The following is a 55,760-nucleotide window of genomic DNA, read 5'->3' on the forward strand; positions in this document are numbered from 1 at the left end:
TTGTCCAGCCCCAGACGGGCGCCGGACGCTTGGTGGCGAGAAGCGCGTAGCGATCTGACGCGTCTGCCCGCCTGGCCGACCCCGATGAGCTTCTGGTCGCTGCCCGGTGCGGGCTGGGCCCAGCCCCGGCCCGGAATCTTTTACATGCGGGGCCGTGTGGGTGTCTGCCCTTGCCCGCGCCCCCACCGCTGACCGGGGGCGGTGAGGTGGCTCGGCTGGCCCTGCGGGGAACCGTGCCCCCGCATCCCTGATGTGGCCGCCCCTGAATCTGAACACTGGTGACCGTTCTTTTGGGGGCTTCCCGTCTGTCCTCGAATGTTCCGGGTCGGGCCGGTCGGTCAAGGGTGGAGCGCAGCGACATCGCGAAGCGACGCGACGAAGGAGCGCCCTTGAGGGACCGGCCCGACCCGGAAGACGATGGGACGGACGGGAAACCCCCAGCCCCACCCTGATCCGGAGTAAGCGGCTCCCGACAACCCGAAGCCACCGCCCCGCCGCCTGATGCCGGGCGAGCGGCTGCCGCCGTCGGCAAGCCGCCAGCACCTCCCCTTATCCCGAGTCGGTGGCTCCGTCCTCCGAAGCCCCCGTCCCCCGTCCCCCGTCCCCCGTCCCCCGCCCCCGTCCCCCGTCCCCCGCCCCCGTCCCCCGCCCCCGTCCCCGATCCCGCCCCGCCGAGGTCCCCGCCCCCGAAGCCCCCACCCCACCCCTACCAGCCCCTCCGCCGGAACCGCGCACCCCCCGCCGTCAGCCGCGCAGCAGCCTGGCCTTGGCCGTCGTGAACTCCTGTGGGGTCAGCAGGCCTTCCCGGGCCAGGTCGGCCAGTTGGGTCAGCTCCGCCGCCAGGCCGGCCGGGGGTGTGGGCCCGCCCGTCGGGGTGTCCTCCGGGTAGCTCCCCGGGGGACCCGCCTCCGGCGGCTCCACCCGCTCCGGCTCCACCCGCTCCGCCACCCGCTCCCGCTTCAGCAGCGCGTCCGTCTCCGACTCCGTCTCCCGCTCCCGCTCCAGCAGCGCGTCCATCTCCCGCTCCCGCTCCAGCAGCGCGTCCGTCTCCCGCTCCCGATCCCGCTCCGCGTCCGCCTCGGCCGGCTCCACCGCCCCCGCCGGCGTCCACCGCACCCCGTGCCGCGGCTCGTCCGCCCGTACCGTGCCCTCCGACGCGCCCGTCGCGCGCGCCAGCAGGCCCCGTAGCAGCGGGTGGCCCGCTGGGCGGTCCGCGGACCGCACCGTCGCTCCCACCGGCCGGATGAACATCAGGCCACGCCCATCCGGGGGTCGGCCGGGATCCGGTCCACCGGGATGCGGACCGAGCCCACGATCCGGCCGCCCGCCGCCCGTACGGCGATCGCCGCGTCCTCGGCCCACACGTGTTCGACCACCAGCAGCAGCGCGCAGCTCCCGCGCTCCAGCAGTCCCGCCGACTCCTGTACGTCCTCCGGCCCGATCAGCCGTGCCACGTCGCGGCCCGTCAGCAGGCCCCGTAGCTCCACGAACTCGTCGAACTCGGCCGCCAGGACCTCCCCCGCCGCCGTCCTCGTCACCACGAGCCCGTCGATCAGCCGGACCACCCCGGTCTTCCGCAGGCCCATCACGGCCTCGACCGCCGGCACCCGCAGCTGCTCCTCCGGGAAGGCGAGGACGATGAATTCCACAGGTCCCATAAGGCTCGGCTCCTGATCCCGACCGTTTGTGACGACTCTTCGGCACACTATGACATAAGCGGACATAGCATCCGTCCGCTTGCTACGTTTCGCCCATGACCGCTCTGACGGCAGAGGTGGCGGAGCCCTCCCCGCCCCCGCCCCCCGACGCCCGCGCGCCCAAGCGCCGCGGCGTCGAGCTGACGCTCCTCGCCGGCGCCGTCCTGATCTCCGTCCTCGGCCACCTCTACGTCGGCCTCGCCACCACCAGCCACATTCCGCGCCCCGCCGCCCCCTACGCCGGCGGCCTCGCCGTAGCCGCCCTCGTCGCGCACGTCGCCGTACGCCTGCGCGCGCCGTACGCCGATCCCGTCGTGCTCCCGATCGCCGTACTGCTCAACGGACTCGGCCTCGTCCTCATCCAGCGCCTCGACGCGACCACCCCGGCCCACCTCACCGCCGACGACCAACTCCGCTGGTCCGCCCTCGGGGTGGGGCTCTTCGTGCTCGTCGTCGGGGCGCTGCGCGACCACCGTGCGCTCCAGCGCTACGCGTACCTCTCCGTCACCGCCGCCCTCGCGCTGATGCTCGTCCCCGTCTTCTTCCCGGCGGTCAACGGCGCCCACATCTGGATCCGCTTCGCCGGACTTTCCTTCCAGCCGGGGGAGTTCGCCAAGATCCTGCTCGCCGTCTTCTTCGCCGCCTACCTCGCCGCGAACCGTACCGCCCTCGCCCTCACCGGCCGCCGGCTCTTCTGGAAGCTGCGCCTGCTCCCCGGCCGCGTCCTCGGCCCGATCCTCACGATCTGGCTGCTCAGCGTCGGCGTGCTGGTCCTGGAGCGCGACCTCGGGACCTCGCTGCTGTTCTTCGGACTGTTCGTGATCATGCTCTTCACCGCCACCGGCCGGATCGGCTGGATCGCGATCGGACTGCTGCTCGCGGCCCTCGGCGCGTACGCGGTCGGGACCTTCGAGCCGCACGTGAACAGCCGCGTGGACGACTGGCTGAATCCATTTGCCTCCATCGACCGCGGCGAAGGCCCCGGCCAGCTCGCGCAGTCCCTCTTCGCCTTCGGCGCCGGCGGCCTGCTCGGTGCCGGGCTCGGCCGCGGCCACTCCTTCCTCATCGGCTTCGCAGCCAAGTCGGACTTCATCCTCGCCACCGCCGGGGAGGAGCTCGGCCTCGTCGGCCTCGCCGCGCTCCTGCTCCTCTACGGGATCCTCGTCGCCCGCGGTTTCCGCGCCGGGCTCGCGCTGCGCGACTCCTTCGGCCGACTGCTCGCCACCGGGCTGGCCTCGATCGTCGCGCTCCAGGTGTTCGTCATCGCGGGCGGCGTCACCGGGCTCATCCCGCTCACCGGGATGGCCATGCCCTTCCTGGCCCAGGGCGGCTCCTCCGTCGTCACCAACTGGATCATCGTCGCCCTGCTGGTCCGGCTCAGTGACAGCGCCCGGAGACCGCGCCCCGCGCAGGAGACCGCCCGCCCGGAGGCCGCCGCGTGATCCGCTACATCCGCTGGTGCGCGTACTTCTGCGCCGTGCTGCTCGTCGCGCTGCTGGTCAACATCGGGCGCGTGCAGGTCTGGGAGGCCGCCGCCTACGGCGCGAACCCGGCCAACAAGCGCTCCGTCATCGAGCGCTACGCCGAACCGCGCGGGAACGTCCTGGTCGACGGCCGCCCCGTCACCGGCTCCCGCGACAGCCGCCAACTGCTGCGCTACGAGCGGACGTACAAGAACGGCCCGCTGTACGCGCCCGTCACCGGTTTCTCCTCCCAGACGTACGGGACCAGCTTCGTCGAGCGCGCCGAGGACGCGGTCCTCTCGGGCACCGACCCGGGGCTCTCCGCCTTCCCGCTCTGGTACGACCTCTCCCGCGGCCGCCCGGCCGGCGGGAACGCGGCCACCACCATCCGGGCGGGCGTGCAGCAGGCCGCGTACGCCGGGCTCGCGGGCAAGCGGGGTGCGGTGGCGGCCCTGGAGCCGGCCACCGGGAAGATCCTCGCACTGGTCAGCAGCCCATCGTACGATCCCTCCGTGCTCTCCGGTACGGGCGCGCGGGTCAAGGAGGCCTGGGCGCGGCTGAACGCGGACCCGGCCAGGCCGATGCTCAACCGGGCGCTGCGCGAGACCTACCCGCCCGGCTCCACCTTCAAGATCGTGACGGCGGCGGCCGCCCTCGACGCGGGCGTGGTCACCGATGTGGACGCGCCGACCGAGACCCCGGACCCGTACCCGCTGCCCGGTACGAGCACGCTGCTGCCGAACGCGAGCACGGGCTGCCAGGACGCCTCGATGGCGGAGGCGGTGCAGTGGTCCTGCAACACGGTCATGGCGAAGATCGGTGTGCGGGTCGGGCTGCGCGGGATGGTGGCGGCGGCGGAACGCTTCGGTTTCAACGGCGACGGACTGCGCGTGCCGTCCTGGGTGTCCCGGTCGAACTTCGACACCGACATGAGCCAGGACCAGCTGGCCCTGTCCTCGATCGGGCAGTTCAACACGCGGGCGACGCCGCTGCAGATGGCGATGGTGGCGGCGGCGGTCGCGGCCGGAGGGGAGGTCAAGTCCCCGTACCTGGTGGACCGGACCACGCAGCACGACGGGTCCCCGGTGCGGCGCGGCGACCAGCGCAGCCTGGGCAGGGCCATGACTCCGGCCACGGCGCTGCGGCTGCAGGAGCTGATGGTGAAGGTGGTGGAGAACGGGACGGGGAAGAACGCGGCGATCCCGGGCGCGGTGGTCGGCGGCAAGACCGGCACCGCGCAGCACGGCGTGGGCAACGCGGGGACCCCGTACGCGTGGTTCATCTCCTGGGCCAAGCCCGAGGGGGCTCCGCTGCCGGCGGTCGCGGTGGCCGTGGTGGTCGAGGACGCGGCGGCGAACCGCGGTGACATCAGCGGGAACCTGGCAGCCGCGCCGATCGCGCGGGCGGTGATGGAGGCGGCGCTCTCGCCGCGCTAGCGGGGCCGGGGGTTGGGGTGTCGGTGCCGGGTTCCTGGCGGAGGGCCGGGGTGGGGCCTGCGCCGGGCCGGGGCAGATCGCCGGTGGCGGGCTCCCGGGGGAGGGCCGGGGCCGGTCGCCGGTGCCGGATCGGCCTCGCGCTCCGCCTGCCGCCCTAGGTGTGTCGTCCAGTGCGCGTGTCACCAACGTCCCGGGGCAGCCCTCAGGCGCCGGCCCCCTCGGCGATGGCGGCCTCGACCTCCGCCACCCGTTCCGACTCCTCGGCCGCGAAGCGCTCGCGGTCGAGGGCCTCGGCGATCTCCTCGTCCTCGCGCATCAGCAGGTCCAGATTCGAGTCACCCATCTCGAAGACGCCCATCTCCAGGTACGCCTTCTGCAGCCGCTCGCCCCACAGCCCGATGTCCTTCACGCACGGCACGATCCGGCTGAACAGCAGCTTGCGGAACAGGGCCAGGAACTCCGACTGCTCGCTGAACTGCTCCGCCTCCTTCTTCGGGATGCCGAAGTTCTCCAGCACCTCCACCCCGCGCAGCCGGTCCCGCATCAGGTAGCAGCCCTCGATCACGAACTCCTCGCGCTCGCGCCGCTCGGCGTCCGTCAACTGCCGGTAGTAGTCCCGCAGCGCCATCCGCCCGAACGCCACGTGCCGGGCCTCGTCCTGCATCACGTACGCCAGGATCTGCTTCGGCAGCGGCTTGTCGGTCGTGTCGCGGATCATCCCGAAGGCGGCCAAAGCCAGTCCCTCGATGAGCACCTGCATGCCCAGGTACGGCATGTCCCAGCGGGAGTCGCGCAGGGTGTCGCCCAGCAGTCCCTGGAGGCTGTTGTTGATCGGGTACAGCATCCCGACCTTCTCGTGCAGGAAGCGCCCGAAGATCTCGGCGTGCCGGGCCTCGTCCATGGTCTGGGTGGCGGAGTAGAACTTCGCGTCCAGGTCCGGCACCGACTCCACGATGCGCGCCGCGCACACCATCGCGCCCTGTTCGCCGTGCAGGAACTGGCTGAACTGCCAGGAGGCGTAGTGCCGGCGCAGCTCGCCCTTGTCCTTCTCGGTGAGCTTGGCCCAGTGCCGCGTCCCGTACAGCGTCAGCGCCTCGTCCGGGGCGCCCAGCGGATCGTACGGGTCCACCTCGATGTCCCAGGAGATGCGCTTGGCGCCGTCCCACTGCTTGTCCTTGCCCTTCTGGTAGAGGGCGAGGAGCCGCTCGCGGCCGCCGTCGTACTCCCAGCTGAAGCGGGCCGAGCCGGTGGCGGGGATCTGCCAGACGCCCTCGCCCGGGTCCTTGGTGTAGAGCTCGTGCGTCGACACTGACGCCTCCTCGTCTCAGGTACTTCCGTACAGGAGCGGACAGTTGGCAGCGTCACACGTTGGTAGACGCGCGGTCAACAAGTCGTGCGCGAGGGATTGACGACCTTGCTGACAGGCAGTCTCATAAGCAGTGACCGCCGGTAACCCAACGAGCGAGGTATCCGAAGCCATGACGACCGCGACCGATCGAACCGCGCTGAGGGACGCACTCGGCCTGCTCAAGGACCGCGAGCAGATCGCCGAACGGCTGCTCGAATCCTCCGCCAAGCACTCCTTCGACCCCGACAAGGAACTCGACTGGGACGCCCCGATGGTCGAGGGCAAGTACTACTGGCCCCCGGAGCTGCTGTCCCTCTACGACACCCCGCTCTGGAAGAAGATGGGGGAGGAGCAGCGCATCGACCTCTCCCGCCACGAGGCGGCGGCGCTCGGCTCACTCGGCATCTGGTTCGAGATCATCCTCATGCAGCTCCTGGTCCGGCACATCTACGACAAGTCCCTGACCAGCAATCACGTGCGCTACGCGCTGACCGAGATCGCCGACGAGTGCCGCCACTCGATGATGTTCGCCCGCATGATCCAGAAGGCCGGCGTCCCCGCGTACCCGGTCTCGCGCGTCAACCACAACCTCGCCCGCGTCCTCAAGACGATCTCCACCACCCCGGGCTCCTTCGCCTGCACCCTCCTCGGCGAGGAGATCCTCGACTGGATGCAGCGGCTGACCTTCCCGGACGAGCGCGTCCAGCCCCTCGTCCGCGGCGTGACCCGCATCCACGTCATCGAGGAGGCCCGGCACGTCCGGTACGCCCGCGAGGAACTGCGCCGCCAGATGTTGACGGCCCCGCGCTGGGAACAGGAACTCACCCGCATCAGCTGCGGCGAGGCCGCCCGCGTCTTCTCCCTCGCCTTCGTCAACCCGGCCGTCTACGAGAACATCGGCCTGGACCGCCGCGAAGCCGTCGCCCAGGTCAAGGCGAGCGGCCACCGCCGCGAGGTCATGCAGACCGGCGCCAAGCGGCTCACCGATTTCCTGGACGACATCGGCGTCCTGCGCGGAGCCGGCCGCAGGCTGTGGAAGAGCTCGGGCCTCCTGGCGTAGGAAGGTCGTCTACGCTGCGGGCATGACCGTACGCGCCTACCGCAGACTGAGCGTCGAGGAGCGGCGAGCCCAACTCCTCGACGCCGCCCTGTCGTTGTTCGCGCACCGGGCGCCGGAGGAGGTCTCGCTCGACGACGTCGCCGAAGCCGCCGGGGTCTCCCGGCCCCTGGTCTACCGCTACTTCCCGGGCGGCAAGCAGCAGCTGTACGAGGCCGCCCTGCGCTCGGCGGCGGACGTCCTCGAACTGTGCTTCGCGGAACCGCAGGAAGGCCCGCTGACCCAGCGCCTCACCCGGGCCCTCGACCGGTACCTGGCCTTCGTCGACGAACACGACGCCGGCTTCGCGGCCCTCCTCCAGGGCGGCAGCGTCGTGGAGACCTCCCGCACCACCGCGACGGTGGACGGCATCCGCCGCGCGGCGGCCGACCAGATCCTCGTCCACCTGTCCGTCCCCGCACCCGGACCGCGCCTGCGCATGATGGTCCGCACCTGGATCACGGCGGTCGAGGCCGCCTCCCTCATCTGGATCGACGAGGGCAAGCAGCCGGAGGTCGACTCCCTCCGGGACTGGCTGGTGGACCAGTTCATCGCGCTGCTGACCGCCACCGCCGCCACGGACCCGGAGACGGCCTCCGCCGCCCGCGCGGCCCTGGCCCTGGAATCGGCGGACGGCCCGGTCGGCGTCCTGGCCCGCCGCGTGATCCCGGTGGTCTCCGAGGCCGCGCACCTGCTGTGACACTGGTGGGGTGAGAAGCGAACCGACCCCCTTCGAGGGCGGCCCGATGGACGGCCGGGTCCTCCCGATCCTGCTCGGCCCGACCGGACACCCGCCGAAGTGGTACGAGATCCCCGTACCGGCCCCCGAGGGCGGCCCCCCGACGGTGCTCCTCTACGAACGCGTCCCGGCGGGCTACTCCAAGCGCCTGGGCCTCCAGAAGGGCTGGAAGTACACCTTCACCCCCTCGGGCCGAAAGCCCAAGGTCCGCTGGCCCTGGACCAAAGCCCCCCGCCCGTAACCACTGAGCGGGCGGGCTGAGCGGCGGGTGGCTGAGCGCGGCCGGGGCGGCACCGGCCCCAGGCCGTGTCCTCCGCCAGGAGCCCGACAGTGACCAAGGCCCCGCCGTAACCACTGTGCGGGCGGGCTGAGCGCGCGGGCGAGGCTGAGCGCGGCCGGGGTCGGCCGGGACCGGCCACCCCCGCCCCGCCGACCTAGGAGCCCGGCAGGGACAGCACCGCCAGCGCCCCGCCGCCCTCCGCCCGCCGGAACTCCAGCCGCGCCCCGATCGCCCCCGCCTGCCCGACGGCGATCGTCAGCCCCAGCCCGTGCCCCTTCGACTTGCCCCCGCTGCGGAACCGCTGCGGACCGTGCGCCAGCAGGTAGTCGGGGAACCCGTCCCCGTGGTCCCGTACCGTCACCACCGGCCCGTCCACGGTCAGCACCACCGGCTCGCGCCCGTGCTTGTGCGCATTGGCCACCAGATTCCCGAGCACCCGCTCCAGCCTCCGCCGGTCCGTCTCCACGTGCGCGTCCCGGACGACCACGACCTCCGTCCGCGTCCCCGAAGCCCGCACCACCCGTCCCGCCAGCCGCCCCAGCTGGTGCAGGTCGGTCTCCACCGCCTCGCTGCCCGAGTCCAGCCGGGAGATTTCCAGCAGGTCCTCCGTCAGCTGGCGCATCGTCCGTACCCGCTCCCGCACCAGCTCCGTCGGCCGCCCCTCCGGCAACAGCTCCGACGCCGCCTGCAACCCGGTCAGCGGCGTACGCAGCTCATGCGCCACGTCCGCCGTGAACCGCCGCTCGCTCTCCAGCTTCGCCTGCAGGCTCCCCGCCATCGTGTCCAGCGCCCCGGCCACGGTCGCCACCTCGTCCTGGTGCCGCGAGGGGTCCTTCGTCCGCGGATCGCCCACCCGCGCGTCCAGGTCGCCCTGCGTGATCCGGCGGGCAACCGTGGCCGTCTGGTGCAGCCGCCGCGTCACGCGCGTCACCGCGAAGGCGCCGACCAGTAGCGTTCCGCCGATCGCCAGGACCGACGAGCCGATGATCGCGTTGTCGAGGCCGCTGATCGTGCGCGCGCTCTGCTCGTAGTCGACGGCGGTGGCCAGCGCCCGCCCGTCCGCCGGCGCCGCCGCCCACATCGTCGGGCGGCCCCGGTGGTCGGCCACGATCGTCCCGCGGTGCCCGCCGACGGCCAGCGCCCGCAACTGCGGCGGCAGTCCCTCGGGATCCAGCCCCGACTCCGGAGGCAGGGCCTCGCCGGCCTCGTACGCCCGCGAGGCGTCGTGCAGCTTGGCGAGTGCCTTCTCGCGCGCCGTGGCCACGGTCTGCCGGGTCACCTCGACATGTACGAGCGCACCCAGCACGGCCGCCAGCGAGCAGCACATCACGACGATGAAGCACGCCGATTTCCAGGTCAGCGTCGCCGTCCAGGCGGGCAGCCGTGGTCTCACCGGGTACCCGGCCCGCCCGTGGCCGCCGGCCCGGCGCCCGTCCCCGGCCTGACGCCGGCCCCCGACCCGTCGCCGGGGCCGGCCCCCGACCCGTCGCCGGGGCCCGTGCCCGGCCCGTCGCCCGGGCCACGGGTGCCCGTCCCACCCGGTGTGTTCGTCACGGGACCGGGGCCCGGACCGGCCGGACTCGCCGGGCCCTGCGGATTCCCCGGAACCCGTACGATCTGCTCGCGGGTCGGCAGCATGGTGAGCTGCTTCTCGTCCCAGGACCAGGCGGTGATCAGCTCGTAGCCGTTGTTCCCGCTGGGCGCGCGCAGGATCACGTCCCGCCCGGCCAGGTCGACGGTGATGACGGTCTGCGTGGTCGCCATGATCCGGTTGAGCCTGCCGTCCTCGTCCGCCGTGTACACCCGTACCGACATCATCTTGTCCGGGAACTCGATGCCGACGATCAGCTCGTCCTTGCCGTTGCCCGTCAGGTCCCGGTAGTAGGGCGCCAGCACCGGGCACTCCTCTGGATCCGCGTCCTCCGTGCCGCAGTCCTTGATCGCGGCTGCGGTCCCGGGCGGCATCCCGTCCGCGCCGACGTCGGCCTTCGGATGGGCCCGCAGCTCCGCCTGGACGAGGGCCACCGGGTCGACGCCGTGCACGTCCTGGTCCCGGACGGCCGGGATCCCCTTGACGTACTCGGGCGGGGCACCGCCCGGATCGGCCGGAGGTACGACGGCGCCCTGACGGTCCGGCCACAGGTGTACCGGCCCGCTCACGGTCGGCGTCGAACCCGCGCCGGCCAGTCCACCGCTGCCGCCGCACCCGGCCAGCAGGGTCACCAGGGCGAGCGCCGCGAGCGCCTGAGCGGTGGAGGCGGCGGCCGAGCGGAAGGAAAGCGTGTTCACGGGCCCCAGCGTCCTCCTGTCCGCGCGGTACGACGTTCGATCCCGGCAACCTTATGCGGAGGTATGCCCATTTCGCTTGCAGCCTTCTGGGCCTGCGGGCCTGCGGGCCTGCGGGCTTGGGTCTGCGGCCGGCGGCCCGTGGTGTGCAGCCTGCGGTGTGCGGTGTGCGCTTTTGCGGCCCGCCGCCCGTCGGCGGCGGCCGTGCCTCAGCTCTCGGTCCGTCCGCGCCGCAGCATCGCGAAGCCGAGCCCGGCGGCGCCGATGGCCGCGATACCGCCGCCCGCGGCGAGCATCAGTACGCCCTCGCCCGGCCCGTCGGCCAGCGTGTTCAGACGCAGCACCCTGGCCGGGCCGTCGGCCGCGGCCCCGCTTCCGCGGTCCGCCGCCTTCGGCGCCGACGCGGCGACGATCTGCCCGCTGCGGGTGCCGGTCTTGTGGCCTTCACCCCCGACCGCGTGGGCGACAGCTCCCGCAGCCGCGTCGCCCACCCAGGACGTGAGCCGCCCGTCCGACTCCAGCGAGGCGTGCAGCTCCCCGGTCCCGCCGACGTCCGTCACCCCGTTGCGGCTGGTCAGGGTGGTGGCCTTGTGGCCCTCGGCGGTCAGGATGTCCGCCCGGTACGCGCCCTCGGCGAGGCGGTAGACCTTCGCCGTGGAGGTGCCGTCCGCGAGGGAGAGGCTCTTGACGAGAACCTCCTGCGGACCGGCGGAACGCGCGGACGAGGCGGCGGGCACGCCCTCGGCGAGAGCAGCGGCGGTGGGCAGCGCCAGCAGACTTCCGGCGCAGGCGGTCACGGCGGCGGCGCGAACGAGAGTGCGGCGGCTGACGGTGCTCACGGGAAACCCTTCGGTGCGGTTCAGAGCCTGGCGTGTCCAGGTGCGACAAACCTAGGCGCCGGCCGTTGCGACAGCGCCCCGTTCGTGTAACAGCGGTGTCGCAGGGTCACGTCGGAGTCGTTACACAACCGGGGGATTGCCGTGCGGCGCCCCGGCTGCTCCCATGGAGCGCGGGGGTGAGGGCGATGAGGGGACTCAAGGTACTGCCGAGCGGCCGGCCCGGCCGCGGGCGGCTGTACGTCAACCTGCCCGACGGGCAGGCGGTGGCCTGGTACGACCGGCAGGCGAACCGGATCAGCGTGCTGGAGGACGACCACTGCGAGGCGATCCTGGCGGTGTTACGGCCCTACCTGAGCGGAACGGTCTCGATCGGCCCGCCCCCCGTACCCACGGCGGCCGACCTGGCCGGCCTCGCGCTCCCGCCGGACGCGGACCTGGCTCCGAACCGCCCCGGCGAGACCCTGATGGGGGAGCTGGACCACGGCCCGGCGGGCACCCGGGCGCGGCACCGGCTGCGCCAGGACCTGGTGGCCCAGCAGCGGATGGGGGATGCCTGCGACGCCCTGGAGGCGGACGGCTGGCGGATCCTGCACTGCGTCCCGCTCCCGGGGATGGGCCTCATCGACCATCTGCTCATGGGCCCGGCCGGGATCTTCTGCGTCCGTACCGTCCCGGGCCGCCGCCAGCGCGCGGTGGTCGGCGACCTCCTGCTCACGGTCGGCCGGGCGGAACCCCACCCGGACCCGCGCTGGGCCCGCCGCGCGGCAGCTCGCGCCACCCTCGTCCTGACGGCGCAGGTCACTCCGGCCCTGGCGGTGGCCGACGCCTCCCGCGTCGAGGTGGCCCCCACGGTCCGCGACATCCGCGTCCTCCAGCCCACGACGGCAGCCGCGGACCTCACCAGAACCCCGGCCGCCCTCAAACCTCCGGACGTCGAAGCCCTGTTCACGCTGGCCCGCGACGTCCGGACGTGGCTGGGCAACTCCAGCCCCGCCTGGGAGTCCCCCCGGACGGAGCCCGGAGGGGTGTGAGGCGCGGGGGCCGGGGCGGAGCGCCGGCTCGGGACGGGTCGGGGCGTGGGAAAAGGCCGCAGGCCCCCGCCCCCACCGGGGTCAGGCGGAGGCCCGCTTCCGCGGTGCGGCCTTCTTCGCGGCCGCGGCCGTCTTCTTCGCGGTCGTCTTCTTCGCGGCCGCCGAAGTGGACTTGGTCGCCGCCGTCTTGGCGGACTTGGCGGTCTTGGCCGTCTTCGCCGACTTCGTCGTCTTCGTGGACTTGGCGGCGGCCGTGGTCTTCTTCGTCGCGCCGGACGCCGTCTTCTTCGCCGAAGCCGCCGTCGACTTCTTTCCGCCCACCGCCTTGGGCGCCGCCGCTGCCGCCGTCGACTTCTTTCCGCCCACCGCCTTGGGCGCCGCCGCTGCCGCCTTGCGCCGGATCGGCCTGACCTCGGCCTCGGTACCGGCCTCGGCACCCGTCTCGCCCCGCGAGGCCTTGGCCTCCTTCACGCTCTTCTCCAGCGCCGCCATCAGGTCGATGACCTTGCCCCCGGCCGGCTCCACGACCGCCTCGGCCGGCTCGAAGGCCCCACCCGCCTTCGCCGTGATCATCGCCTCCACGGCCTCGCGGTAGTCGTCGTGCAGAGAGGACAGCTCCACCTCGCCGAGCGTCGCCATCAGCGCGTCCGCCAGGTCGAGTTCGGCCTCCCGTACGGACACGTCCGCCTCCGGCGCCACCCCCTCCGGCTCCCGGATCTCGTCCGGCCACAGCAGTCCGTGCATCGCGATCACGTCGTCGACGACCCGCAGCATGCCCAGCCGCTCCCGCCCCCGCAGCGCGTACTTCGCGATCGCGACCTTCCGGCTCCGCTTCAGCGCCTCCCGCAGCAGCGTGTAAGGCTTCGCCGCCGTCGCCCCGTTCGCCGCGATGTAGTACGCCGCGTCCATCTGCAGCGGATCGATCTCCTCCGCCGGTACGAACGACATGATCTCGATCGTCCTCGCCGTCGCGATCGGCAGCTGCCCCAGGTCCTCGTCGGTGATCGGGATGATCGACCCGTCGCCCTCCTCGTACCCCTTGCCGATCTCGGCGCCCGGCACCTCCTCGCCGTCCAGCTCGCACACCTTGCGGTAGCGGATCCGCCCGCCGTCGGCGAGGTGGATCTGACGGAAGGAGATCGAGTGGCTCTCGGTGGCGTTCACGAGCTTGATCGGAATGCTGACCAAGCCGAAGGAGATCGCCCCGTTCCAAATGGATCGCACGGTTCCTCCTGATTCGTGGCAATCTCATCGTATGACGCCGATCACAATGGTGGAGGGCCGTCGCATCACGCTCAGCAACCTCGACAAGGTCCTGTACCCGGAGACCGGCTTCACCAAGGGCGAGGTGCTCCACTACTACGCCACCGTCGCGGGCACCCTCCTCCCCCACATCCACGACCGGCCGGTGTCCTTCCTGCGCTATCCCGACGGCCCGGACGGCCAGCTCTTCTTCACCAAGAATCCGCCGCCCGGCACACCCGCCTGGGTGAAGACCACCCCCGTGCCCCGCTCCGAGGACGTCTCCGCCGAGCAGGTCGTCATCGCCGACATGGCCACCCTCATGTGGTCCGCCAACCTCGTCGTCGAGTTCCACACCCCCCAGTGGCCCGTCGGTGCCCCCGCCGTCGCCGACCGGATGGTCCTCGACCTCGACCCCGGCGCGCCCGCCTCCGTCGTCGAGTGCTGTGCCACCGCGCTCTGGCTGCGCGACCGGCTCGCCGCCGACGGCCTGCACGCCTTCGCCAAGACCTCCGGTTCCAAGGGCATGCACCTGGCCGTGCCCCTGGAGCCGACCCCGTCCGCGCAGGTGTCGGCGTACGCGAAGCTCCTCGCCCAGGAGGCCGAGCGCGAGCTGCCCCACCTGGTCGTCCACCGCATGGCCAAGGCCCTGCGCCCCGGCAAGGTCTTCGTCGACCACAGCCAGAACGCCGCCGCCAAGACCACCGCCGCCCCCTACACGCTGCGCGCGCGGGCCCGCCCGACCGTGTCCGCGCCGGTGTCGTGGGAGGAGGTCGAGGCTTGCCGGACCCCCGAGGACCTGGTCTTCCTCGCCGATGACATCGGGCCGCGGCTGGAGCGTGACGGGGACTTCTTCGGGCCGCTGATCGACCCCGGCCTGGCCGTGCGGCTGCCCAGGGTGCGGGGAGCCGGGCCGTGATCCGGGTCGCGCTGGCCGCCGCCGTACGGACCCTCCCGCGCGGGGCGGGCCTGGCCTACGAGCCGAAGTTCGACGGCCACCGCCTGGTCGTCGTGCGCTCGGAGTCGGATGTGGTGCTGCAGGCGCGCTCCGGCCGGATCGTGACCAGCGCCTTCCCCGATCTGGCCGTGGCCGCGCAACAGTTGCCCGCCGGGACGGTCCTGGACGGTGAGGTGGTCGTCTGGCACGCGGGCCGGACGGACTTCGCGCTGGTGCAGCGGAGGGCGGCGGCCACCGCCGCGCGGGCCGCCGTACTGGCGCAGAGCCTGCCGGCCTCGTACGCCGCCTTCGACGTGCTGGAACTGGCCGGGCTCGACCTGCGCGGGCGTCCGTACGAGCGCCGCCGGGCGCTCCTGGTCGACCTGCTGCTGCCGCTCGGGCCGCCGCTGCAGCCGGTGCCGATGACGACCGACCCGGAACTGGCCGCCACTTGGTACGAGACCCTGCCCGCCAGTGGTGTCGAGGGGCTGGTCATCAAGCGGCTGGACCAGACGTACCCGGCAGGACGACGCGGCTGGCAGAAGCTCCGGCACACGGACGTCCGGGACGCGGCGGTGGTCGGCTACACCGGCACTTCGCGGCGCCCGCTCGCCCTGGTGCTCGTCCTGCCGGTCGGGGACGAGACCCCGCTGGTGTCGAGCCCACTGACGGCCGCCCTGCGGGTGGAGCTGGCGGCGGCCGTGGCCGAGCGTGCCGAGGTGGCTCCGGCCGGGGCGACGGTCACGGCGATCGGGCTCGGCGAGGTCCCCTACCGGCCGCTCGACCCGCCCCTGACGGCGGAGGTCCGGGCGACCTCGGCACGCCACCCGCCGCCGGAGGTGCTGCGGCTGCGGACGGACCCCTGAAGGCCCGGGCGGCCGCAGGAGCCGCGGGCGGGCATGCGCCGGGGTGCGGACAGGCCTCTGGCCCGCGCGGGAGGCGCGGGCCAGAGGGGAAAGGCGGCGGGCCGTCGACGGCGGGCGTCGGCTGCGGGGCTCTGCGTCGGCGCTGAGCACTGAGTTACTTGAGCACTGAGCGTCGAGCGCCAGGGGCGGAGGGCGTCAGCTGTGGGCGCCGCGTCCCGCGTCCGGGGGAGCACCGGGCTGTGGGTGCGGGCCCGGCCCTTCCACCTGCTTGTGACCGGACTCGCGTCTCGCCCGCACGTCCTCCGGGTGGTCCGAGGTCATGGAACCGAAGTTCCCGTACCCCTGCATCTCGTGCGGTCTCAGACCGCCCTCGGGGATCTCCACCGGGTCCCGCTCCTCGCGGACCTCGTGGACGGCTCCGCCGTTCGGCAGGTGGGGCTGGCTCTCGGGGCTGGGCGGCGGGGGCTCCTTCGCCCGGACCCGCTGACCCAGCTTGAACCCGCCCAGCAGGAAGCCGGCGATCGCTATCCCGACGACCAGGAACCACGCGATGTCGGTCAGCGTTTTGTCCACGCTCAGGATCATGTCCATGAAGCCCATTTTCCCGCACTTCGACGCGATATGCGCTGTTTTCACGGGGATACCTTGCGCCGTCCGGGGTACGCGATCCTGCGGAAGCCCCGTGGAGAAGGAGGACCGGTCATGCCCCGTGGATCTTCCCCCAAGCGCGAACGCCAGTACGAGCACATCAAGGAGAGCGTCGAGCAGCGCGGCGAGTCCGAGGAGAAGGCCAAGGAGATCGCCGCCCGGACGGTCAACAAGGAACGCGCCCGCGCCGGCGAATCCAAGACCGCGAGCAAGGAGTCCCTGGAGGACATGTCCTCGTCCCGGCGCGGCGGCCTGCACTCCCACTCCGGCGCGCAGGGCCCCACGTACGACCAGCTCTACGCGGAGGCCCGGCGCCGCAACATCCACGGCCGCTCGGACATGAACAAGGCCCAGCTCAAGCGGGCTCTGGGCGACTGAGGCCGGTCGGGACGGTCGGGCCGGTCGGACTCCGAGGCCCGGTCGGACCCGTATGCCCGGTCGGACCCGTATGCCCGGTCGGACCCGTATGCCCGGTCGGACCCGTATGCCCGGTCGGGGCTCGGCCGGGCCCGCAGCCTGACCGGCCCCGGCCCCGGCCCGGTCGGTGCCGGGGTCGGTGCCGGGATCGGGTCAGTCGCAGACGAGGGTGCCGGGGTCAGTCGCAGACGAACTGGTTCCCCGCCCCGCGGAACAGCCGGGACCGCAACGGCCCCGGCGCCGCCCCCAGCGCCCGCTCCCGCTGCCGCCGGACCACGTAGCGTCCGGGCGCGATGCCCGTGGCGCCGTGCTCCGGGTGGATCAGGTACGCCACCGCCGTCGCCTCCAGCGCCCCGAGCGCCAGCCCCGTCGGGTCGGTGATCTCGTCCGTCCAGCGGCACTGCTGCGGATCGGCGACCAACGTGTGCGGGTTGCCGCCCGCCGTACTGCGCAGCAGCTCGATCCCCTCGGGCGGTACGTCCAGCCACCTCGGGTCGGGGGACCAGCTGCGCCCCAGGCCCACATGCCCCAGCATCCCCATCGGCACCAGCAGCAGGTCTCCCTGCGCCTGCATCCCGTCGACCACCGGAACCGCCATCTCGCGCGCGAGGTGCTCCAGCACGTCGAGCCCGGTCCGTTCCGTCAGTTCCCCCAGCGTCACCACATGCATCACCTCTGCCTCGTCGTCATGAACCTCGTGAACCGTCATGTCCTGCGCACGAGTTGTGCGTACTGCCGCCCGCTCACGCCGTACGTCCACCCGGCCGCGTCGAGCGGATCGTCGAGATGGGCGGGCACCCCGAGCCCGTAGCGCCGCCTCCGGCCGTCCGGCTCCACGGAGCCGTTGACCGTGAGCAGCAGCCTCCCGCGCCGACCCCACACCCCGGCCGGTACGTCGTACAGGCTCAGCCGAAACCCGGGATTACCCGGATCATCGGCCGTCCCGACGAGTTCCAGCCCGGCCTGCTCGACGTACGAGTCCCAGCCGATGCGCTCGATGGCGCTGCGCCGTACCTCGATGTTGGGCTCGGCGTGGATCCGCTCGACGGTCGGCCCGGTGACGACCCACTTCGGCACCACGGTCCCGTGCAGCACGTACACCTCGCTGCCGTCCGCGAACCGTACGGCGGGCTCGTCCTCGCCGTGCAACCGGATCTCGCCGTGCACCGCCGCGGGTGCCGGCTCCGTACGTACGGCGGTGGGCCGCTCGGCCATCACGCACAGCCCGGGCGCCGCCCACCACCACCCGGTGGCGCGGGCGAGCCTCGCCCACAGCCGCAGCTCGGCCGCGTCGTGGGACCGGTACCGGGCGGCCCCGACCCGCGCGCAGACGTCGTAATAGCCCACCCAGTGCGCATCGTGCTGCCCGTACCAGGTCATCAGTCCGGCCACGGAACCCACGGAGTTGCGCACGGTGGACCTGAGGGCGTCCGGTACCGAGGCCTTCAGGGCGTCCCCCACGGCGGTGCGCAGCACTCGCCGCACCGACCACCCGGCGGCCAGCGCCTCCTCGGCCGGGGTCCCGGGCGGCAGCGGCCCGCGCTGCGACCAGGGTGGCGTCCACGGTTCGGCGACGGCCTCGCCGAGCCGGTGCCGCAGGTCTGACTCCATGCGGGCGAGCCGGTCCGGCAACGGCCAGGCGCGGGCGGTCTGCGGTCGGTCGTCCTGCCGCAACAACCCGGCGCGGAAGCCGGGTTCGTCCCGTACGGCATCGAGGGCGGCGGCGGGGGAGGCCACCCACACGAAGCGCGGCGGGGCCTCCCCGAGCAGTCGGTAGATCTCCCCGACCGCGTCCTCGGCGTCCGCCCGCTCGGCCGGCCGCGCCCTCAGCGCGTGGGCCAGCCACTCGTCACGCAGCGCGCACGCCTCGCGCACGCGCTCGTACGCGTCCTCGTTCTCGTTCTTGTTCTCGCGTTCGTACGCGAACTCCCGGGCGCTCACAGGCGCCCGGCGGAGCCCGCCTTTCCGTCTACTACGTCTACGAAGGTCATGCGGGGGAGCGTGCCAGCCGCGTTGCCCCGCATCAACTCCTTTTCCACCGGGGCGAGCCGGCGCTCATCCCCTCGAGCGGGCCCGCCCATCCTCCTGAGCGAGCCCGCTCATCCCCCTGAAGCGGGCCCGCTCATCCCTTGAGCGGGCCATCGGAGTCGCGCGGTGCCGGGGTCTCCCGGCCGCTCAGTACCCCGAGGATCTCGGCGCAGATGGCCAGGGCCGTCTCGGGTGGCGTCTTCGCGCCGAGGTCCAGCCCGATCGGGCCGTGCACCAGAGCCAGTCGGGCCTCGTCCACCCCGGCGGCGATCAGCCCTTCCCTGCGTCGTGCAGTGGTCCGCCGCGACCCCAGCGCCCCGACGTAGGGGATCCGCAGGTCGAGCGCCATGCGCAGCGCCGGGACGTCGAAGTCCGGCTCGTGGCTGAGCATGACCAGGCAGGCGGCGTCCCGATGGTCCGCGAGCACCTTGCCGGCGTCCGCCGCGGAGTCCACCAGCCGCGTGCCCCAGCCCAGCAGCGCGGCCTGCCGCTCGATGATCCCGGCGAGCTCGCCGCCCCCGCCGATGACCACGTACGGGGCCGACGGGTACGCCTCGACGAGCACCAGCCCGGTCTTCCCGTACAGCGCGTCCCGCCCGGGCCGCCGGGTGGCCAGCAGCTCCCCGGCCCGCCGCCCGGCGTCGTCACGCGGCGTGTCCGTGGCCCGCACGACCTCACTGACGGCCTGATCGGCGGCCTGGTTCAGCCGGGTCACCAGAGCCACCCCGGCCCCCTCGCCGAGCAGCTCCCACCACTCGGCCGGGATCGCCGACAGCGGCTGCAGCAGCACCTCCGCCTGCCCGCCACAGGTCAGCTTCGCCTCCACGGCCTCGGCCGCGCCCACGGACACCTCGCACACCCGCGCGGTGTTCCCGGCCGCCACGGCCCCGGCCTCGGCGACGAGCTCGGCGTCGAAGACCCCCTGGTACAGGGCCCCGACACACTCCCCGCGCGCGTCGACGAGCAGCGCCCCGGCCGGATCCCGCGGCCCGAACCCCTGCTCGGTCACGGGCCGGGCCAGGTACCCCGCCCGCCCCTCGGCCACCCACCGCCGCGCCGTCTCCACCAGCTCACGCATCCGCGCCGCCCATCCCTATGCGAGCTCACTTCCCGCAAAGCACCAGGTCAACGGCACTATGCGGCCTCACCGATCACCCTACGCACGCCCCCCATCCCTACCCACCCCCCAAACCCACAGACCCCGCCCCACCCCCTCGTACGGACCACCGGAACCGCGCGAGGGGATGGTGCCGAGGGGGCGGGAGGCCAGGAGTTCTTGGGACCGGTTCGGTTCCAGTGGAGGCGAGCGACCGGTTCGGAGAGCCAGGCGCCGGGCCCGTACGACGTGGGGGGATCGACCTCCATGCCCAGCTCTGCCACAGCGACGGCGTAGTCCGACTCGCCCAGAGGCAGTGACAGCAGGTCGTGCAGCTCCCCGCGGAGCTGGGCGACCAGGCCGGGGTCGGTGCCGTGAAGGTGCCGTGAACGGTGAAGCCGTGGGGGCTCCGGGAGTTCCGCTTGAGTACGACGCAGGCCGCGGCGCACGTCCACCGCGTCCCGGCCGGCCGGCATCATGGCCTGGAGCAGGACCCGGCCGACCGGCTCGGGGCGCGAGGGCCAGCTCGTTGCGGGTGACGACGTGCTGGGTGGCCCACTGGGCCGTCTCGCGATCCGGGTAGGTGGCAGCCCGGTTCGCTACGGTGCCGTGTTCTCCACGGGGGTCATGCGTGCTCCCGCTGCATGTGGTCGTTGATGGTCTCGATGAGCTCGCGCATGCGATCGCGGGTGCCCCAGTAGTTGTGGCCTTCGAGACACTTCTCGCCCGGGAAGAGGACGAGGGCGCGCTGCGCCTCTGTGGTGAGCCCGACGGCACGGTCGAAACAGTACGGATGCTCGTTGGTCACGAACCTCTGGACGATACCCGCGAAGGGGAGGTCTCCCTCGTCCATCAGAACGGCGTCGAGCCCGAACAGGTTCGGGAACAGCTGCAGAAACTCCCAGCCTGACATGGGAAGTTCCTCGTACTCGGGCGGAGGTTCGCGGTCGAGGATGCGCACCGTCTCGGCAAGGAGGTGCGGGTATTCCGCGGGCTCCATCGAGCCTGCCGCCTTCACCACCTTCTCCCGGAACTCCGGCGGGCAGGTGTAGAGCGAGCCGGATGCCGATGCCGCGAGGGACTCGCCGGCGAAATCCAGAACGGCAGCCGAAGCGTACACGGAGCAATTCCAGTGTGCGGTCAGTTGGTTCCGACCACGCGGATGTAACGGCGGATCTCGTCGTCCAGCGAGAGTTTTCCGCCCGACTCCTGGACCGAGATGGCGAGATCGATGAGCCGAAGCGCTGGGCCGCCCGAGAAGAGGGCGGCAAGGGATGGCTGCACGAGACTGCGACCTTCCTAGGGAGTGCTGGATGTGGGCGGAGGACCCTTGTGCGGCGTGGCGGTGAGGACGATGAACGGGGGCTCCAGACCTTCCTTGTAGATCAGTCGTACCTGGACCCAGTTCTTCTCGTGAGTTCGCCTGTGGTGGCCTACAGGTCCTGCATCTCGCGGTCCCAGCGGTCGAGTTCGTCGATGAACGCCTCACGGGCCTGGCCGTCCCAGCTCAACCGCCTTCTCGGCGCGTTTGTAGAGCGCCTCGAGTTTCTCGTCGAGAACGCCTGGAGCGTGTCCAACTCCTGCTGGGTGAACCCGTCACGGCTCATCCGTACGGCCTCCTCGAGGACGACGAGGATCTCCCGGATACGCACGGTGTCCTCGGCGGCGGCCCGGTGCAGGGCCCGGTACGCCGAGCCCGTCTCACCTCTCCACCCCGCCTCGATCCGGTCGACGACCGCATTCATCCGCCGCACCCGGCGGTCGAGGTACCCGCTGCATCGCATCCATGTCGTCGGCGAGCTTCGTCAGTCCGTCGTCGGACACGTGCAGGTCAGCGTCGACCCCCATGGCCCCCGCCCCTCATCGCTCGAACAACCCTACGACGGGGTCTGTGAAGCAAGGGGAAGCGCCGCGCCAGCCCGTGCCCGGATACGCGAAGACCCCGTCTCAGCGAACTCGCTGATGGCGGGGTCTTTGGGCACTTCCTGCGAAGTGCCCCCGGCAGGATTCGAACCTGCGCACACGGCTCCGGAGGCCGTTGCTCTATCCCCTGAGCTACGGGGGCGTGTCGTTCGCTGTGCGGCGACGGGTTGAACACTACCAGCTTCCGTGGGGTGATCAGGAACTGGTTTGCGGGGGAGAGGGAGGTGGGGCGCCCGCAGGGGGTGGAAGTGGCAAAAAGCCGGACGCGGGGGGCCGGGCCGACCTACTCTCGAGTTGTGTCAGGCGTCTCGGGCCGGGTGCTTGTTGTCGACGACAACAAGGTCATCCGGCAGCTGATCAAGGTCAATCTCGAGCTGGAGGGCTTCGAGGTCGTGACCGCGAACGATGGTGCCGAGTGTCTGGATGTCGTGCACCACGTGTGTCCTGATGTGATCACCCTTGATGTGGTCATGCCCCGGCTGGACGGCTTCGGGACGGCCGCGCAGCTTCGGGCCGATCCGCGGACCAGGGACCTGCCCGTCGCGATCGTGAGCGCCTGTACGCAGCACGAGGTGGAGTCCGGGATCGCGGCCGGGGTGGATGCCTTCCTCGCGAAGCCGTTCGAGCCCGCCGAGCTGGTGCGGATCGTGCGCCGGCTGGTCGAGGGCAAGGACCGGCGCGACGGGAGGAAAGGGGCTCCCGCCGGGAGGGGGAGGGGCTGATTCCGCAGCCCCGGTTCGCGCCTGCGTTTCCCGCCCGTATTCCACATGGCGAAACCCTTCGCGGGATGGCAGGCCGTCTCCCCTAGGCTGGTCCCGTGAATCCCGCCGACCTCCCCCGTACCGTCGTACGCGCCGTGCGCTGCGCCGTCGAGGACGGGGAGCTGGCCGCTGGGGCGGCCGTGCCCGAGCGGGTCGTCGTCGAGCGGACCCGGCCGGGAGGGGTGGGGGAGTACGCCACCCCGGTCGCTTTCCAGGTGGCGAAGAGCGCCGGATGCGCGCCCGGTGAAGTGGCCAGGGTGCTGGCCCGCCGGCTCGGCGCGGAGCCGGGGATCGAGAGCGTCGAGATCACCGGTGCGGGGTTCCTGAACTTCGCCTTGCTGCCCCTGTCCGCTCCCCTCGTCGTCCGCGATGCGGTGGTCCGGGACGTGATCATCCGGGACGCGCGGGGCGGGGCCGCTTTCCTGCCCACCGCCGTCGTCGAGGCACACGCCGGCCTCGGGCCGCGTGAGCGCGTCGTACGCGAGAGCGTCCTGCGGCTCCTCCGCAGTCAGGGCGGTGACGTGTCCGTGCCCGGGCCCGAGGTCGTCGCCCCCGTCGCCAAGCGGGACGGGGACGTCGTCGCGCGGTTCGGGGAGGACGCCGCCCGCTGGGCCATGCTCGCCGTGCCGGCCCGGGAGACGCCCGAGTTCTCCGACCTGCTGCTCCTGCAGGGCGAAGGCAGCGAGTTCTTCCGGGTGCGGTACGCCCACGCCCGCAGCCGCGCCCTGCTGCGCAATGCCGAACAGCTCGGGTTCGGGCCCGCCGTCGGGGACGTGTCCGACGCCCCCGAGTTGCTGCGCCTGCTCGCCGATCACCCCCTAGTCCTCGAAGCCGCCGCGCACCACCGTGCCCCCGAGCGGCTCACCCGGCACCTCGTCGAGCTGGCGGACGCGCTGCTCGACTTCCAGTACCGCGTACTGCCCCAGGGGGATGAGAAACCCTTGGCCGCCCACCGGGCCCGGCTGGCTCTTGCCGAAGCCGCCGGGACGGTGCTGGCCGGCGGCCTGGCCCTCCTCGGCATGGACGCACCGACACGCCTGTGACCCGCGAAGAGAGAAACCGATGAGCCGTTCCGCGCACCCCGCCGGGCCCCGTCACGCCGATGTGCTGCCCGAGGGGCACTACTCCCCGCCGCCCGCCGATCTCAACGCCCTCGACGAGAAGGTCTGGGCCCGCACCGTCACGCGCAACGGTGAGGGCGTCGCCAGCGTCGGCGGGATCGAAGTGACCAAGCTCGCCGAGGAGTTCGGGACGCCCGCCTACTTCCTGGACGAGGAGGACTTCCGGGCGCGGTGCCGGGCCTGGGCGCACGCCTTCGGCAAGGACGCCGATGTCTTCTACGCCGGGAAGGCGTTCCTCTCCAAGGCCGTCGTGAAGTGGCTGAAGGAGGAAGGGCTGAATCTCGACGTGTGCTCCGGTGGGGAGCTGGCCACCGCGCTCGCCGCCGAGATGCCCGCCTCGCGGATCGCCTTCCACGGCAACAACAAGTCCGAGAGCGAGATCACGCGCGCCATCGAGGCCGGGGTGGGGCGGATCGTCCTCGACTCCTTCCAGGAGATCGCCCGCGTCGCGCACATCGCCCGTGAGCTGGGGGTACGCCAGCCCGTTCAGATTCGTGTCACCGTCGGCGTCGAGGCCCACACCCACGAGTTCATCGCCACCGCCCACGAGGACCAGAAGTTCGGGATCGCCGTAGCCGACGGCTCCGCCGCCGAGGCCGTACGGCGCGCCCTCGGGCACGACAGCCTCGAACTCCTCGGCGTCCACTCCCACATCGGCTCGCAGATCTTCGACATGGCCGGCTTCGAGGTCTCCGCCAAGCGCGTCGTGCAGCTGCTGGCCGCCGTACGCGACGAGCACGGCGTCGAGCTTCCCGAGATCGACCTCGGCGGCGGCCTCGGCATCGCCTACACCTCCGGCGACGACCCGAGCGAGCCGCACGAGATCGCCAAGGCGCTCCACGAGATCGTGGCCCGCGAGTGCGAGGCCGCCGGCCTCAAGGCGCCGCGCATCTCCGTCGAGCCCGGCCGTGCCATCGTCGGCCCCACCGCCTTCACCCTCTACGAGGTCGGCACCATCAAGCCGCTCGAAGGGCTCCGTACGTACGTGAGCGTCGACGGCGGGATGTCCGACAACATCAGGACGGCCCTCTACGACGCCGAGTACTCCATCGCCCTCGTCTCCCGCACCTCCGACGCCGAGCCGATGCTCGTCCGCGTCGTCGGCAAGCACTGCGAGAGCGGTGACATCGTCGTCAAGGACGCGTTCCTCCCCGCCGACCTGGCCCCCGGTGACCTCCTCGCCGTCCCCGCCACCGGCGCGTACTGCCGGTCCATGGCCAGCAACTACAACCACGCGCTCCGCCCGCCCGTCGTCGCCGTGCGTGACGGACAGGCCCGCGTGATCGTCCGGCGCGAGACGGAGGAAGATCTCCTGCGTCTCGACCTCGGATGATGAAATAGACGTCTCACTCAATGGACCGAGGGTGGAAACTGCTGTCCATTGAGTGAGACTGGTTTCGGCCCCCGCGCGCAAGCCGCGCACGGGGTACTGATGGAAGATCGAAAGGCGTAGGTCGAATGATGCGTACGCGTCCGCTGAAGGTGGCGCTGCTGGGCTGTGGAGTGGTCGGCTCGGAAGTGGCTCGCATCATGACGACGCACGCCGACGACCTCACGCAGAGGATCGGCGCCCCCGTCGAGCTCGCCGGTGTGGCCGTACGGCGGCCCTCGAAGGTGCGTGAGGGCATCGACCCCGCGCTCGTCACCACCGACGCGACCGCCCTCCTCAAACGCGGCGACATCGACGTCGCCATCGAGGTCATCGGCGGCATCGAGCCCGCCCGTGCGCTCATCACCACCGCCTTCGAGAACGGCATCTCCGTCGTCTCCGCGAACAAGGCGCTGCTCGCCCAGGACGGCGCCGCACTGCACGCCGCGGCCGAGCAGCACGGGCTGGACCTCTACTACGAGGCCGCCGTCGCCGGCGCCATTCCGCTCGTCCGCCCGATGCGCGAGTCCCTCGCGGGCGACAAGATCAACCGCGTCATGGGCATCGTCAACGGCACGACGAACTTCATCCTCGACAAGATGGACTCCACCGGCGCCGGCTACCAGGAGGCGCTCGACGAGGCCACGGCACTCGGGTACGCCGAGGCCGACCCGACCGCCGACGTCGAGGGCTACGACGCCGCTGCCAAGGCCGCGATCCTGGCCGGCATCGCCTTCCACACCCGGGTCCGCCTCGACGACGTCTACCGCGAGGGCATGACCGAGGTCAGCGCCGCCGACTTCGCCTCCGCCAAGCGCATGGGCTGCACCATCAAGCTCCTGGCGATCCTGGAGCGCGCCGCCGACGGGGAGTCGGTGACGGCGCGCGTGCATCCGGCGATGATCCCGCTCACGCACCCGCTCGCGTCCGTCCGCGAGGCGTACAACGCGGTCTTCGTCGAGGCGGAGGCCGCCGGTCGGCTCATGTTCTACGGGCCCGGCGCGGGCGGTTCGCCGACCGCGTCCGCGGTCCTCGGCGACCTCGTCGCCGTCTGCCGCAACAAGCTCGCCGAGGCAACGGGGCCGGGCGAGTCGGCGTACACCCAGCTGCCGGTCAGCCCCATGGGGGACGTCGTCACCCGCTACCACATCAGCCTCGATGTGGCGGACAAGCCGGGCGTCCTCGCCCAGGTGGCGACCACCTTCGCGGAGCACGGTGTCTCCATCGACACCGTCCGTCAGCAGGGAAAGGACGGCGAGGCCTCCCTCGTCGTCGTCACTCACCGCGCACCCGACGCCGCCCTCTCCGGGACCGTCGAGGCGCTGCGGAAGCTGGACACCGTGCGCGGTGTCGCCAGCATCATGCGTGTTGAAGGGGAGTAAGGACCCATGAGCAGCAATCGCACCCACCAGTGGCGCGGCATCATCGAGGAGTACCGGGACCGCCTGCCGGTGACGGACACCACTCCCGTGGTCACGCTCCGTGAGGGTGGTACTCCTCTCGTCCCCGCGCAGGTGCTCTCCGAGCGCACCGGCTGCGAGGTCCACCTCAAGGTCGAGGGCGCGAACCCCACCGGGTCCTTCAAGGACCGCGGCATGACCATGGCGATCACCAAGGCCAAGGAGGAGGGTGCGCAGGCGGTCATCTGCGCCTCCACCGGCAACACCTCGGCCTCCGCCGCCGCGTACGCGGTGCGGGCCGGGATGGTCTCCGCGGTGCTCGTGCCGCGCGGCAAGATCGCACTCGGCAAGATGGGCCAGGCGCTCGTGCACGGCGCCAAGATCCTTCAGGTGGACGGCAACTTCGACGACTGCCTGGACCTGGCCCGCGCGCTCTCTGACAACTACCCGGTGGCGCTGGTCAATTCGGTCAACCCGGTGCGCATCGAGGGCCAGAAGACGGCCGCGTTCGAGATCGTCGACGCGCTCGGTGACGCGCCCGACATCCACGTGCTGCCCGTCGGCAACGCCGGCAACATCACCGCGTACTGGAAGGGCTTCAAGGAGTACAAGGCCGACGGCCTGGCCTCCCGTACGCCCCGCGTGTGGGGTTTCCAGGCCTCCGGCTCCGCGCCCATCGTGCGCGGTGAGATCGTCAAGGAACCGCACACCATCGCCACGGCGATCCGCATCGGCAACCCGGCTTCCTGGGACTACGCCCTGCAGGCGCGCGATGAGTCGGGCGGCTTCATCGACGAGGTGACCGATCGTCAGATCCTGGCCGCCTACCGGCTGTTGGCCGCTCAGGAGGGCGTCTTCGTCGAGCCCGCCTCGGCCGCCTCCGTGGCCGGTCTGCTCAAGGCCGCCGAGCTGGGCCTGGTCGACCCCGGCCAGACGATCGTATGCACCGTCACCGGCAACGGCCTCAAGGACCCCGACTGGGCGGTCGCCGGCGCTCCGCAGCCCGTCACCGTTCCGGTGAACGCCGAAGCCGCGGCCATCCGCCTCGGCCTGGTCTGACCGGGGGACCGGCGCACAGGTCCGGAACACCGGTCCTACGCGAACCCGACCCGAACGGTCCCGGCCTGGAAGTCCCGACCCGAAGGTCCGGCGCAAAGGTCCGGCGCACCGGTCGGACGCACCACCCGTGAGCCGGGTTCCGGAGGGCTCCTGAGCCCCTCGGAACCCGGCAACTCACCTCGTACGGCAACAAAGTGCGGCCGAAGCCCCTCGGAATCAGCCGAAGTGCGCGACACGCATCGTGCGCCTCCCGTGCGCCCTATGTCGCGCGAGAACCTTCCTTCGATAGGCTGTACTTACATCCGCCACCGCGCATATGACTGCGGTGCTGCCCACAGGGCCTTCGGGTGTCGTACGTTCTCCAGTACATTCGCAGCGAGCCAGCGAAGAGCGAAGATCTCGCACAGTCACAAGGAGTGTCATCGGACGATGGCCGGTCCAGCGTTCCGCGCCGCCGCCGTACGGGTGCGCGTCCCCGCCAGCAGTGCCAATCTCGGCCCGGGCTTCGATGCCCTGGGCCTGGCCCTGGGGCTCTACGACGACGTAGTCGTCCGGGTGGCCGACTCCGGCCTGAACATCGACATCGCGGGCGAGGGGGCCGACACCCTCCCGCGGGACGAGAGCCACCTGCTCGTACGCTCCATGCGCACCGCCTTCGACCTGCTGGGCGGCCAGCCGCGCGGCCTCGAGGTCGTCTGCGCCAACCGCATCCCGCACGGCCGGGGCCTCGGTTCCTCCTCCGCCGCCATCTGCGCCGGCATCGTCGCCGCCCGCGCCGTGACCATAGGCGGCGAGGCCAGGCTCGACGACGCGGCGCTGCTGGAGCTCGCCACCGAGATCGAGGGCCACCCCGACAACGTCGCCGCCTGTCTGCTCGGCGGCTTCACCCTGGCCTGGATGGACGGCGGCAGCGCCAAGGCGATCCGGATGGAGCCCGCCGGTTCCATCGTTCCGGTGGTCTTCGTCCCCTCCAAGCCCGTCCTCACGGAGACCGCGCGCGGCCTGCTGCCGCGTACCGTCCCGCACGTGGACGCGGCCGTCAACGCAGGTCGCGCGGGACTGCTCGTGGAGGCCCTGACCAGGCGCCCCGAGTTCCTGCTGCCGGCCACCGAAGACCGGCTCCACCAGGAGTACCGGTCCCCCGCGATGCCCGAGAGCGTCGCACTCGTGAACAGGCTGCGGGCGGACGGCATCCCCGCGGTCATCTCCGGCGCGGGCCCCACGGTCCTCGCGCTGGTCGACAACGACGCGGCCGACAAGGTCGCGCAGCTCGCGGGCGAGGGGTGGGCGGCGAACCGGCTCGCACTCGACGCCGCGGGCGCGAGCGTACTTCCGCTGGGAACCCAGGGCGGCTGAGTCAGGGCCGGTCAGGGGCGGGCGGCCAGGGCAGGCCGCCCGCGCGGAAGGCGCGATTGCCGGTGATTGAGAGGGGGAATATCTGTTGGATCCGGTAGTGTTAGTCTCAAGTGCGCATCCAGAGCCGCCATGGCTCGGTGCTCAGTGTCCCCATTCGGGACCACCTTTCTTCCGGGAGCCTCCCCGACTGCTTTGATCACTTCCAGCAGTTTCGAGCACGCTCCGGAATCGGCGTGACATTCCCACGCTTCCAGCTCGGGGGCTTCTCGCCGGAACCATCCATGCACGTTTCTCTCCGCCGTATCTCTACCGGCGGACCACCGCCCCGGCAGCGGTCCATGACCCATCAGGTCACGGCCTGTTGTCGGACAGCACAACCGGTCGCCGAGCCAGACAGGCCGACGTCCGCTCCAGGGAAGGACCCTTCGTGAGCGACACCACCGATCTGATGGGCGCTGCCGACACCTCTGTCGACACCAGTGCCCCCGCCGCGGGCGCCGCACCCAAGCGTCGCCGCACCGGCACCGGCCTTGACGGCATGGTCCTGGCCGAGCTTCAGCAGGTCGCGTCGGGCCTCGGCATCAGGGGCACCGCGCGGATGCGCAAGAGCCAGCTGATCGAGGTCATCAAGGAGACGCAGGCGGGCGGCGCGGGTGCGTCCAAGGCCGCCTCCTCTGCCGCCGACACCGCCGAGGCCAAGCCGAAGCGCCGTGCCACCAGCAAGGCCCGTACGGGCGAGGCCGCCGCCGAGGCGCCGGCCGAGAAGCCTGCCGCGCAGGCGCAGATCGACATCCCGGGGCAGCCGGCCAGCGACGACGCCCCGGTCGGCGAGCGCCGCCGCCGTCGGGCCACCGCCCCCTCCGGCAGCCCGGAGACCTCGGCCCCCGTCGCCGTGCAGGTCGAGCAGAAGACCGAGACGGTCAAGGCCGAGGCCGCCCCCGCGACCGCCACCGCGCCGCAGACCGACGTGAAGGCCGAAGCCGCCACCGCCGTCTCCGCCCCCGCGCAGGACGGCGAGGGCCGCGGCCGTCGCGACCGCCGCGACCGCGGTGACCGTGCCGAGCGCGGCGACCGCCAGCGCGACCGCCGGGACCGTGGCGCCAAGGCCGACGAGCAGGGCCAGGGCGGCCAGGGCCAGCAGGGCCAGCAGGGCCAGCCGGGCCAGGGTGCGCAGGGCGGCGGTCGTCAGGACCGCGCCGAGCGCGGCGACCGCCAGCAGCAGGGCGGCGGCCGTCAGGACCGCCAGCAGCAGGGCCAGCAGGGCCGTCAGGACCGCCAGGACGGCGGTCCGCAGGACGACTTCGACGACGAGGGCGGCCGCCGGGGCCGTCGCGGCCGCTACCGCGACCGCCGTGGCCGTCGCGGCCGCGACGAGTTCGCCCCGAGCGAGCCGCAGGTCGCCGACGACGACGTGCTGATCCCCGTCGCGGGCATCCTCGACATCCTCGACAACTACGCGTTCATCCGGACCTCGGGCTACCTGCCCGGCCCCAACGACGTGTACGTCTCCCTCGCCCAGGTCCGCAAGGCGGGGCTGCGCAAGGGTGACCACACCACCGGTGCCGTGCGCCAGCCCAAGGACGGCGAGCGCCGCGAGAAGTTCAACGCCCTCGTGCGGCTCGACTCGGTGAACGGCATGGCACCCGAATCCGGCCGCGGCCGACCGGAGTTCCAGAAGCTGACCCCGCTCTACCCGCAGGACCGGCTCCGCTTGGAGACCGACCCGGGCGTGCTGACGACCCGCATCATCGACCTCGTGTCGCCGATCGGCAAGGGTCAGCGAGGCCTGATCGTGGCCCCGCCGAAGACCGGTAAGACCATGATCATGCAGGTGATCGCCAACGCGATCACCACCAACAACCCCGAGTGCCACCTGATGGTCGTCCTGGTCGACGAGCGTCCGGAAGAGGTCACCGACATGCAGCGGTCGGTCAAGGGCGAGGTCATCTCCTCGACCTTCGACCGTCCGGCCGAGGACCACACCACCGTCGCCGAGCTGGCCATCGAGCGCGCCAAGCGTCTCGTCGAGCTGGGTCACGACGTGGTCGTCCTGCTGGACTCCATCACCCGCCTGGGCCGCGCGTACAACCTCGCGGCACCCGCCTCCGGCCGCATCCTGTCCGGTGGTGTCGACTCGACCGCGCTGTACCCGCCGAAGCGCTTCTTCGGTGCCGCGCGCAACATCGAGGACGGCGGCTCGCTGACCATCCTGGCCACCGCGCTGGTCGACACCGGCTCGCGCATGGACGAGGTGATCTTCGAGGAGTTCAAGGGCACCGGCAACATGGAGCTCAAGCTCGACCGCAAGCTCGCCGACAAGCGCATCTTCCCGGCCGTCGACGTCGACCCGTCGGGCACCCGCAAGGAGGAGATCCTCCTCAACGCGGAGGAGCTCGCCATCGTCTGGAAGCTGCGCCGGGTGCTGCACGCGCTCGACTCGCAGCAGGCGATCGAGCTGCTGCTCGACAAGATGAAGCAGACGAAGTCGAACGCCGAGTTCCTGATGCAGATCGCGAAGACGACTCCGTCGGGCAAGAACGACGACTGACCCGCGTCACCGCACGTCACAGCCGCCCCCGCCGCACCCGCGGCGGGGGCGGCTGTGCGTGTACGGGGGGCTCCAGGGGCCGCGTACACGCTCTACGGCGCGGTACGGGGCCCCAGGTGCGAGCTTCGCCACACTCGTGCCTCCCGTGGACCTCGGTGCCCACTTCCGGATCCTGCGGCAAAACCGCAGGTGAATGCGTGATCACGGAGCGCTTGTCCCAGGTGGGTGACGCTCCGGCGGCGGCCAGGGGGCTCCGCCGACCGTGGAACCCTGGACGGCGTTCCTCCGTCTGTGTCAGTGGACCCGCGGGGTGGATGCGGTGCCGGAACGGACCAGGGGACCGGACTCAGGACTGAGGAGAGCATGACCGAGGACAGCAAGGGCCGCGGCCGCCGTGCCGCGGGCCGGCGCCGGCGCAAACCGGCGAAGGGCCGCAAGGCCCTCACCATCGTCGCCTGGAGCGCCGCGGGAGTGGTCCTGCTGGGCGGCGCGGGCCTCGGCTACTTCTACTTCAAGCTCAACGGCAATCTGAAGACCGTCGACATCGACCAGGCGCTCGGCACCGACCGCCCGCAGAACATCGACAACGGATCGATGGACATCCTCGTCCTCGGCTCCGACTCCCGCGGCGGCGCGAACTCCGGCTACGGCCCGGACGACGGCGGCTCCGCGCGCTCCGACACCGCGATGATCGTCCACCTGTACGAAGGCCACGAGAAGGCCAGCGTCATATCGATCCCCCGCGACCTCATGACCGCCCGCCCCGAATGCCCCACCGGCAAGGGGAAGACCGACCCCGGCGGCGCGCGCAGGCAGTTCAACGAGGCCTTCACCATCGGCGGGGCCGCCTGCGCGGTCAAGACCGTCGAGAAGATGTCGGGGATCCGCATGGACCACTACGTCGAAGTCGACTTCACGGGCTTCAAGAAGATCGTCGACAACCTCGGCGGCGTCGAGGTGACCACCTCGAAGCCGATCAAGGACGAGCTCGCCCACGTGGACCTCCCGGCCGGCCCCAACAAGCTGAACGGCGAGCAGGCCCTGGGCCTGGTCCGTACCCGCCACGGCGTCGGGGACGGCGGCGACCTCGGCCGAATACAGCTCCAGCAGGCCTTCATGAAGGCACTGATCAAGCAGGTCAAGGGCATCGGCCTCTTCGACAACCCCAAGCAGCTGCTCGGCCTCGCGGACACCGGCACCAAGGCGCTCACCACCGACCGGGCGCTCGGTGACGTGAAGTCCCTCATGGGCTTCGCCCAGAGCCTCCAGGGCATCGACGCCCAGGACATGCAGATGATCACCATGCCGGTGACCACGGACGCGATCGACGAGAACCGCGTGGCCCCGCTCAAGAAGGAGTCCAAGCTGGTCTGGGACGCCCTGCTGGCGGACCAGCCCATCCCCGCCGAGGCCACCGTGAACTCCACCGGGGACAAGGGCACGGCGGGCGCCGTCGTCCGGTAGGGAAGCCGTGCGGAATAGATGGCGACCCCCCTCCGTTGAGGGAGGCGTCCTCAGAATTTTGACAGGCAGCCCGGTCCTGGCAGACTGGTCTGTCGGCCCCGGTTCACGCAGCGCGCAATTCGGCCCCTGCGACCCGGCGCCCTCCCGAATCTAGGAGACACCTTGAAGAGCGAGATCCACCCCCAGTACGTCGAGACCCAGGTCAGCTGCACCTGTGGCGCGTCGTTCACCACCCGTAGCACCCTCACCGAGGGCACCATCCGTGCCGAGGTCTGCTCCGAGTGCCACCCGTTCTACACGGGCAAGCAGAAGATCCTCGACACCGGTGGCCGTGTGGCCCGCTTCGAGGCTCGCTTCGGCAAGGGTGCGGCCAAGAAGTAGCGCGACCCAGGCGCCGGTTTCCGGCCGCCCCCTGTCCATTCGGGAGCGGCCGGACCGGCGCCTTTGTCGTCGTCTAGCCCCTCACCCAGCCCCGTGCGGTCCCCCCGCACTTTCACCCCAGGAGTACCCCGATGTTCGAGGCGGTCGAGGAACTGATCGGCGAGCACGCCGATCTTGAGAAGAAGCTCGCCGACCCTTCGGTCCACTCCGATCAGGCCAACGCCCGCAAGCTGAACAAGCGCTACGCGGAGCTGACCCCGATCGTTGCGACCTTCCGTGCCTGGAAGCAGTCTGCCGAGGACATCGAGACGGCCAAGGAGTTCGCGGCCGACGACCCCGACTTCGCCGCCGAGGTCAAGGAGCTGACCCAGCAGCGCGAGGAGCTCACCGAGAAGCTCCGCCTGCTGCTGGTCCCGCGCGACCCCAGCGACGACAAGGACGTGCTCCTGGAGGTCAAGGCGGGCGCGGGCGGCGACGAGTCGGCCCTGTTCGCCGGCGACCTGCTGCGCATGTACCTGCGCTACGCCGAGCGCGTGGGCTGGAAGACCGAGATCATCGACGCCACCGAGTCCGAGCTCGGCGGCTACAAGGACGTCCAGGTCTCCGTCCGCACCAAGGGCGGCAACGGCGCCACCGAGCCCGGCCAGGGCGTGTGGGCCCGCCTGAAGTACGAGGGCGGCGTGCACCGCGTCCAGCGCGTTCCGGCCACCGAGTCCCAGGGCCGCATCCACACCTCCGCCGCGGGCGTGCTCGTCACCCCGGAGGCCGAGGAGGTCGAGGTCGAGATCAACATGAACGACCTCCGCATCGACGTGTACCGCTCGTCGGGCCCCGGCGGCCAGTCCGTCAACACCACCGACTCGGCCGTGCGCATCACGCACCTGCCGACCGGTGTGGTCGCCTCCTGCCAGAACGAGAAGAGCCAGCTCCAGAACAAGGAGCAGGCCATGCGCATCCTGCGCTCGCGCCTGCTGGCCGCCGCGCAGGAGGCAGCCGAGCAGGAGGCCTCCGACGTGCGCCGCAGCCAGGTGCGCTCCGTGGACCGCTCCGAGAAGATCCGGACGTACAACTACCCGGAAAACCGGATCTCGGACCACCGCACCGGCTTCAAGGCGTACAACTTGGACCAGGTGCTCGACGGCGACCTCGACGCGGTCATCCAGGCCTGTGTCGACACGGACTCCGCCGCGAAGCTCGCGGCCGCGCACTGACCCCAGCCTGACCTGCCCGACCCCCCGCTTCACCCCGTACGACAGCAGCCCGGAGGACCAGCGTGAACTTGCTGCTTGCCGAGGTGGCCCAGGCCACCCAGCGGCTGGCCGCCGCAGGCGTGCCCTCACCGCGCTTCGACGCGGAGGAGCTCGCGGCCTTCGTGCACGGCGTCAAGCGGGGGGAACTGCACCACGTCAAGGACGCGGACTTCGACGCCCGCTACTGGGAGGCCGTCGCCCGCCGCGAGGCGCGCGAGCCGCTCCAGCACATCACCGGCCGCGCCTTCTTCCGGTACCTGGAGCTCCAGGTCGGGCCCGGGGTCTTCGTCCCGCGGCCCGAGACGGAGTCGGTCGTGGACTGGGCCATACATGCCGTCCGGGCGATGGACGTGGTCGAGCCGATGATCGTCGACCTGTGCACCGGTTCCGGCGCGATCGCGCTGGCCATGGCGCAGGAGGTGCCGCGCTCGCGCGTGCACGCGGTCGAGCTGTCCGAGGACGCCTTGCGGTGGACCCGCAAGAACGCCGAGGGCTCCCGGGTCACCGTCCACCAGGGCGACGCGCTGAGCGCCCTGCCGGAACTCGACGGCCAGGTCGACCTGGTCATCTCCAACCCGCCGTACATCCCGCTCACCGAGTGGGAGTACGTGGCACCCGAGGCCCGCGACCACGATCCGGAGATGGCCCTGTTCTCCGGCGAGGACGGCCTCGACACCATCCGCGGCATCGAGCGCACCGCGCACCGGCTGCTGCGGCCCGGCGGCATCGTCGTCATCGAGCACGCCGACACCCAAGGCGGCCAGGTCCCGTGGATCTTCGCCGAGGAGCGGGGCTGGGCCGACGCCGCCGACCACCCCGACCTCAACAACCGCCCGCGCTTCGCGACCGCCCGCAAGGCACTGCCGTGACCGGCGCGACCCTTCCCGTCACCCCCCTGCTGCTTGAGGAGGCCCGCTGATGGCCCGGCGATACGACTGCAACGACGCGACGGACCGCAAGACGGGCCTGCGCGAAGCCGCATCCGCCGTGCGCCGGGGCGAGCTCGTCGTGCTGCCCACCGACACCCTGTACGGGATCGGCGCGGACGCCTTCAGCCCGGAGGCCGTCCACGACCTGCTCGCCGCCAAGGGCCGGGGCCGCGGCATGCCCACCCCCGTCCTCATCGGCTCCCCGAACACCCTGCACGGCCTGGTCACCGACTTCTCCGAGCAGGCGTGGGAGCTCGTCGACGCCTTCTGGCCGGGCGCGCTGACGCTGGTCGCCAAGCACCAGCCCTCGCTGGCGTGGGACCTCGGCGACACCCACGGCACCGTGGCCGTACGCATGCCCCTGCACCCCGTCGCGATCGAGCTGCTGACCGAGGTCGGACCGATGGCGGTGTCCTCGGCCAACCTGTCCGGGCACCCGGCGCCGGAAGACTGCGACGCCGCGCGCGAGATGCTCGGGGACTCCGTGTCCGTGTACCTGGACGGCGGCCCGACCCCCGGCATCCAGCCGTCGTCGATCGTCGACGTCACCGGGAAGGTTCCCCTCCTGCTGCGTGCAGGGGCGCTCACCGCCGACCAGCTGCGGGAGGTCGTACCCGACCTCGAGGTCGCCCCGTGAGCCCTGAGGGGCGTGGCATAGCAACGGGGCACCTCCCAGCAGAGGCTGGGGGAGACACCTTCCGCATCCTCCACGTCAGCACCGGCAACGTGTGCCGCTCGCCCATCACCGAGCGGCTGACGCGGCACGCCCTCTCGCACCGGCTGGGCGGTCTCGTCCACGGGGACCTCATCGTGGAGAGCGCCGGCACCTGGGGCCACGAGGGCGCCCCCATGGAGGCGAACGCGGCCGCCGTGCTGGCGGACTTCGGGGCCGACGCCTCCGGGTTCACCGGGCGGGAGCTGCTGGACGAGCACGTCATACGCGCGGACCTGGTGCTGACCGCTACGCGCGACCACCGGGCCCAGGTCATCTCGATGGGGCATTCGGCGGGGCTGCGCACCTTCACGCTGAAGGAGTTCACCCGGCTGGTCCGGGCGATAGATCCGGCCACGCTGCCGCCGCTGGACGACGGCATGGCGGAGCGCGCGCGGGCGCTCGTGCGGGCCGCGGCGGCTCTGCGGGGCTGGCTGCTGGCGCCGTCGCCGGACGCGGACGAGGTGTACGACCCGTACGGGGCGCCGATCACCTTCTTCCGCTCGATCGGCGACGAGATCAACCAGGCGCTGGATCCGGTGGTCACGGCGCTGACGGGCGTCACCGCGGTGCGCTGAGCCTGCGGAGGCCCGCGATCTCCGTGACGCGCAGCGGCCCGTCGGAGGGCGCCGGAGCCGGGCCCGGCCTACAGTGGCTGGTACCCGGTACCCCTGGAGTCGCGCCATGAGCGTCATCACCCAGCCCACGGACATCCTGCGACGGCAGGACCCGCAGATGGCCGACGTGCTCGCGGGGGAGCGGCAGCGGCAGGCGAGCACGCTGCAGCTGATCGCCGCCGAGAACTTCACCTCGCCCGCCGTGCTCGCCGCACTCGGGTCGACGCTCTCCAACAAGTACGCCGAGGGATACCCCGGCTCCCGCTACCACGGCGGGTGCGAGTACGTCGACGTGGCCGAGCAGGTCGCCGTGGAACGCGCCAAGGCGCTGTTCGGGGCCGAGCACGCCAACGTACAGCCGCACTCCGGCTCGTCCGCCGTCCTGGCCGCCTACGCCGCGCTGCTGCGGCCCGGGGACACGGTGCTGGCGATGGGGCTCCCGTACGGGGGGCACCTCACCCACGGCTCGCCCGCCAACTTCTCCGGCAGGTGGTTCGACTTCGTCGGGTACGGGGTCGACGCCGAGACGGGACTCATCGACTACCAGCAGGTGCAGGACCTCGCCCGCGCGCACCGGCCCAAGGCGGTCGTCTGCGGGTCCATCTCCTACCCCCGCCACCCCGAGTACTCGGCCTTCCGGGAGATCGCCGACGAGGTCGGGGCCTATCTGATCGCCGACGCCGCCCATCCGATCGGGCTGGTGGCCGGCGGGGCCGCGCCCAGCCCGGTCCCGTACGCCGACATCGTCTGCGCGACCACGCACAAGGTGCTGCGCGGGCCGCGCGGCGGGATGCTGCTGTGCGGCGCCGAGTTCGCCGAGCGGATCGACCGGGCGGTGTTCCCCTTCACCCAGGGCGGCGCCCAGATGCACACCATCGCCGCCAAGGCCGTCGCCTTCGGGGAGGCCGCAGCTCCCGCCTTCGCCACGTACGCCCACCGGGTCGTCGGCAACGCCCGGACGCTGGCCGAAGCGCTGGAGGACCACGGCTTCACCGTCACCACCGGCGGGACGGACACGCACCTGATCACCGCCGACCCGGCCCCGCTGGGAGTCGACGGCCCGACCGCGCGCGGCCGGCTGGCCGCCGCCGGGATCGTGCTCGACACCTGCGCCCTGCCGTACGGGGACCAGCGCGGCATCCGGCTGGGCACGGCCGCCGTGACCACCCAGGGGATGGGGGAGCCGGAGATGCTCCGCATCGCGGCACTGTTTGCCGCCGCGCTGCACGGGGAAGCCGCGAAAACCCGTACAGAGGTCAACGAGCTCACGCTGGGATTTCCCCCGTACGGTGAGTAATCAGGACAAGAGGGGCGTACTGCAACCGGGATGCCGCCCCCTCGCGTCCTCGGTGGTAGCGACATCACAGCTAATGTGTGGGGCTGAGATGGCCGGCGATACATCTGGGGCAGCCCGTGCGTGAATATCTGCTGACGCTTTGCGTCACGGTCGCGGTGACCTACCTGCTGACCGGGCCCGTGCGGAAGTTCGCGATCGCGGCCGGGGCCATGCCGGAGATCCGCGCCCGCGACGTGCACCGCGAGCCCACGCCGCGGCTGGGCGGCATCGCCATGTTCGGCGGTCTGTGCGCGGGGCTGCTGGTCGCGGACAACCTGCGGAACCTCAACGGCGTCTTCGAGCTGTCGAACGAACCGCGCGCGCTGCTCTCCGGTGCCGCCCTCATCTGGCTGGTCGGCGTGCTCGACGACAAGTTCGAGCTCGACGCCCTGATCAAGCTCGGCGCACAGATGATCTCCGCCGGTGTGATGGTCATGCAGGGTCTGACCATCCTGTGGATCCCCGTCCCGTGGATCGGGACGGTCCCGCTCACCCAGTGGCAGGGCAACCTGCTCACCGTGGCCCTCGTCGTGATCACCATCAACGCGGTGAACTTCGTGGACGGACTGGACGGCCTCGCCGCCGGCATGGTCTGCATCGCTGCCGCCGCGCTCTTCCTCTACGCGTACCGCCTCTGGTTCGGCTACGGCATCGAACAGGCCGCGCCGGCGACCCTCTTCGCCGCGATCCTGATGGGGATGTGCCTGGGCTTCCTGCCGCACAACATGCACCCCGCCCGGATCTTCATGGGCGACTCCGGCTCGATGCTCATCGGCCTGGTGCTGGCCGCCTCGGCGATCTCCATCAGCGGGCAGGTGGACCCGGACGCGCTGGCCCTGTTCGCGGGTGGTGAGCGCAACGCGACGCACGCGATGCTCCCCGTCTTCATCCCGCTGCTGCTGCCGCTGACCATCATCGCGATCCCGATGGCGGACCTGATCCTGGCCATCGTCCGGCGCACCTGGAAGGGCCAGTCGCCCTTCGCGGCCGACCGCGGGCACCTCCACCACAGGCTCCTGGAACTCGGGCATTCACACAGCCGAGCGGTGCTGATCATGTATTTCTGGTCGGGACTGATCGCCTTCGGCACCGTGGCGTATTCGGTGAATTCCGCCTCGATGTGGATCGTGCTGGCGATCGCAGCGCTGAGCGCGGTGGGCCTGATCCTGCTCCTCCTGCCGCGGTTCACCCCGCGCGCTCCGCGCTGGGCGGAGAGGCTCGTGCCGCCGCGCTACCGGCATGCCGCACGGGCCGCCGAGGCCGCGGCGGAAGCCGCCGCCGCGGATGCCTCGGGCGCCGAGCCGGAGCCCGTCAGGCCGATCGCCGCCGGTGTGTCAGGCGTCAATGGAGCGACTGCCATCGGCCCCCGTTCGCGTTTCCCCGACCGGCGTAAGGCTGAATCAACGCGCTGACAGCGTTGGCGCATGTCGGACATGAACGCCCTTTACTAGACAAGAGGTTCCCCTGTCGCGCACACACGCGCAGGGTCCCTCTCATGTGTGACAGTCAGCACACTTCGCAGGTAAAGCTCTCATCAAATAGTTTGTGATACCGTTCACTAAACCCGGCGACAGAGCCGAAGGACCGTAGTGCGACGGTCCATTGGCCCGAGGATCACACTCGGACCGGGCTTACGCTCGTCCCGTACGAGTCCCGTGCCCCCACCACCACGCGGAGCAAACCGCCATGCGGTCAGATGACGTCCGATCCCTCCTGCAAGCCGCCGTACCCACCGCTGCCGCCGGCGCTCTCGCCGCCGTGATCAGCGCTCTGGTCGTCGGAGGCAAGGGTGCGGTCGGTGCCGTCGTCGCCACGCTGGTCGTGATTCTCTTCATGGGCATCGGATTCGTCGTTCTGCAGCGCACGGCGAAATCACTCCCGCATCTCTTCCAGGCCATGGGGCTCATGCTCTACGCGGCCCAGATTCTGCTGCTCTTCGTCTTTCTCGCCGCGTTCAAGAACACCACCCTGTTCCACCCCAAGGCCTTCGCGATCACGCTCGTCGCCACCACCCTCGTGTGGATCGGCGCACAGACCCGTGCTCATATGAAGGCCAAGATCCTCTACGTCGAACCGGACTCGATGAAGGGCGACAAGCCCGAAAATCCGGGACCGAAGTCGTGAGGGGTAGGGTCGGGATAAGTACGAGTTCGGCGTCCTGCTATCGTCCGGTGCCAACTGCGGCACTGCGGGCGCGGGCATCTGAGCTGACGCCTGTTCCATCGCGAGGCTCGATGCCTGATAGCCGCCCCACCATCCGTTACACCAGTCCAGTGCCGAACCGCGGCTGCGCGCCGCGCCGACACAACGAGGTTGCCGTACCTATGCGCCACGCTGAAGGAGCCCTGCGGTGAGTGCTGCTGACATGACGCTCGCCTTCGATATCAACTGTCATTTCGAAGACGGCACTGGCTGCGGCTTCCCGGGCCCGACCCTGTACTCGTTCCTGTTCAAGCCGATCTTCGGCGACGCGGACAGCAACCTGTACTTCAACAAGACGATGCTGCTGGCCCTGCTGGGCTCGATCATCATCGTCGGCTTCTTCTGGGCCGCGTTCCGGAAGCCGAAGGTCGTCCCGGGCAAGCTGCAGATGGTCGCCGAGGCGGGCTACGACTTCGTACGCCGCGGCATCGTCTACGAGACGCTCGGTAAGAAGGAAGGCGAGAAGTACGTCCCCTTCATGGTCGCGACGTTCTTCTTCGTCTGGATCATGAACCTGTGGTCGATCGTGCCGCTCGCCCAGTTCCCGGTGACCGCGGTCATCGCGTACCCGGCCGGCCTCGCCGCCATCATCTACGTCATGTGGATGTCGGTGACCTTCAAGCGCCACGGCTTCGTCGGCGGCTTCAAGAACCTCACGGGCTACGACAAGTCCCTCGGCCCGATCCTGCCGATGGTCATGGTGATCGAGTTCTTCTCGAACGTCATCGTCCGCCCGTTCACCCACGCGGTCCGACTGTTCGCGAACATGTTCGCCGGTCACACCCTGCTGCTGCTGTTCACCATCGCCAGCTGGTACCTGCTGAACGGGATCGGCATCGCCTACGCCGGTGTCTCGTTCGTCATGGTCATCGTGATGACCGCGTTCGAGCTCTTCATCCAGGCTGTTCAGGCGTACGTCTTCGTGCTCCTGGCCTGCAGCTTCCTGCAGGGCGCGCTCGCCGAGCACCACTGAGCGAGTCCGCTCCGCAAACCCCCGAATCGTCCGGTGGCCAACCCCCACCGGTCCATGAAAGAGAAGGAAGAACTGGCATGTCCCAGACCCTTGCTGCCGTCGAAGGTTCCCTCAGCTCCGTCGGTTACGGTCTCGCGGCGATCGGCCCGGGCGTCGGCGTCGGCATCATCTTCGGTAACGGCACGCAGGCTCTCGCCCGTCAGCCCGAGGCTGCCGGTCTGATCCGCGCCAACCAGATCCTCGGCTTCGCCTTCTGTGAGGCGCTCGCCCTCATCGGTCTGGTCATGCCGTTCGTCTACTAAGACGAACTCCACGACTAGTCCGAATCGACGAAAGGCACTGATGTGAACCTCCTGGTTCTCGCGGCCGAGGAGCCGGGTAACCCCCTCGTCCCGCCGATCCCCGAGCTCGTCATCGGTCTGATCGCCTTCGTCATCGTCTTCGGTTTCCTCGCGAAGAAGCTCCTCCCGAACATCAACAAGGTTCTGGACGAGCGCCACGCGGCGATCGAAGGCGGTATCGAAAAGGCAGAAGCCGCTCAGACCGAGGCCCAGAGCGTCCTGGAGCAGTACAAGGCCCAGCTCGCCGAAGCCCGGCACGAGGCCGCGCGCCTGCGCCAGGAAGCGCTGGAGCAGGGCACTGCGCTCAAGGAAGAACTGCGCGCAGAGGGCCAGCGGCAGCGTGAGGAGATCATCGCTGCCGGCCACGCCCAGATCGCGGCGGACCGCAAGGCCGCTTCCCAGGCGCTGCGTCAGGACGTGGGCAAGCTCGCCACCGACCTGGCCGGAAAGCTCGTCGGCGAGTCCCTCGAGGACCACGCCCGGCAGAGCCGCACCATCGACCGCTTCCTCAGCGAGCTCGAGGAGAAGGCCGAGGCCGCCCGATGAACGGAGCGAGCCGCGAGGCGCTGGCCTCCGCGCGTGAGCGTCTCGACGCGCTGACGGACAATACGTCCGTCGACGCGGCGAAGCTCGCCGGTGAGCTGGCTGCCGTCACCGCGCTGCTCGACCGTGAGGTCTCGCTGCGTCGGGTCCTCACCGACCCGGCGCAGTCCGGCGAGGCCAAGGCCGAGCTGGCCGGGCGGCTGCTCGGCGGCCAGGTCGGCGGGGAGACCCTCGATCTGGTGTCCGGCATGGTCCGGTCCCGCTGGTCGCAGTCCCGCGACCTGGTGGACTCGCTGGAGGAGCTGGCGGCCACCGCCGACCTCACGGCGGCCCAGCAGGGCGGCGCGCTCGACAACGTCGAGGACGAGGTGTTCCGGTTCGGCCGGATCGTCTCCTCGAGCACCGAGCTGCGTTCCGCGCTGACCGACCGCGCGGCCACCGCCTCCGCCAAGAGCGAGCTGCTGCGCAGCCTGCTCGGCGGCAAGGTGAACGCCGTCACCGAGCGCCTGGTGATCCGTCTTGTCACGCACCCGCGTGGACGTAGCCTGGAAGCGGGACTCGAGTCCCTTTCCAAGCTCGCCGCCGAGCGCCGTGACCGCATGGTCGCCACCGTGACCAGCGCGGTTCCGCTCAGCGACGTGCAGAAGGCACGCCTCGGCGCGGTGCTGGCCAAGCTGTACGGCCGCCAGATGCACCTGAACCTCGACGTGGACCCCGAGGTCCTCGGCGGGATCTCGGTGCGAGTCGGCGACGAGGTCATCGACGGCACCATCGCGGACCGCCTCGCAGAGGCGTCCCGCCGCATGGCCGGCTGACCAGCCACCAAAAGAACAAAGCATTCCTAGCGGCCCGGTTGGGCCGTGCAGAACTTGCAGAAGATTCCTGGGGGTCGCCCCCAGACCCCTAAGAAGCTTCAGGCCCAACAAGGAGAGCAGGGAACCCAGATGGCGGAGCTCACGATCCGGCCGGAGGAGATCCGGGACGCACTGGAGAACTTTGTCCAGTCGTACCAGCCGGACGCGGCCTCGCGCGAGGAGGTCGGAACGGTCAGCGTTGCCGGCGACGGCATCGCGAAGGTGGAGGGCCTGCCCTCCGCCATGGCGAACGAGCTGCTGAAGTTCGAGGACGGCACCCTCGGTCTCGCCCTCAACCTCGAGGAGCGCGAGATCGGTGCGGTCGTCCTCGGCGAGTTCAGCGGTATCGAGGAGGGCCAGCCGGTGCAGCGCACCGGTGAGGTGCTCTCCGTCGGCGTCGGCGAGGGCTACCTCGGCCGCGTCGTCGACCCGCTCGGCAACCCGATCGACGGTCTCGGCGAGATCGCGACCGAAGGCCGCCGCGCCCTCGAGCTGCAGGCCCCCGGCGTCATGGTCCGCAAGTCGGTCCACGAGCCGATGCAGACCGGCTACAAGGCCATCGACGCGATGGTCCCCGTCGGCCGCGGCCAGCGTCAGCTGATCATCGGTGACCGCCAGACGGGTAAGACCGCCCTGGCCGTCGACACGATCATCAACCAGCGCGACAACTGGCGCTCCGGCGACGTGAACAAGCAGGTTCGCTGCATCTACGTCGCCATCGGCCAGAAGGGCTCGACCATCGCGTCCGTTCGCGGCGCCCTGGAAGACGCCGGTGCGCTCGAGTACACGACGATCGTCGCCGCCCCGGCGTCCGACCCGGCCGGCTTCAAGTACCTGGCGCCGTACACCGGTTCCGCCATCGGCCAGCACTGGATGTACGCCGGCAAGCACGTCCTGATCATCTTCGACGACCTGTCGAAGCAGGCCGACGCCTACCGCGCCGTGTCGCTGCTGCTGCGCCGCCCGCCGGGCCGTGAGGCCTACCCGGGTGACGTCTTCTACCTGCACTCCCGTCTGCTGGAGCGCTGCGCGAAGCTGTCCGATGACATGGGTGCCGGTTCGATGACCGGTCTGCCGATCGTCGAGACCAAGGCGAACGACGTGTCGGCGTTCATCCCGACCAACGTCATCTCCATCACCGACGGCCAGTGCTTCCTTGAGTCCGACCTGTTCAACGCGGGCCAGCGCCCGGCGCTGAACGTCGGTATCTCGGTCTCCCGTGTCGGTGGCTCCGCCCAGCACAAGGCCATGAAGCAGGTTTCCGGCCGTCTGCGCCTGGACCTCGCCCAGTACCGCGAGCTGGAGGCGTTCGCCGCCTTCGGTTCCGACCTGGACGCCGCGTCGAAGGCCGCGCTGGAGCGAGGCAAGCGTCTGGTCGAGCTGCTGAAGCAGGGCCAGTACCAGCCGATGCCCGTCGAGGAGCAGGTCATCTCCGTCTGGGCCGGTACCACCGGCAAGATGGACGACGTCCCGGTCAACGACATCCGTCGCTTCGAGTCGGAGCTGCTGGAGCACCTGCGCCGCGAGCGCAAGGACCTCCTCACCTCCATCGCCGACGGCGGCAAGATGTCGGACGACACCCTGACGTCGATCGCGGACGCCATCGCTTCCTTCAAGCGCCAGTTCGAGACCTCGGACGGCAAGCTCCTGGGCGAGGACGCACCGGCCGTCAACGTCTCCAAGTGACGACGGAAGGGACCTGACTCATGGGAGCGCAGCTCCGGGTCTACAAGCGTCGCATCCGTGCCATCACGGCGACCAAGAAGATCACCAAGGCGATGGAGATGATCGCCGCCTCGCGCATCGTCAAGGCGCAGCGCAAGGTGGCGGCATCGATGCCGTACGCGACCGAGCTCACCCGTGCGGTGACCGCGGTGGCGACCGGCTCGAACACCAAGCACGCCCTGACCACCGAGGTCGAGACGCCGACCCGTGCCGCGATCGTGCTCATCACGAGCGACCGCGGTCTGGCCGGCGGCTACTCCTCGAACGCCATCAAGCAGGCGGAGCGGCTCACCGAGCGGCTGCGCGCTGAGGGCAAGGACGTCGACACGTACATCGTCGGCCGCAAGGGTCTGGCCTACTACGGCTTCCGCGAGCGCAAGGTCGCGGATTCGTGGACCGGCTTCACCGACAGCCCGGCCTACGCCGACGCCAAGCGCGTCGCCGGGCCGCTGATCGAGGCCATCCAGACGGAGACGGCCGAGGGTGGCGTCGACGAGCTGCACATCGTCTACACGGAATTCGTGTCGATGATGACGCAGAACCCGGTCGACGGCCGGATGCTGCCGCTCAGCCTCGACCAGGCTGCGGAGGAGAGCGGTACGAAGGGCGAGATCCTTCCGCTGTTCGACTTCGAGCCGTCGGCGGAGGACGTCCTCGACGCCCTGCTGCCGCGCTACGTCGAGAGCCGTATCTACAACGCACTGCTGCAGTCGGCCGCTTCCGAGCACGCCGCCCGCCGCCGTGCGATGAAGGCGGCGACCGACAACGCCGGAGACCTCATCAAGAGCCTCTCCCGGCTTGCCAACGCGGCCCGCCAGGCCGAAATCACCCAGGAAATCAGCGAGATCGTCGGTGGCGCGAGCGCCATGGCTGACGCGACCGCGGGGAGTGACAAGTAATGACGACCACTGTTGAGACGGCCGCCGCCACGGGCCGCGTCGCCCGGGTCATCGGCCCGGTCGTCGACGTGGAGTTCCCCGTCGACGCCATGCCCGAGATCTACAACGCCCTCAAGGTCCAGGTCGCCGACCCGGCCGAGGACGGCAAGCTCAAGACCCTGACCCTTGAGGTCGCGCAGCACCTGGGTGACGGCCTCGTCCGTACCATCTCGATGCAGCCGACCGACGGTCTGGTCCGCCAGGCCCCGGTGACCGACACGGGCGAGGGCATCACCGTCCCCGTCGGTGACTTCACCAAGGGCAAGGTGTTCAACACCCTCGGTGAGGTGCTGAACTACCCGGAGGAGAACGCCAACGTCACCGAGCGCTGGCCGATCCACCGCAAGGCCCCCCGCTTCGACGAGCTCGAGTCGAAGACCGAGATGTTCGAGACCGGCGTCAAGGTCATCGACCTTCTCACCCCGTACGTCAAGGGTGGAAAGATCGGTCTGTTCGGTGGTGCCGGTGTCGGCAAGACCGTTCTGATCCAGGAAATGATCTACCGCGTCGCCAACAACCACGACGGTGTGTCGGTCTTCGCGGGCGTCGGTGAGCGTACCCGTGAGGGCAACGACCTCATCGAGGAAATGGCCGACTCGGGCGTCATCGACAAGACGGCGCTTGTCTTCGGCCAGATGGACGAGCCCCCGGGCACCCGTCTTCGCGTCGCGCTTGCCGGTCTGACCATGGCGGAGTACTTCCGCGATGTGCAGAAGCAGGACGTGCTCTTCTTCATCGACAACATCTTCCGTTACACCCAGGCCGGTTCCGAGGTCTCCACGCTGCTCGGCCGCATGCCGTCCGCAGTGGGTTACCAGCCGAACCTGGCTGACGAGATGGGTCTGCTGCAGGAGCGCATCACCTCGACGCGTGGTCACTCGATCACCTCGATGCAGGCGATCTACGTCCCCGCGGACGACCTGACCGACCCGGCGCCGGCGACCACCTTCGCCCACCTCGACGCGACGACGGTTCTTTCCCGTCCGATCTCCGAGAAGGGCATCTACCCGGCCGTGGACCCGCTGGACTCGACGTCCCGCATCCTCGACCCGCGGTACATCGCGGCGGACCACTACGCCACGGCGATGCGCGTCAAGGGGATCCTCCAGAAGTACAAGGACCTCCAGGACATCATCGCGATCCTCGGTATCGACGAGCTGGGCGAGGAGGACAAGCTCGTTGTCCACCGTGCCCGTCGCGTCGAGCGCTTCCTGTCGCAGAACACCCACGTGGCGAAGCAGTTCACCGGCGTGGACGGGTCGGACGTTCCGCTCGAGGAGTCGATCACCGCGTTCAACGCGATCTGCGACGGTGACTACGACCACTTCCCCGAGCAGGCGTTCTTCCTGTGCGGTGGCATCGAGGACCTGAAGGCCAACGCCAAGGAGCTGGGCGTCTCCTGATCCGGCGCGCTCCGCGAGGGGCGCATCCGGTTCGAAGGATCACGGAGAGGGGCGGGTAGGTCCCGTCCCTCTCCCCACGCCCATTAGAATTTGACCCAACACCCGGCTGAACCGCCGGGTGGTGACCCGAGGAGCCACCTTGGCTGCTGAGCTGCACGTCGAGCTGGTCGCGGCGGACCGCAATGTCTGGTCCGGCGAGGCCACCCTTGTTGTCGCCCGCACCACGTCCGGCGACATCGGCGTCATGCCCGGTCACCAGCCGCTTCTCGGTGTGCTGGAATCGGGCCCTGTGACCATCCGTACCAGCGGGGGCGACACTGTCGTCGCGGCGGTGCACGGCGGTTTCATCTCGTTCGCGGACAACAAGCTGTCCCTGCTGGCCGAGATCGCCGAGCTCGCGGACGAGATTGACGTCCAGCGTGCGGAGCGGGCACTGGAGCGCGCGAAGGCGGAGGCCGACGCGGCCGCCGAGCGTCGCGCGGATGTCCGGCTGCGCGCCGTAACGGGCTGAACACCCGTCGGAGTTAGAACCGCTGAGTCCCGGGGGGACCACCCTCCGGGACACGGCAGACCTCAGCCGCGGTCCGTTCTGGAATTTTCCAGACCGGGTCGCGGCTGAGGCGATGCGGGTCCGTTTTTCGTTTGTAGTTTTTCGATGAGCGAGGAGGTCGGTGAAGATGCTCCTCGCTCTGCTTGTGAGCGGCCTGGTCGTAGCCCTGGTGGTGATCGGGCTGTTTGTCTTCGGGCTGCGCCGCAGACTCATCCAGCGGTCCGGCGGCACCTTCGACTGCAGCATGCGCTGGGGTGTGCCGGAGAAGACCGACACCTCCGGCAAGGGCTGGGTGTACGGTGTCGCCCGCTACAGCGGCGACCGGATCGAATGGTTCCGCGTTTTCAGCTACTCGCACCGCCCGCGCCGGCTGCTGGAGCGTTCCTCCATCGAGGTCGTCTCGCGCCGCGCTCCCGAGGGCGAGGAGGAGCTGGCCCTGCTCTCCGACGCCGTCGTGCTCGGCGCCCTCCACCGGGGGACGCGCCTGGAGCTGGCGATGAGCGAGGACGCGCTGACCGGCTTCCTCGCGTGGCTGGAGGCGGCGCCTCCCGGGCAAAGGGTGAACGTTGCTTGAGGGCTTGAGGGCCTGAAGGCTTGAGGGCCTTTGGGCCTGAGGGACTCCGGAGGTGAAGAAGCCGGGGAGACGGGGGCGGACCCGTCTCCCCGGCTTCGGTCTTTACCGGAGTCCCGTGTGGATCGCGTTCGCGAGCTCACCGTTGGTGGTGTCGCCGCTGAATTCCCAGAAGAAGGCTCCCTTGAGGCCCTGCTGCTTGGCCCAGGACATCTTCCCGGCGATGGTGGCGGGGGTGTCGTAGCTCCACCAGTTGCTGCCGCACTTGGCATAGGCCGTGCCGGCGATCGTGCCGGTGGCCGGGCAGCTGCCCTTGAGCACCTTGTAGTCCTCGATGCCCTGCTCGTACGTGCCCTGCGCGGGCCCGGTGGCGGTGCCGCCGGGGGCGGCCTGGGTGACGCCGGTCCAGCCGCGGCCGTAGAAGCCGATGCCGAGGTTGAGCTTGGAGCCCGCGATGCCCTTGCCCTTGAGCTTGGTGATCGCGGCCTCGGAGTTGAAGCCCTGCTGGGGGATGCCGGCGTACGAGGTGAGTGGGGAGTGCGGGGCGGTCGGGCCCTGCGCCGCCCAGGCGCCGAAGAAGTCGTACGTCATCACGTTGTAGAAGTCGACGTACTGCGCGGCTCCCGCGTAGTCGGCTGCGTCGAGCTTGCCGCCGTTGGAGCCGTCGGCGGAGATGGCGGCGGTGACCAGGTTGGAGCCGCCGAACTTGGTGCGCAGCGCGGACATCAGGTTCTTCAGGGCGGCGGCGCCGCTGGTGTCGCAGGACAGACCGCAGGCGTTCGGGTACTCCCAGTCGATGTCGATGCCGTCGAAGACGTCGGCCCAGCGCGGGTCCTCGACCAGGTTGTAGCAGGACTGGGCGAAGGCGGCCGGGTTCGCCGCGGCCTGGCCGAAGCCGCCGGACCAGGTCCAGCCCCCGAAGGACCAGAGCACCTTGATGTTCGGGTACTGCTTCTTCAGCTTGCGCAGCTGGTTGAAGTTGCCGCGCAGCGGCTGGTCCCAGGTGTCGGCGACGCCGTCGACGCTCTGGTCGGCGGTGTAGGCCTTGTCGTAGTCGGCGTAGGCGTCACCGATGGTGCACTGGCCGTTCTGGACGTTGCCGAAGGCGTAGTTGATGTGGGTGATCTTCGAGGCGGAGCCGGAGGTCACCAGGTTCTTGACGTGGTAGTTGCGGCCGTAGACGCCCCACTCGGTGAAGTAGCCGAGCTTGACCTTGCCGCCCGGGTCCGGGGGAACGGTGCCGCCGGTCGTGGTCACCGAGACGGAGCCGGAGGAGGGGCCGGTCTGGTCGATGGTGTCGCGGGCGGTGACGCTGTAGGTGTAGGACGTGCCCTTGGTGAGGCCCGAGTCCGCGTACGTGGTCCCGGTGACAGTGGCGATCTTGCTGGAGCCCCGGTAGACGTCGTAGTTCTTGACGCCCTTGTCGTCCGTGGCCGCGGACCAGCTCAGGGTCACCGAGGTGTCGGCGACGTTGCTCGCGGTGGGGGTACCGGGGGCGGTCGGGGGAGCGTCGCCGGGCTGGGCGCCGTCACAGGGAGCACCGTTGATCTTGCAGCCGCCGGGGGAGCCGCCGCCGGTGCCGTTGAACCCGAAGCTGGCGGTCCCGCCGGGGGCGAGGGTGCCGTTCCAGCCCACGTTCTTGCCGGTCCAGTGGGTACCGGAGCTGGTGACGGTGGCGTCCCAGGCGGAGGTGACGGCGGTGCCGGCCGGGTAGTCCCACTCGACGGTCCACGAGGTGATCGTGGTGGTGCCGGTGTTCTTCACCGTCCACTTGCCCTCGAAGCCGGTTCCCCAGTCGGAGACCTTGGTGTACGTCGCGGTCGCCGAGGTGGCGGCCTGGGCGGGTCCTGCCAGCACGACGAGCCCGGTGACGGGCAGGGCGAGCGCGGCCACGATCGCCGCGACCCGGGTGAAGAACCGGGTGCGCCCGGTACGGGGTGGGGATGCTGTGCTCAAGGGTGATCCTCCGTAGGTCCGTCGTGGTCGTGGGGCCGACCTCGACATGGGGGTGGGACCTGCGCCGCCCGTGAGCACGCTTTGTCATGGCACGCTCACCACAGTGTGGGTGAGCGTAGAAAGGTCTGGACCAACCGTCAAGAGGTCCAGACCGGTGTGACGTCGAGGCCCTAGATCCCCAATTCCTGGGCCAGTACGGCTGCTTGGAGACGGCTTCGCAGCTCCAGTTTTCCGAGCAGCCTGCTGACGTGCGTCTTCGCCGTCGACTCCGCCATCTCCAGGCGGACGGCGATCTCCGCGTTCGACAGGCCCTCGCCCAGCGCCGCCAGCACCTGCCGCTCCCGCCGGGTCAGGGAGGCCACGGCCGCGGCCGTCTCCGGGGGCACCGAGGCCCGCACCGGACGGGGGGCCGCGAACTCGGCGATCAGCCGCCTGGTCACCGCCGGGGCGATCAGTCCCTCCCCGCGCGCCACGGTCCGTACGGCCCCGATCAGGTCCGCGGCCTCCGCGTTCTTCAGGAGGAAGCCCGCGGCCCCCGCCCGCAGCGCCCCGAAGACGTACTCGTCCAGGTCGAAGGTGGTCAGCACCAGGACATCGGCCAGTCCTTCCGCGACCACCTCGCGGGTCGCGGACACCCCGTCGAGCTTCGGCATCTGCACGTCCATGAGGACGAGATCAGGCCGCAGCTCGCGGGCGAGGCGCACGGCCTCCTCCCCGTCGGCCGCCTCGCCCACCACCTCGATGCCGCCCGCGCTGCGCAGGATGAGCACCAGCCCGGCCCTTACCGCGCTCTGGTCCTCCGCCACCACCACCCTGATGGTCATGCCTTCACCGCCCTCTCCTCGGCGGGCAGTGTCGCCCGCACCCGCCACACCTGACCGGCCCGTCCGGCCGTGAACTCCCCGCCCAGCAGCTCCGCCCGCTCCCGCATGCCGATCAGCCCGGCCCCGGAGCCGGGGGCGCGCGGACCGGGCCGGCCCCCGTACGGAGAGTCCACCGCTACGGTCAGCAGGCCCGCCGCGCGCGCCACGCGGACCGTGACCGTGCCCGGGGCGGCGTGCTTGAGGGCATTGGTCAGCGACTCCTGGAGGATCCGGTACGCGGCAAGCTCCACCGGGGCCGCCGTCCGCTCCCCGGGCAGCCGTTCGTCGTGCAGTACGAAGTCCAGCCCGCTCGCCGAGCCGTTGGTCCGGGCCTGACCCAGCAGGGCTTCCAGGCCGTCCAGCGTGGGTACGGCGACCGGTTCGCGCTCCGCCCCGGCGTCCCGCAGCAGCCCGATCAGCCGGCGCATCTCGGCGAGGCCCTGGACGCTGTTCTCCCGGATCACCCCGAGGGCGTCGCGACTGGTCTCGGCCGTGTCGATGGACAGCGCGGCGGTGGAGTGGATGGCGATGGCGGAGAGGTGGTTGGCCACCATGTCGTGCAGTTCCCGGGCCATCCGGGCGCGCTCGGCGACGACGGCCTGCGCACGGTCCATCTCGGCCAGCAGCGCGGTCTGCTCGGCGCGCAGCCGGGCCGCCACGGCGGCCTCGCGGTGGTCGCGCAGGGTGGCGCCGGTCAGGGCCGGGGCGAAGCTCACGATCCCGGTGACCACGCCGATCAGCAGGGCCTGCGGGGTGCGGAGCCAGGCGACCGAGGCGATGGTGACGACGACCGTGATCAGGCCGGTCGTGACCGGGAGCCGCCGGGCCATGGCGGGTTTGCCGTACACGACGGCGGCGTACATCAGGTCGGTGAAGATCACGACGGTGGCGAGGCTGCCGACCGTGAACTGGTCGGCGATCACACCGAGGGTGCCGACCGCCAGCGTCAGCTGCGGCTTGGTGCGGCGCAGCAGTTCCATCGCGCCCAGGGCGACGAGGGGGACCAGTGCCGCCCACGCGGGCAGCATGTGCCGGTCGCCGCTGCTGTAGACGCCCAGCGACCACAGCGCCAGGCCCGCGAGGACACTGACCACGGCGAGCAGGACGTCGTCGCGGTGGGGGCGAGGGCTCTTCTCGATCACGGTCCCATCCAACAGGGTGTGCGGGCCGCCGACCTCGGCGGAGAGGCCGAGTTGTCGGTACATCGAAGGATGCAGCCGCAGGTCGTCACTGGCGAGGACGTGCTGGGCCGGTCCGGGCGGGAGGCTGATAGCGGGTCGTACGTCACCCCTCGCACCTCGCTCAATGCACCCCGCACACCGCACCCCGAACGGAACGGAGAGTCCCGTGATCGTCGCGCTGATCATCGCCTGTGAGGTCGGCTTCTGGATACTGCTGGCCGCCGGACTGGGCCTGCGCTACCTCGCGAAGATGCCCCGGCTGGGCGCGGCGGTCCTGCTCTGCGAGCCACTGATGGAGCTGGTCCTGCTGGTCGTCACCACGCTCGACCTCAAGAACGGCGCCGCGCCGGACTGGAAGCACGGTCTCGCCGCCCTGTACATCGGCTACACCGTCGCCTACGGGCACTACACGATCAAGTGGCTCGACGGTCACGCCGCGCACCGGCTGGCCGGCGGGCCCAAGCCGGCCGGCGCCGGGTACGGGAAGGCGAGGGCCGCCCACGAGTGGAGGCTGTGGACGCGCACCGTCATCGCGGCCGCCGTCGCCCTCGGCCTGCTCCAGACCGCGATCTGGTACGTGGGCGACGCGGGCGACGTCAGCTCGCTCAAGGCGTGGCAGTTCGCGGCCCTGCGCGCGGTCGGCATCCACGCTCTGGTCGCCGTCGCGTACACGGTGTGGCCGAAGAAGGCCCCGGCCGGCCAGGTTTCCTGAGCTCCGGCCCCTGTCGTCACAGCAGGCCCGGGCGGGACGTCGGCGTCAGGGTCTAGCGGTCGCCGCCCGGCACCCACAGCACGTCGCCGACCTCCTTGTTGGCCGTCCGGGCCAGGATGAACAGGAGGTCGGAAAGGCGGTTCAGGTAGGTGGCGGTCAGCGGGTTCATGACCTCGCCGTGCACCTCCAGCGCCGCCCACGTCGAGCGCTCGGCGCGCCGGACGACGGTGCAAGCCTGGTGCAGCAGGGCCGCGCCGGGGGTGCCGCCGGGGAGGATGAAGCTGCGCAGCTTCTCCAGCTGCTCGTTGAAGGCGTCGCAGTCCGCCTCCAGCTTGTCCACGTAGAACTGCTCCACGCGCAGCGGCGGGTACTGCGGGTTCTCGACCACCGGGGTGCACAGGTCCGCGCCCACGTCGAACAGGTCGTTCTGCACCCGGACCAGGACCTTCACCACGTCCTCCGGCAGGCCGCCGAGGGCGATCGCCGTCCCGATGGCGGCGTTGGCCTCGTTGGCGTCGGCGTACGCGGAGATCCGCAGATCGGTCTTGGCCGTGCGGCTCATGTCGCCCAGGGCGGTCGTGCCCTTGTCGCCGGTACGGGTGTAGATGCGCGTGAGGTTCACCATGCCGCCAGCGTAGACGGGCCGGCCGGGGAAATTCCGGGCACGGTCCCCTCGCCGGGTGGCCGCCGAGCGGGAGATGGCACGGCTCCGGGAGCTGGAGGACCAGTACCCCGAAACGGACGGTACGTGAACTGGGCCGCCCCGCAGGGGTGCTGGGCCGTACCGGTGTGATGTCCGTCATCTGAGACGTGACGCGTGTTACTTCGCGGTCACACCGCACCGCCCGGACGCTAGTCTCCGCCGGAGGGGCCAGGAGACTGGGCCGATTCGAGGCTGGGCCGTTTCAAGAACGTGGGGTGTGCAGTGGCTGGGAAGCTTGCCGTCATCGGTGCCGGACTGATGGGTTCCGGGATCGCTCAGGTCTCCGCTCAGGCGGGCTGGGACGTCGTACTGCGCGATGTCACCGACGCCGCGCTGACCCGCGGCACGGACGGGATCAAGGCCTCGTACGACAAGTTCGTCTCCAAGGGCAAGCTGACCGCCGAGGACGCCGAGGCGGCCCTCGCGCGCATCACGACGACCACCGACCTGGACGCGGTCGCCGACGTCGACATCGTGGTGGAGGCCGTCTTCGAGAAGATCGAGATCAAGCACGAGATCTTCCGCGCCCTCGACAAGATCGTGCGCGAGGACACCGTCCTCGCCTCCAACACCTCCGCCATCCCGATCACCAAGATCGCGGCCGCGACGGAGCGTCCGGAGCGGGTCGTCGGCGCGCACTTCTTCTCGCCCGTCCCGATGATGCAGCTCTGCGAGCTCGTACGCGGCTACAAGACGAGCGACGAAACCCTCGCCACCACCCGGGCGTTCGCCGAGTCCGTCGGCAAGACCTGCATCGTCGTCAACCGCGACGTCGCCGGCTTCGTGACGACCCGTCTGATCTCCGCGCTGGTCGTCGAGGCCGCCAAACTGTACGAGTCGGGCGTGGCCTCCGCCGAGGACATCGACATCGCGTGCAAGCTGGGCTTCGGGCACGCGATGGGCCCGCTCGCCACCGCGGACCTCACGGGCGTCGACATCCTGCTGCACGCAACCAGCAACATCTACACCGAGTCCCAGGACGAGAAGTTCGCGCCGCCGGAGCTGATGCGCCGGATGGTGGACGCCGGGGACATCGGCCGCAAGAGCGGGCAGGGCTTCTACAAGCACTGAGGCCGGGCCACTGAGCACCACCGTTCGAATGCCTTCACCCGTCGGGGTGAATTAGGTATCGGTTCGCTCACGGTCGGCAACTTCCCTGCCCGCGAGGCAGTCAGTTGCAGTGAGAGTTGCCGACCACGGACCAGTCGGACCATTCGTACGCAGTACCGCCGGGGAGTACACATGCACATCAGGGGCGACCACGCTGAACTCGCTGTCGGGGGCCGCCTCGACGTGCGCAGCGCGGCGGACGCCCGTACGGTCCTCCACACCGCCCTCGACGACGGCCACGGCGACCTCGTGCTCGACCTCACCGGGCTCGACTCCTGGGACGCGACCGGCCTCGGCGTGATCATGGGCGCGCACCGCAGGGCCGGCCGGACCGGACGGCGACTCGTCCTGCGCGGGGTGCCGCCGCAGATGCAGCGGCTGCTCGTGGCCACCCGGCTGCACCGGATCCTCGCGATCGAGGGCGGACTGGAAGCGGAGTCCCTTCCCAGGGTGTGAACGCCGTCTCCCGTTTTCCTGCGGAAACGTAACGGTCCGGTGGTGATGGCACCCCCGCGGTTCCCCGAAGGACCGGCCACGGTCTAGGGTTCGGGCGGAAACCGGACCAGTAGCGGCAGCGGCGTGTGCGAAGGCCGGGTGGTACGACGGCGAGGCGCACGGCGCGATCGGGGGACTTGGTCAATGGACCGCATACAGGGGCAGGCCCATCCGGAGGCACAGCCCGGAGGCGCCGCGGCGCTGCCCGCGCCCGCGCCCGTGGTGCCCGCCCGGGTGGTCACCCTGACCGCGGCGGACTTCACCCTCACCGTCAACCCCGTCGACGGCAGCGAGATAGAACCGCTCCGGCCCGGCACCCGAACCGGCCGTCCCGCCAAGCGCGACGCGGCCGCCCGCAGCGCCCGGGACGCCGCCGCCCGGCCGCCCGTCCTGCCGGGAGCTCCCGCAACCGCCCGCCCCCTGCGGGCGCGCGAGGAGGAGCTGGAGCGACTCGTACGGCTGCTGGGCCGAGGACGGTCCGTCCGTCTGACCGGGCCCGCCGGATCCGGCCGCAGCGCGCTCCTCGACGCGGTCGCCGCCCAGTGTGCCGGCGTCGCCCCCGACGGAGTCGTACGGCTCTCCGGCTACGGGCACCAGCAGCCCGCCGAGCTGCTCCACACGCTCTACGCGACCGTGTACGAGGCCTCGGACGCGCGGCCCGACCGGATCGAGCTCCTCGCCCGCGTGCGCGCCATCGGAGCCGTCGTCCTCCTCGACGACCTGGAGATGGGCGGGGCCGCCCTCGACGAGCTGCTGCGCGCCACCCCCGAATGCGCCTACCTGCTGGCCGCGACCCCCGACACGCGCGCCCCCTCCGACGACTCGCACGTCGAAGAGGTCTTCCTCGGCGGGCTCGGGAAGAACGACTGCATGGAACTGCTGGAGGCGGCCGTCGGCCGGGCACTGACGGAGGCGGAGACCGCCTGGGCCTCCGACCTGCGGTTCGCCTCCGAAGGGCTCCCGCT

At 70.9% G+C, this 55,760-nt stretch carries 56 protein-coding genes, 1 tRNA gene and 2 pseudogenes (1 of these 59 cut by a window edge); 38 read left to right on the forward strand and 21 right to left on the reverse strand.

Translation table 11 applies throughout. From position 1 onward, the window contains the following. Window positions 1–744 precede the first annotated feature (744 nt). Window positions 745–1,224 (reverse strand): hypothetical protein, encoded by a 480-nt coding sequence (locus AB0D48_RS09830; RefSeq protein ID WP_362392884.1) that lies wholly within the window; start codon window positions 1,222–1,224, stop codon window positions 745–747. Between the two features lie 26 nt (window positions 1,225–1,250). Next, window positions 1,251–1,658, reverse strand: a complete 408-nt coding sequence (locus tag AB0D48_RS09835; protein ID WP_328927624.1) for a DUF6325 family protein — start codon at window positions 1,656–1,658, stop codon at window positions 1,251–1,253. A 95-nt stretch (window positions 1,659–1,753) separates the two neighbouring features. Here AB0D48_RS09835 and AB0D48_RS09840 point away from each other — a divergent pair, with 95 nt between their 5' ends. Together AB0D48_RS09840 and AB0D48_RS09845 are read left to right on the forward strand one after the other, a co-directional pair. After that, a complete protein-coding gene (locus tag AB0D48_RS09840) occupies window positions 1,754–3,139 on the forward strand; it encodes an FtsW/RodA/SpoVE family cell cycle protein (protein ID WP_362392887.1) in 1,386 nt (461 codons plus the stop codon). Then, window positions 3,136–4,596 carry a penicillin-binding transpeptidase domain-containing protein gene (locus tag AB0D48_RS09845; protein ID WP_362392890.1) on the forward strand — a complete coding sequence of 487 codons (1,461 nt, stop codon included), beginning with the start codon at window positions 3,136–3,138 and terminating at the stop codon, window positions 4,594–4,596. The genes AB0D48_RS09840 and AB0D48_RS09845 overlap by 4 nt, the downstream gene beginning before the upstream one ends. A 202-nt stretch (window positions 4,597–4,798) precedes the next feature. Here the strand turns inward: AB0D48_RS09845 and AB0D48_RS09850 are convergent, their stop codons facing one another. Next, window positions 4,799–5,905 carry a ferritin-like domain-containing protein gene (locus AB0D48_RS09850; protein WP_362392893.1) on the reverse strand — a complete coding sequence of 369 codons (1,107 nt, stop codon included), beginning with the start codon at window positions 5,903–5,905 and terminating at the stop codon, window positions 4,799–4,801. A gap of 169 nt (window positions 5,906–6,074) precedes the next feature. On the opposite strand from AB0D48_RS09850, the gene AB0D48_RS09855 reads away from it, so the two are divergent. The 3 genes from AB0D48_RS09855 to AB0D48_RS09865 are packed head-to-tail and all read left to right on the forward strand — an operon-like array spanning window position 6,075 to window position 8,020. Then, on the forward strand, window positions 6,075–7,004 hold the full coding sequence (locus AB0D48_RS09855) for a diiron oxygenase (protein ID WP_362392896.1): 930 nt from the start codon (window positions 6,075–6,077) through the stop codon (window positions 7,002–7,004). Between the two features lie 22 nt (window positions 7,005–7,026). Next, window positions 7,027–7,740 carry a helix-turn-helix domain-containing protein gene (locus AB0D48_RS09860; RefSeq protein ID WP_362392899.1) on the forward strand — a complete coding sequence of 238 codons (714 nt, stop codon included), beginning with the start codon at window positions 7,027–7,029 and terminating at the stop codon, window positions 7,738–7,740. A 10-nt stretch (window positions 7,741–7,750) separates the two neighbouring features. Then, the gene (locus tag AB0D48_RS09865) at window positions 7,751–8,020 is read left to right on the forward strand and encodes a hypothetical protein (protein WP_362392902.1); all 270 of its coding nucleotides are present in this window, start codon (window positions 7,751–7,753) and stop codon (window positions 8,018–8,020) included. A gap of 193 nt (window positions 8,021–8,213) precedes the next feature. On the opposite strand, the gene AB0D48_RS09870 is transcribed toward AB0D48_RS09865, so the two are convergent. The 3 genes from AB0D48_RS09870 to AB0D48_RS09880 all read right to left on the reverse strand — a co-directional run bounded on the left by AB0D48_RS09870 (window position 8,214) and on the right by AB0D48_RS09880 (window position 11,184). Beyond that, the gene (locus AB0D48_RS09870; protein WP_362393077.1) at window positions 8,214–9,386 is read right to left on the reverse strand and encodes a HAMP domain-containing sensor histidine kinase; all 1,173 of its coding nucleotides are present in this window, start codon (window positions 9,384–9,386) and stop codon (window positions 8,214–8,216) included. 62 nt (window positions 9,387–9,448) lie between these two features. Then, on the reverse strand, window positions 9,449–10,348 hold the full coding sequence (locus tag AB0D48_RS09875) for a hypothetical protein (protein ID WP_362392909.1): 900 nt from the start codon (window positions 10,346–10,348) through the stop codon (window positions 9,449–9,451). 206 nt (window positions 10,349–10,554) lie between these two features. Beyond that, window positions 10,555–11,184 (reverse strand): hypothetical protein, encoded by a 630-nt coding sequence (locus AB0D48_RS09880; protein ID WP_362392912.1) that lies wholly within the window; start codon window positions 11,182–11,184, stop codon window positions 10,555–10,557. A 185-nt stretch (window positions 11,185–11,369) separates the two neighbouring features. Here AB0D48_RS09880 and AB0D48_RS09885 point away from each other — a divergent pair, with 185 nt between their 5' ends. After that, window positions 11,370–12,215, forward strand: coding sequence for a nuclease-related domain-containing protein (locus tag AB0D48_RS09885; protein ID WP_362392915.1), 846 nt, complete (start codon window positions 11,370–11,372; stop codon window positions 12,213–12,215). Window positions 12,216–12,296: 81 nt separating this feature from the next. Here AB0D48_RS09885 and AB0D48_RS09890 read toward each other — a convergent pair whose 3' ends face one another. Next, a complete protein-coding gene (locus AB0D48_RS09890) occupies window positions 12,297–13,439 on the reverse strand; it encodes a Ku protein (protein WP_362392918.1) in 1,143 nt (380 codons plus the stop codon). 31 nt (window positions 13,440–13,470) lie between these two features. Between AB0D48_RS09890 and ligD the strand changes: the two genes are divergently transcribed. Both ligD and AB0D48_RS09900 read left to right on the forward strand, forming a co-directional pair. Then, window positions 13,471–14,376 (forward strand): non-homologous end-joining DNA ligase, encoded by a 906-nt coding sequence (gene ligD, locus AB0D48_RS09895; protein WP_362392921.1) that lies wholly within the window; start codon window positions 13,471–13,473, stop codon window positions 14,374–14,376. Beyond that, the gene (locus AB0D48_RS09900) at window positions 14,376–15,260 is read left to right on the forward strand and encodes an ATP-dependent DNA ligase (RefSeq protein WP_362393080.1); all 885 of its coding nucleotides are present in this window, start codon (window positions 14,376–14,378) and stop codon (window positions 15,258–15,260) included. The genes ligD and AB0D48_RS09900 overlap by 1 nt, the downstream gene beginning before the upstream one ends. Before the next feature lie 195 nt (window positions 15,261–15,455). Here AB0D48_RS09900 and AB0D48_RS09905 read toward each other — a convergent pair whose 3' ends face one another. Further along, window positions 15,456–15,851, reverse strand: coding sequence for a DUF6479 family protein (locus tag AB0D48_RS09905; RefSeq protein WP_362392924.1), 396 nt, complete (start codon window positions 15,849–15,851; stop codon window positions 15,456–15,458). A 111-nt stretch (window positions 15,852–15,962) separates the two neighbouring features. Here AB0D48_RS09905 and AB0D48_RS09910 point away from each other — a divergent pair, with 111 nt between their 5' ends. Then, window positions 15,963–16,286 (forward strand): plasmid stabilization protein, encoded by a 324-nt coding sequence (locus AB0D48_RS09910; RefSeq protein WP_362392927.1) that lies wholly within the window; start codon window positions 15,963–15,965, stop codon window positions 16,284–16,286. Between the two features lie 217 nt (window positions 16,287–16,503). On the opposite strand, the gene AB0D48_RS09915 is transcribed toward AB0D48_RS09910, so the two are convergent. The 9 genes and pseudogenes from AB0D48_RS09915 to AB0D48_RS09955 all read right to left on the reverse strand — a co-directional run bounded on the left by AB0D48_RS09915 (window position 16,504) and on the right by AB0D48_RS09955 (window position 21,514). Further along, the gene (locus tag AB0D48_RS09915) at window positions 16,504–17,034 is read right to left on the reverse strand and encodes a hypothetical protein (RefSeq protein ID WP_362392930.1); all 531 of its coding nucleotides are present in this window, start codon (window positions 17,032–17,034) and stop codon (window positions 16,504–16,506) included. Next, on the reverse strand, window positions 17,031–18,266 hold the full coding sequence (locus AB0D48_RS09920; RefSeq protein ID WP_362392933.1) for a DUF6745 domain-containing protein: 1,236 nt from the start codon (window positions 18,264–18,266) through the stop codon (window positions 17,031–17,033). Before AB0D48_RS09920 ends, AB0D48_RS09915 begins: the two co-directional genes overlap by 4 nt. Window positions 18,267–18,447: 181 nt before the next feature. After that, window positions 18,448–19,431 (reverse strand): XdhC family protein, encoded by a 984-nt coding sequence (locus tag AB0D48_RS09925; protein WP_362392936.1) that lies wholly within the window; start codon window positions 19,429–19,431, stop codon window positions 18,448–18,450. Window positions 19,432–19,673: 242 nt separating this feature from the next. Further along, window positions 19,674–19,820: pseudogene (locus AB0D48_RS09930) on the reverse strand (contact-dependent growth inhibition system immunity protein); the annotation flags it as partial. 5 nt (window positions 19,821–19,825) lie between these two features. Continuing rightward, window positions 19,826–20,052, reverse strand: a pseudogene (locus AB0D48_RS09935) (hypothetical protein); the annotation flags it as partial. A gap of 22 nt (window positions 20,053–20,074) precedes the next feature. Continuing rightward, window positions 20,075–20,569 (reverse strand): hypothetical protein, encoded by a 495-nt coding sequence (locus AB0D48_RS09940; protein ID WP_362392939.1) that lies wholly within the window; start codon window positions 20,567–20,569, stop codon window positions 20,075–20,077. Between the two features lie 20 nt (window positions 20,570–20,589). Then, on the reverse strand, window positions 20,590–20,733 hold the full coding sequence (locus AB0D48_RS09945) for a hypothetical protein (RefSeq protein WP_362392942.1): 144 nt from the start codon (window positions 20,731–20,733) through the stop codon (window positions 20,590–20,592). Between the two features lie 149 nt (window positions 20,734–20,882). After that, on the reverse strand, window positions 20,883–21,194 hold the full coding sequence (locus AB0D48_RS09950; RefSeq protein WP_362392945.1) for a WXG100 family type VII secretion target: 312 nt from the start codon (window positions 21,192–21,194) through the stop codon (window positions 20,883–20,885). A gap of 248 nt (window positions 21,195–21,442) precedes the next feature. After that, window positions 21,443–21,514: transfer RNA gene (locus AB0D48_RS09955), tRNA-Arg, on the reverse strand. Between the two features lie 82 nt (window positions 21,515–21,596). On the opposite strand from AB0D48_RS09955, the gene AB0D48_RS09960 reads away from it, so the two are divergent. The 25 genes from AB0D48_RS09960 to AB0D48_RS10080 all read left to right on the forward strand — a co-directional run bounded on the left by AB0D48_RS09960 (window position 21,597) and on the right by AB0D48_RS10080 (window position 47,778). Next, the gene (locus tag AB0D48_RS09960) at window positions 21,597–22,094 is read left to right on the forward strand and encodes a response regulator (RefSeq protein WP_362392948.1); all 498 of its coding nucleotides are present in this window, start codon (window positions 21,597–21,599) and stop codon (window positions 22,092–22,094) included. A gap of 95 nt (window positions 22,095–22,189) precedes the next feature. Next, complete coding sequence (nrtL, locus tag AB0D48_RS09965) at window positions 22,190–23,176, forward strand: ArgS-related anticodon-binding protein NrtL (RefSeq protein WP_362392951.1); 987 nt, start codon at window positions 22,190–22,192, stop codon at window positions 23,174–23,176. 19 nt (window positions 23,177–23,195) lie between these two features. Further along, entirely contained in the window at window positions 23,196–24,587 is a 1,392-nt protein-coding gene (lysA, locus tag AB0D48_RS09970; RefSeq protein WP_362392954.1) for a diaminopimelate decarboxylase, read from the forward strand. A 128-nt stretch (window positions 24,588–24,715) separates the two neighbouring features. Next, complete coding sequence (locus AB0D48_RS09975) at window positions 24,716–26,005, forward strand: homoserine dehydrogenase (RefSeq protein WP_362393083.1); 1,290 nt, start codon at window positions 24,716–24,718, stop codon at window positions 26,003–26,005. A gap of 6 nt (window positions 26,006–26,011) precedes the next feature. After that, window positions 26,012–27,082 carry a threonine synthase gene (gene thrC / locus AB0D48_RS09980; RefSeq protein WP_362392957.1) on the forward strand — a complete coding sequence of 357 codons (1,071 nt, stop codon included), beginning with the start codon at window positions 26,012–26,014 and terminating at the stop codon, window positions 27,080–27,082. Window positions 27,083–27,511: 429 nt separating this feature from the next. Further along, entirely contained in the window at window positions 27,512–28,438 is a 927-nt protein-coding gene (thrB, locus tag AB0D48_RS09985; RefSeq protein WP_362392960.1) for a homoserine kinase, read from the forward strand. Between the two features lie 427 nt (window positions 28,439–28,865). Beyond that, a complete protein-coding gene (gene rho / locus AB0D48_RS09990; protein ID WP_362392963.1) occupies window positions 28,866–30,986 on the forward strand; it encodes a transcription termination factor Rho in 2,121 nt (706 codons plus the stop codon). A gap of 363 nt (window positions 30,987–31,349) precedes the next feature. After that, on the forward strand, window positions 31,350–32,450 hold the full coding sequence (locus tag AB0D48_RS09995) for an LCP family protein (protein WP_362392966.1): 1,101 nt from the start codon (window positions 31,350–31,352) through the stop codon (window positions 32,448–32,450). 162 nt (window positions 32,451–32,612) lie between these two features. Beyond that, window positions 32,613–32,831 (forward strand): 50S ribosomal protein L31, encoded by a 219-nt coding sequence (rpmE, locus tag AB0D48_RS10000; protein WP_215148851.1) that lies wholly within the window; start codon window positions 32,613–32,615, stop codon window positions 32,829–32,831. Between the two features lie 131 nt (window positions 32,832–32,962). Continuing rightward, on the forward strand, window positions 32,963–34,042 hold the full coding sequence (prfA, locus tag AB0D48_RS10005) for a peptide chain release factor 1 (protein WP_362392970.1): 1,080 nt from the start codon (window positions 32,963–32,965) through the stop codon (window positions 34,040–34,042). Window positions 34,043–34,104: 62 nt separating this feature from the next. Next, a complete protein-coding gene (gene prmC, locus AB0D48_RS10010; RefSeq protein WP_030295285.1) occupies window positions 34,105–34,950 on the forward strand; it encodes a peptide chain release factor N(5)-glutamine methyltransferase in 846 nt (281 codons plus the stop codon). A 49-nt stretch (window positions 34,951–34,999) separates the two neighbouring features. Continuing rightward, a complete protein-coding gene (locus AB0D48_RS10015) occupies window positions 35,000–35,647 on the forward strand; it encodes an L-threonylcarbamoyladenylate synthase (RefSeq protein ID WP_362392973.1) in 648 nt (215 codons plus the stop codon). Beyond that, window positions 35,644–36,300, forward strand: a complete 657-nt coding sequence (locus AB0D48_RS10020; protein WP_362392976.1) for a protein-tyrosine-phosphatase — start codon at window positions 35,644–35,646, stop codon at window positions 36,298–36,300. The genes AB0D48_RS10015 and AB0D48_RS10020 overlap by 4 nt, the downstream gene beginning before the upstream one ends. Before the next feature lie 106 nt (window positions 36,301–36,406). After that, a complete protein-coding gene (gene glyA / locus AB0D48_RS10025; RefSeq protein WP_362392979.1) occupies window positions 36,407–37,636 on the forward strand; it encodes a serine hydroxymethyltransferase in 1,230 nt (409 codons plus the stop codon). 116 nt (window positions 37,637–37,752) lie between these two features. Further along, window positions 37,753–39,087 (forward strand): MraY family glycosyltransferase, encoded by a 1,335-nt coding sequence (locus tag AB0D48_RS10030; protein ID WP_362392982.1) that lies wholly within the window; start codon window positions 37,753–37,755, stop codon window positions 39,085–39,087. 274 nt (window positions 39,088–39,361) lie between these two features. After that, a complete protein-coding gene (locus AB0D48_RS10035; RefSeq protein WP_362296332.1) occupies window positions 39,362–39,799 on the forward strand; it encodes a hypothetical protein in 438 nt (145 codons plus the stop codon). Between the two features lie 241 nt (window positions 39,800–40,040). Then, window positions 40,041–40,850, forward strand: coding sequence for a F0F1 ATP synthase subunit A (atpB, locus tag AB0D48_RS10040; protein WP_362393086.1), 810 nt, complete (start codon window positions 40,041–40,043; stop codon window positions 40,848–40,850). 77 nt (window positions 40,851–40,927) lie between these two features. Further along, window positions 40,928–41,152 carry an ATP synthase F0 subunit C gene (gene atpE, locus AB0D48_RS10045; RefSeq protein WP_030545783.1) on the forward strand — a complete coding sequence of 75 codons (225 nt, stop codon included), beginning with the start codon at window positions 40,928–40,930 and terminating at the stop codon, window positions 41,150–41,152. A gap of 42 nt (window positions 41,153–41,194) precedes the next feature. Further along, window positions 41,195–41,737, forward strand: a complete 543-nt coding sequence (locus AB0D48_RS10050) for a F0F1 ATP synthase subunit B (RefSeq protein ID WP_362392985.1) — start codon at window positions 41,195–41,197, stop codon at window positions 41,735–41,737. Beyond that, the gene (locus tag AB0D48_RS10055) at window positions 41,734–42,549 is read left to right on the forward strand and encodes a F0F1 ATP synthase subunit delta (RefSeq protein WP_030708146.1); all 816 of its coding nucleotides are present in this window, start codon (window positions 41,734–41,736) and stop codon (window positions 42,547–42,549) included. Before AB0D48_RS10050 ends, AB0D48_RS10055 begins: the two co-directional genes overlap by 4 nt. Window positions 42,550–42,678: 129 nt before the next feature. Continuing rightward, a complete protein-coding gene (gene atpA / locus AB0D48_RS10060) occupies window positions 42,679–44,274 on the forward strand; it encodes a F0F1 ATP synthase subunit alpha (protein WP_030708148.1) in 1,596 nt (531 codons plus the stop codon). A gap of 20 nt (window positions 44,275–44,294) precedes the next feature. Further along, window positions 44,295–45,212 carry a F0F1 ATP synthase subunit gamma gene (locus AB0D48_RS10065; RefSeq protein ID WP_030708150.1) on the forward strand — a complete coding sequence of 306 codons (918 nt, stop codon included), beginning with the start codon at window positions 44,295–44,297 and terminating at the stop codon, window positions 45,210–45,212. After that, window positions 45,212–46,654 carry a F0F1 ATP synthase subunit beta gene (gene atpD / locus AB0D48_RS10070; protein ID WP_030708152.1) on the forward strand — a complete coding sequence of 481 codons (1,443 nt, stop codon included), beginning with the start codon at window positions 45,212–45,214 and terminating at the stop codon, window positions 46,652–46,654. The genes AB0D48_RS10065 and atpD overlap by 1 nt, the downstream gene beginning before the upstream one ends. A 139-nt stretch (window positions 46,655–46,793) precedes the next feature. Next, entirely contained in the window at window positions 46,794–47,165 is a 372-nt protein-coding gene (locus AB0D48_RS10075) for a F0F1 ATP synthase subunit epsilon (protein ID WP_328927684.1), read from the forward strand. Window positions 47,166–47,331: 166 nt separating this feature from the next. Further along, a complete protein-coding gene (locus AB0D48_RS10080; protein WP_362392993.1) occupies window positions 47,332–47,778 on the forward strand; it encodes a DUF2550 domain-containing protein in 447 nt (148 codons plus the stop codon). Between the two features lie 102 nt (window positions 47,779–47,880). Here AB0D48_RS10080 and AB0D48_RS10085 read toward each other — a convergent pair whose 3' ends face one another. The 3 genes from AB0D48_RS10085 to AB0D48_RS10095 all read right to left on the reverse strand — a co-directional run bounded on the left by AB0D48_RS10085 (window position 47,881) and on the right by AB0D48_RS10095 (window position 51,799). Then, a complete protein-coding gene (locus tag AB0D48_RS10085) occupies window positions 47,881–49,779 on the reverse strand; it encodes a glycosyl hydrolase family 18 protein (RefSeq protein ID WP_362392996.1) in 1,899 nt (632 codons plus the stop codon). A gap of 122 nt (window positions 49,780–49,901) precedes the next feature. Beyond that, window positions 49,902–50,555, reverse strand: coding sequence for a response regulator transcription factor (locus tag AB0D48_RS10090; RefSeq protein ID WP_362392998.1), 654 nt, complete (start codon window positions 50,553–50,555; stop codon window positions 49,902–49,904). Then, window positions 50,552–51,799, reverse strand: a complete 1,248-nt coding sequence (locus tag AB0D48_RS10095; RefSeq protein WP_362393001.1) for a histidine kinase — start codon at window positions 51,797–51,799, stop codon at window positions 50,552–50,554. The genes AB0D48_RS10090 and AB0D48_RS10095 overlap by 4 nt, the downstream gene beginning before the upstream one ends. 142 nt (window positions 51,800–51,941) lie before the next feature. Here AB0D48_RS10095 and AB0D48_RS10100 point away from each other — a divergent pair, with 142 nt between their 5' ends. Continuing rightward, a complete protein-coding gene (locus AB0D48_RS10100; RefSeq protein ID WP_362393004.1) occupies window positions 51,942–52,487 on the forward strand; it encodes a hypothetical protein in 546 nt (181 codons plus the stop codon). Between the two features lie 52 nt (window positions 52,488–52,539). Here AB0D48_RS10100 and AB0D48_RS10105 read toward each other — a convergent pair whose 3' ends face one another. Further along, window positions 52,540–53,112, reverse strand: a complete 573-nt coding sequence (locus AB0D48_RS10105) for a cob(I)yrinic acid a,c-diamide adenosyltransferase (protein WP_362393006.1) — start codon at window positions 53,110–53,112, stop codon at window positions 52,540–52,542. A 300-nt stretch (window positions 53,113–53,412) separates the two neighbouring features. Between AB0D48_RS10105 and AB0D48_RS10110 the strand changes: the two genes are divergently transcribed. The 3 genes from AB0D48_RS10110 to AB0D48_RS10120 all read left to right on the forward strand — a co-directional run. Next, window positions 53,413–54,261, forward strand: coding sequence for a 3-hydroxyacyl-CoA dehydrogenase family protein (locus AB0D48_RS10110; RefSeq protein ID WP_362393009.1), 849 nt, complete (start codon window positions 53,413–53,415; stop codon window positions 54,259–54,261). Window positions 54,262–54,432: 171 nt separating this feature from the next. Continuing rightward, the gene (locus AB0D48_RS10115; RefSeq protein WP_355410659.1) at window positions 54,433–54,756 is read left to right on the forward strand and encodes an STAS domain-containing protein; all 324 of its coding nucleotides are present in this window, start codon (window positions 54,433–54,435) and stop codon (window positions 54,754–54,756) included. Window positions 54,757–54,939: 183 nt separating this feature from the next. Beyond that, window positions 54,940–55,760, forward strand: partial view of an ATP-binding protein gene (locus AB0D48_RS10120; RefSeq protein WP_362393012.1) — the 5' portion only. The gene runs 1,666 nt beyond the window's last position; the window shows 821 of its 2,487 coding nt (coding positions 1–821); it begins with the start codon at window positions 54,940–54,942; its stop codon lies off the right edge, out of view.

It is taken from the genome of Streptomyces sp. NPDC048269 (assembly GCF_040652395.1).
Classification (GTDB): domain Bacteria; phylum Actinomycetota; class Actinomycetes; order Streptomycetales; family Streptomycetaceae; genus Streptomyces.

Excerpts from the sequence above, each read along its gene's own strand:
- AB0D48_RS10105 (WP_362393006.1), bottom strand. The coding sequence starts at position 53,112 with ATGGTGAACCTCACGCGCATCTACACCCGTACCGGCGACAAGGGCACG.
- prfA (WP_362392970.1), top strand. The coding sequence starts at position 32,963 with ATGTTCGAGGCGGTCGAGGAACTGATCGGCGAGCACGCCGATCTTGAG.
- AB0D48_RS10115 (WP_355410659.1), top strand. The coding sequence starts at position 54,433 with ATGCACATCAGGGGCGACCACGCTGAACTCGCTGTCGGGGGCCGCCTC.
- AB0D48_RS09855 (WP_362392896.1), top strand. The coding sequence starts at position 6,075 with ATGACGACCGCGACCGATCGAACCGCGCTGAGGGACGCACTCGGCCTG.
- AB0D48_RS09910 (WP_362392927.1), top strand. The coding sequence starts at position 15,963 with ATGCCCCGTGGATCTTCCCCCAAGCGCGAACGCCAGTACGAGCACATC.
- AB0D48_RS10015 (WP_362392973.1), top strand. The coding sequence starts at position 35,000 with ATGGCCCGGCGATACGACTGCAACGACGCGACGGACCGCAAGACGGGC.
- AB0D48_RS10065 (WP_030708150.1), top strand. The coding sequence starts at position 44,295 with ATGGGAGCGCAGCTCCGGGTCTACAAGCGTCGCATCCGTGCCATCACG.
- lysA (WP_362392954.1), top strand. The coding sequence starts at position 23,196 with ATGAGCCGTTCCGCGCACCCCGCCGGGCCCCGTCACGCCGATGTGCTG.
- AB0D48_RS09870 (WP_362393077.1), bottom strand. The coding sequence starts at position 9,386 with ATGTGCTGCTCGCTGGCGGCCGTGCTGGGTGCGCTCGTACATGTCGAG.
- AB0D48_RS09885 (WP_362392915.1), top strand. The coding sequence starts at position 11,370 with ATGAGGGGACTCAAGGTACTGCCGAGCGGCCGGCCCGGCCGCGGGCGG.
- thrB (WP_362392960.1), top strand. The coding sequence starts at position 27,512 with ATGGCCGGTCCAGCGTTCCGCGCCGCCGCCGTACGGGTGCGCGTCCCC.
- AB0D48_RS09835 (WP_328927624.1), bottom strand. The coding sequence starts at position 1,658 with ATGGGACCTGTGGAATTCATCGTCCTCGCCTTCCCGGAGGAGCAGCTG.
- atpE (WP_030545783.1), top strand. The coding sequence starts at position 40,928 with ATGTCCCAGACCCTTGCTGCCGTCGAAGGTTCCCTCAGCTCCGTCGGT.
- AB0D48_RS09860 (WP_362392899.1), top strand. The coding sequence starts at position 7,027 with ATGACCGTACGCGCCTACCGCAGACTGAGCGTCGAGGAGCGGCGAGCC.
- AB0D48_RS09905 (WP_362392924.1), bottom strand. The coding sequence starts at position 15,851 with ATGGACATGATCCTGAGCGTGGACAAAACGCTGACCGACATCGCGTGG.
- AB0D48_RS10035 (WP_362296332.1), top strand. The coding sequence starts at position 39,362 with ATGCGGTCAGATGACGTCCGATCCCTCCTGCAAGCCGCCGTACCCACC.
- atpA (WP_030708148.1), top strand. The coding sequence starts at position 42,679 with ATGGCGGAGCTCACGATCCGGCCGGAGGAGATCCGGGACGCACTGGAG.
- ligD (WP_362392921.1), top strand. The coding sequence starts at position 13,471 with ATGACGCCGATCACAATGGTGGAGGGCCGTCGCATCACGCTCAGCAAC.
- AB0D48_RS09915 (WP_362392930.1), bottom strand. The coding sequence starts at position 17,034 with ATGACGGTTCACGAGGTTCATGACGACGAGGCAGAGGTGATGCATGTG.
- AB0D48_RS10085 (WP_362392996.1), bottom strand. The coding sequence starts at position 49,779 with ATGTCGAGGTCGGCCCCACGACCACGACGGACCTACGGAGGATCACCC.
- atpD (WP_030708152.1), top strand. The coding sequence starts at position 45,212 with ATGACGACCACTGTTGAGACGGCCGCCGCCACGGGCCGCGTCGCCCGG.
- AB0D48_RS09975 (WP_362393083.1), top strand. The coding sequence starts at position 24,716 with ATGCGTACGCGTCCGCTGAAGGTGGCGCTGCTGGGCTGTGGAGTGGTC.
- AB0D48_RS09950 (WP_362392945.1), bottom strand. The coding sequence starts at position 21,194 with ATGAATGCGGTCGTCGACCGGATCGAGGCGGGGTGGAGAGGTGAGACG.
- AB0D48_RS09925 (WP_362392936.1), bottom strand. The coding sequence starts at position 19,431 with ATGCGTGAGCTGGTGGAGACGGCGCGGCGGTGGGTGGCCGAGGGGCGG.
- AB0D48_RS09995 (WP_362392966.1), top strand. The coding sequence starts at position 31,350 with ATGACCGAGGACAGCAAGGGCCGCGGCCGCCGTGCCGCGGGCCGGCGC.
- AB0D48_RS10090 (WP_362392998.1), bottom strand. The coding sequence starts at position 50,555 with ATGACCATCAGGGTGGTGGTGGCGGAGGACCAGAGCGCGGTAAGGGCC.
- atpB (WP_362393086.1), top strand. The coding sequence starts at position 40,041 with ATGACGCTCGCCTTCGATATCAACTGTCATTTCGAAGACGGCACTGGC.
- AB0D48_RS10080 (WP_362392993.1), top strand. The coding sequence starts at position 47,332 with ATGCTCCTCGCTCTGCTTGTGAGCGGCCTGGTCGTAGCCCTGGTGGTG.
- AB0D48_RS10095 (WP_362393001.1), bottom strand. The coding sequence starts at position 51,799 with ATGTACCGACAACTCGGCCTCTCCGCCGAGGTCGGCGGCCCGCACACC.
- AB0D48_RS09840 (WP_362392887.1), top strand. The coding sequence starts at position 1,754 with ATGACCGCTCTGACGGCAGAGGTGGCGGAGCCCTCCCCGCCCCCGCCC.
- thrC (WP_362392957.1), top strand. The coding sequence starts at position 26,012 with ATGAGCAGCAATCGCACCCACCAGTGGCGCGGCATCATCGAGGAGTAC.
- AB0D48_RS10055 (WP_030708146.1), top strand. The coding sequence starts at position 41,734 with ATGAACGGAGCGAGCCGCGAGGCGCTGGCCTCCGCGCGTGAGCGTCTC.
- glyA (WP_362392979.1), top strand. The coding sequence starts at position 36,407 with ATGAGCGTCATCACCCAGCCCACGGACATCCTGCGACGGCAGGACCCG.